This window comes from Pseudomonas marginalis (genome assembly GCF_001645105.1).
GTDB lineage: Bacteria > Pseudomonadota > Gammaproteobacteria > Pseudomonadales > Pseudomonadaceae > Aquipseudomonas > Aquipseudomonas petroselini.
In genome coordinates this window covers 107,034-164,704 of sequence record NZ_LKEG01000022.1, presented here as the reverse complement: position 1 = coordinate 164,704, position 57,671 = coordinate 107,034, and the positions used below count along the sequence as shown (strand labels likewise).

Here is a 57,671-nt window from a genome sequence, read left to right as displayed (position 1 = left end):
GGATGTAGCCGAAGCGGCCGATCAACATGCCCAGGCCCAGCATCAGGTTGTGGAACGGCGTGTTGGCGCTGAACCCGCCGAATGCCGAGCCGTTGTTGGCACTGGCCGAGGTGTAGGCGTAGAGCAACTGACTGAAACCGTGGGGGCCAGGGTTACTGATGGCACCGGCCGGGCCGGGCAGGCTCGCGGCAATGGCGCCGAGCACCAGCACGCCAACCGGCATCACCAAGAGGGTCACGACCAGCAATTGCACTTCCTTGGCCTGTAGCTTTTTGCCCAAGTATTCCGGGGTGCGGCCGATCATCAGGCCGGCGAGGAACACCGCAATCAACACGTTGAGCAACATGCCGTACATGCCGGCGCCGACGCCGCCGAAGATCACTTCGCCGACCATCATGTTGACCAGCGCAACCATGCCGCTGAGGGGGTTGAGGCTGTCCTGCATGCCGTTGACCGAACCGTTGGACGCCGCCGTCGTCGTCACCGACCACAGCACCGTACCGGTGGTGCCGAAGCGGGCTTCCTTGCCTTCCAGCGGCGCGGTTTGCTCCACGGCCGGATTATTCAGGGTCGGATTGGGCTGGTATTCGGCCCACAACGAGGTCGCGCCGCCGATCAGGAACAGCGCCAGCATGCAGCCGAGGATCGCGCGGCTCTGACGCAGGTCTTTGACGTAGTGGCCGAAGGTGAACACCAGCGCCACCGGGATCAGGATGATGGCCGCCAACTCAAACAGGTTGGCCCAGGCCGTCGGGTCTTCAAACGGGTGTGCCGAGTTGACACCGAAGAAGCCGCCGCCGTTGGTGCCCAATTGCTTGATCGCAATCTGGCTCGCCGCCGGGCCCAGGGGAATCACTTGATCCACGCCTTGCATTGTCACGGCGTCAACGTAGTGAGCGAAGGTCTGCGGCACGCCCTGCCACACCAGGAACAACGCCAGCACCAGGCACAACGGCAGCAGGCCGTAGAGCGTGGCGCGGGTCATATCGACCCAGAAGTTGCCCAGCGTCTTGGTGGACTTGCGACCGATCCCACGGCAAAGCGCGACCAAGACCGCCAGACCGGTCGCCGCGCTGACGAAGTTCTGCACCGTCAGGCCGGCCATCTGGCTGAGGTAACTCAAGGATGCCTCACCGCTGTAGGACTGCCAGTTGGTGTTGGTCATGAAACTGACCGCGGTGTTGAAGGCCAGGGTCCACTCCTGCCCCGGCAATTTCTGCGGGTTCAGTGGGAGGTAGTCCTGGAACAACAGGATCGCGAACAACAGCAAAAAGCCCGCGAGGTTGAACGCGAGCAAGGCCAGCATGTATTTCTGCCAGCTTTGTTCCTGCTGCTCGTCCACGCCCGACAGGCGATAACAGGCACGTTCCACCGGGCCCAATACCGGCGTGAGCCAGGTGCGCTGCCCTTCCATCACCTTGTAATAGAACCGCCCCAGGAACGGTGCCGGCACCAGTACCACGGCGAAGAAGGCAATGATCAGCCAATAGTCATAACTGTGCATAGCCCGCTCCTAGTTCCGATCCGCGCGTAACAGCGCAACCAGCAGATAAATGAACAGCGCCACGGCCAATAGCAGTGACACCCCGTCCAGAACGCTCATGGAAGTCTCTCCGTTTAGCGGCGAGTGCCGCGTGTAGGGCAATTGTCGGCAGGAGTGGTGTAAAGGAACGAGAGCGAGGGTGTGGGTGGGGCGTAAAGACGGCGTAAAGAGTGGGTTTATGCGCAGGTTACAGAGGGATTGGTGGTGATTGGGAGGGCCTCATCGGGGGCAAGCCCCCTCCCACATTTTGACCGGTGTACGCAGGCCAAGTGTGGGAGGGGGCTTGCCCCCGATGAGGCCCACACAGCCACCCCCGCACTTATCTGGTGCGATACCGGACATGTTCAAACGCCAAACCATCCCCAGCGCGACAGTTGCGCAGCTTTACGACAATGATTCCCAGCCTGGCATGTCCGCTGCAACACCTTGAATCATTCCAACCGGTTCAGGGAGAGCAACACAATGAACACACAACTCAAACCCACCTTGGGCACCCTGCACTTATGGGGTATTGCGGTCGGGCTGGTGATTTCCGGGGAATATTTCGGCTGGAGCTATGGCTGGGGCGTCGCCGGGACCTTGGGCTTCTTGGTGACCTCATTGATGGTCGCCGCAATGTACACCTGCTTTATCTTCAGCTTCACCGAACTGACCACCGCCATTCCTCACGCAGGCGGACCGTTTGCCTACAGCCGTCGCGCCTTTGGCGAGAAAGGTGGCTTAATCGCCGGGCTCGCGACATTGATCGAATTCGTCTTTGCGCCCCCCGCCATCGCCTTGGCCATCGGTGCCTACCTGAATGTGCAGTTTCCAGCACTGGACCCGAAACACGCCGCCGTCGGCGCCTATATCGTCTTCATGGGCCTCAACATCCTCGGCGTGAAACTGGCCGCCACCTTCGAACTGGTGGTGTGCGTGCTCGCCGTCGCTGAACTGCTGGTGTTTATGGGCGTGGTTGCGCCTGCCTTCAGCTTCAGCAACTTCGCACTGAACGGCTGGGCCGGCTCCGATACCTTCGGCGCCCCGGCGATTGCCGGGATGTTTGCCGCGATTCCTTTCGCCATCTGGTTCTTCCTCGCCATCGAAGGCGCGGCCATGGCGGCCGAAGAAGCGAAAGATCCTAAGCGCACCATTCCAAAAGCCTACATCAGCGGCATCCTGACCCTGGTGATCCTGGCCATGGGCGTGATGTTCTTCGCTGGCGGCGTGGGCGACTGGCGCACCCTGTCGAACATCAACGACCCNCCCTCCAAAAAGCCATGAAAACCGTGGTCGGCGACAGCTCCGGCTGGTTGCACATGCTGGTGTGGATCGGCTTGTTTGGCCTGGTAGCGAGCTTCCACGGCATCATCCTGGGTTACTCGCGCCAGTTCTTCGCCCTGGCACGCGCCGGGTACCTGCCGTCTTTCCTGGCCAAACTGTCGCGTTTTCAGACACCGCACCGCGCAATCATCGCCGGTGGCGTGGTCGGCATCGCAGCGATCTACAGCGACGGCCTGATCAACCTGGGCGGCATGACGTTGACCGCCGCGATGATCACCATGGCGGTATTCGGCGCGATCGTGATGTACATCATGAGCATGCTCAGCCTGTTCAAATTGCGTAAGACCGAACCGCTGCTGGAACGCACCTTCCGCGCACCGGGTTACCCAATCGTGCCGGGCATCGCGCTGGTGCTGGCGGTGGTGTGCCTGGTGGCCATGGCCTGGTTCAATGCACTGATCGGACTGATCTTCCTGGGCTTTATGGTCGTGGGGTTCGCCTACTTCCAGATGACCGCGCAAGACCGCGCCGATGCACCGGCGGATGCGATGTTGACCGGGCTCTGATCTACTAAGAGGCAGAACGGGCCTACACTGAACTAGTAAGAAAGCCCGTCACTCAAAGCAGTTATTCCCGTGGGAAAACTCTCCCACGGCAATCTGCCTCAAGGAGAGCCTTATGCCGTGGTATGCATGGTTGATATTAGTGGTCGCCATCGGGTCGATCGTCGGTGGACTGATGATGCTGCGTGACAGCGCCAACAAAGTGGAACTCACCGACGAACAACGCAAGCGCGTGGCCGAGCGAAACGCCCAGGCGGACGCCAAGGATGCGCAGGATCGCTAACATAGCCGCCCTGACACACAACCTGTGGCGAGGGAGCTTGCTCCCGCTGGCTGCGAAGCAGCCCCTCTAAAGCGTTACTCCCAATCCGCCTTGGCAATATGCAACCCGTGCTGCCCCTTGTAGGCAGCACGCTCAGGCTGGCTCCAGCCACTCAGCAACGCTTCCTCCAATTTATAAATCTCAACCCCCAATGGACGGCACACCGTCAACGGGTCCTGCGCCTCCGGCCCCCACATCGGCAGCGACAAATCCCCACCGGGGCATGTCGACAACGCACACAACAAATCAATCTCGGCAAAGAACTCCAGGTAATCACCCTTCTGCGCCGGGCACGCCTTCATGAAATACATGTCGTCATGATTCAGGCCCGTGCACTGGAAAATATTCAGCACATCATGCACGTCGAATTCCGTCAGACCATGGGGTAAAACCGCGCGGGTCAGGTTCGAGTGGCAATGATGATGGAAGTCCTCACCGGTGAGCATCCGGTTCACGTAGGGATCACAACGCGTGCCGAGCAGATCATGCAGGCGCCCGCCATGCTCATCGATGCCGTAGCTCGCCAAGCTGTCATCGGTGATGGTCACCAGGGGGCGCAGAAACGGCAGGTTCGACCACAAGCGGTCATGGGTGCTGACATGGGCACCCTGCAACTGCCGCGTGCGTGCCGCCCAGAGCCGTTCGCGCGGGTCATGGGCGTTCCACACATTAAAGTCACCCACCTGCGGCCCCACCGGCGTGGTCACACGAAACACATGCCCGGCCGGCACCTTCCACGCCCTGCCCGTGCGGATCGGCACTTCGAATTGCTCGATCAACGTGCGTTGCTGTTTTTGGTCGCGGATGCGCTCGTAAAACGCCGTGTCGACCTGCAACGCCGAACCTTTGCTGACCTGATAAGCGGCCGGGTAGTCTTTGTACATAATGCAGATCCTCGATCAGGGGTGATTAAACAAAGCCAACGACAGGCGTTCCGAATCAGCCAGGTACAGGCTCATCGCCTGCCCTGCCGCCGGTTTTTCCTGCTGGACCAACAAGGTGTAAATCTCACGATCACGCTCCAACCAAGGCGACTGGAAGCGCTGCTCATCGGGCGCAGCGCAAAACACCAGGCGCAATTGGGCGATCACTTGGGCAAAAAACTCATCGAACAAGGGGCTGCGCATCAACCCGACGATTTGCTGGTGAAACACCAGGCTATGAGTGGCGACTGCACGCCAGTCTTCGCGCTCACGGGCCAGGGTGGTGGCGTCGATGGCGTTTTGCATACGCTCGGATTGATCCTCTGTCAAAGGGCCACTCTGGGCGATGGCCTGCAACTCCAGGGTGCGACGGACTACAAATAAGTCACGCACTTCCTCTCGCGCCAAGCGACGGACCATTACGCCCTTATTGCGCACATACCGCGTCAGCCCTTCCTGACCCAGACGGTGCAGCGCTTCGCGGATGGTATTGCGCGAGGCGTTATAGGCGGTCACCAGTTCGGCCTCAACCAACGGCATTCCCGGCAACAGCCGCCCGCCGATGATGTCGGCACGCAACTCCAGGGCGATCTGATCGGCCAAGGACAAACTGAGTGTCATGGTTACCTCACGATTGTTGAACAATCTTGTGCGTAGAGGTAGTCACTTTTCGTGCCAACGGCCAAGGCTCAGGAGAGACGTGTAAATGGAGTCAAGTTGGTTAAAATGCCAGCCTGTCACCGAGGCCGCCCTATGCGTTATTCGTCCAACCACAAAGCCCAGACCCACCAACGCATCATCAAGGAAGCCTCCGTACGCTTTCGCCGCGACGGCATCGGCGCCACCGGCTGGCAGCCGTTGATGAAAGCGCTGGACCTGACGCATGGTGGGTTTTACGCGCACTTCAGATCCAAGGGTGAACTGGTGGAAAAAGCCCTGCAGGCCGCTGCAGCAGAGCTGGATGCCCATTGCGAAACGCTGTTCAGCCAGGAACGGCCGCTGGAAGCGTTTATTGATAGTTACTTATCGGAGTGGCACCTCAACTCGCCGGCTGAAGGCTGCCCATTGCCGACCATGTCTTCGGAGCTAGGGCTGAGAGGCCAGCACAGCCCGACGACGGATGCGGTGCTCGACGCGCGGCTCAAGCAGATCGAAACGGCCTTGGGGGAAGGACAGAGTGATGCACAAAGCTTGGTGACGATGTCGACACTGGTCGGGGCCCTGGTGCTTGCCAGGAGTGTTGAAGACAAGGCACTCGCCATGCGAATCATCGAGGTGGTGCGAGACAGTTTGAAAACCCAGGTTTCAGAAGATCAAAAAGCCGGTCAGTGACCGGCCTCCCCTTGTATTGGCTTAGTTGATCACAAGCCTCTCGCGGTTTTTCTCCAGCAGAGCCTTGCCGATCCCCTTCACTTCCAACAACTCATCCACCGCCGTGAACGGGCCATTGCTTTCGCGGTAGGCCACAATTGCCTTGGCTTTGGAGGCGCCAATACCGAACAGGTCACGGCGCAGGGTTTCGGCGTCGGCAGCGTTGAGGTTGACCTTGGCGGGTTGTTCGGACTTGGACATTTGGGCGGTGATGGGGGTTGGGGCTTCGGGTTTGATGGAAGGGGCTGCGGTGGTGGTGACGGAGAGAGTGGTGAGGAAGGCGAAGATTAGGGAGGTGAGGTAGGTGTTTTGCATTTTGACGCTCCATGACATTGGTGAGGGAAAAGCAGCTTTTCCGAAGCTGCTTTTCTAACTTAGGTCATGCTGGAAGGGTGTCAAAAACGGTTGGGTTACAGAGTGTGACTTCTTCGGTAAAGACGTACTGACGGGGGCCAACAGCACCATCCATCCCTGATTTCCAGTTAAGGTTCCAAACGGGTAGAATTGCTGCCAATTATTAGACAGGCAGGCATCAACCCGCACCGTAAACGGTGAAGAGCGAGGGTTGTAAAGCTTGGCATGCGCAAAATAGTGGCGCAGGACTGTAGATCGATCGCGACACAGGGGAAGGGATACGGTGTTCCCAGGTCGCCCTCTTAGCCTTTTTGTCAGTGGAGCAAACGTAAGCGGAGGCGAAATATGCTGCTGTACAACGCTGCAGCAGTCTCAAGTTGTCAGAATTTTATTGGCTTGGCTCTCAGGTTCATCACTTTATGGCTACCTGAAATCATTAAATAAATACCTGCCGTAAGGCATGTAGTCTGCGCACTGGATGCCGAGCGATGCTCCAGCGGCAGACGAGAGGAGATGTAAACGTACATGGGAATCAAAAATTCGGATCAGGTGTGTACAACACCTTACATTCTGGCGGATGAATTCAATCACTGTGCTACCAATGCCAAGGTTGGTGCCTGACCCGTGCCTACTATTATGTTGTCCAACCATAAAACTTTCGATGCCGAAAGCGGCAAGAGCCTGCTTGATTGTGCAAAATCGCAGGCAACGGTGCTTGAGTACAGCTGCCGCACGGGGCGATGCGGTGTTTGCAAGGCGAACGTTCTCAGTGGTGAGACTGAAGTGGTTCAACCGGAGCTTGCCCTAACGGAAGAAGAGCGTGCGTCGGGTACCATTCTTACTTGTTGCCGCGCGGCGCTCAGTGATGTCGAGTTGGATATAGAGGATCTAGGCTTACTGGCCGATATCCAGATCAAAACCATGCCTTGCCGCATCGACTCCATCGAGCGTTTGGCTGACGACGTGGTGCGAGTCGTATTCCGAACACCGCCTAAAAGTGCACTTGTTTACCTCGCTGGACAGTACATTGACGTCATAGGCAAGGATGGTGTCCGTCGCAGCTATTCCGTTGCTAATGCACAACGCGAGGATGCCAAGCTGGAGCTGCATATCCGTAAGGTACCTAACGGTGTCATGAGCCAGTATTGGTTCGGTGAAGCTCAGGCCAACGACCTCCTCAGGCTGGAGGGACCACTCGGTACCTTCTGTCTACGCAGCGCGAATACTCAGAATCTTGTGTTCTTGGCTACCGGCACAGGTATCGCGCCAGTAAAGGCCATGCTGGAAGCCCTAACGGCCGAACCTGGATCCTTCGACAACAGGCATATATACGTCTATTGGGGCGGGCGTAAGGAACCGGACCTATACTGGCGCCCTGACTTCCCTGCACTCCGCGTAAATTATCGACCGGTACTGTCTCGCGCAGGCGAGCAATGGTCAGGCGCCACAGGTTACGTCCAAGACGCAGTGCTAGCAGAAAATCTCGACTTGGCGGACACCTCAGTCTATGCCTGTGGCTCTGAAGCCATGATTCGAACAGCACGCGAGGCGCTTATTCAGGCCGGCCTGCCCCCCAATTTTTTTCATTCCGATGCCTTTGTAAGCTCGAATTGACCCGGAGACAGCATGAAAGCAGTTATTTTGGCCGGTGGCCTGGGAACGCGCCTAAGTGAAGAAACCAGCCTACGCCCAAAACCCATGGTCGAGATCGGGGGCAAGCCTATCCTCTGGCACATCCTCAAAATGTACTCGGCTCATGGCATCAATGATTTCATTATTTGCTGTGGTTATAAGGGTTATGTCATTAAGGAGTACTTTGCCAACTACTTCCTGCACATGTCCGATGTCACGTTCAACATGCGCGATAACACCATGAAAGTTCATGACAGACGCGCTGAGGCTTGGAATATCACTCTGGTTGATACGGGTGATGATTCCATGACTGGCGGCCGCCTGCGTCGTGTTGCGGAGTATGTCAAAGATGACGAGGCGTTCTGCTTCACCTACGGTGATGGCGTCAGCGATCTCGACATCAGCGCCACACTGGCTTTTCACAAGCAGCACGGCAAGGCCGCAACGCTCACTGCCACCTTCCCCCCTGGGCGTTTCGGCGCACTGGATATCCAGAAGGGCCATGTCTTGAATTTCAAAGAAAAGCCAAAGGGCGACGGCGCCTTGATAAATGGCGGCTTCTTCGTACTCAGCCCCAAGGTATTGGCTTACCTGAAGGATGACAGCACGACTTGGGAACAGGAACCGCTGATGAAACTTGCGGCTGAGGGCGAATTGATGGCCTTTGAACACCCTGGATTCTGGCAACCCATGGACACCCTACGTGACAAGCACTATCTGGAAGAGCTTTGGCATTCTGGCAAAGCCCCTTGGAAGTCTTGGGACTGAATATGAAGTCGACGGTTTCCCCCGCCTTTTGGCAAGGCAAAAAAGTGTTCCTGACGGGTCATACCGGCTTCAAGGGTAGCTGGCTATCTCTTTGGCTGACCAGCATGGGCGCGCAGGTCAAGGGCTTTGCATTGGCACCTCCGACACACCCTGCCCTTTTCGTCGAGGCAAGGGTCGCGGATGGCATGGAGTCTGAACAAGGTGACATCCGCGACTTGGCAGCCATAACCCTAAGCATGACCAGCTTCAATCCAGATGTGCTGATCCACATGGCGGCTCAACCGCTGGTTCGCCTGTCCTACCGCCAACCGGTGGAAACCTATTCAACGAACGTGATGGGGACCCTGCATGTTCTGGAGGCCGCACGTCAGTGCCCCAACCTGCGTGCAATCGTCAACGTCACCACTGACAAGTGCTACGAAAACCGTGAATGGGAATGGGGCTATCGTGAAGACGAGCCCATGGGCGGACATGACCCGTACAGCAACAGCAAAGGTTGTGTTGAACTGATCACCAGTGCGTATCGCAAATCGTTCTTCAGCGATCCTCAAGGTGCGGCATTGGCCTCGGGCCGTGCCGGCAACGTAATTGGCGGCGGAGATTGGGCTGAAGATCGGCTTATCCCTGATATCCTTAGTGCCTTCGAACAGGGTAAAGCCGTCACAATACGCAACCCTAGGGCTACGCGCCCATGGCAGCACGTGCTGGAGCCGCTGAGCGGCTATCTGGTGTTGGCCGAGCATCTCTGGACCCACGGGCATCGCTTTGCCGAGGGCTGGAATTTCGGCCCAAGGGACAAAGATGCGCGACCTGTTGACTGGATTCTCGACCACATGGTTCGGACCTGGGGCGCAGGCGCCCGCTGGCAACTGGATGAAGATCCACAGCCACATGAGGCAAACTACCTCAAGTTGGATATTTCAAAGGCTCGTGCCCGTTTACAGTGGTCGCCGAGTTGGAGCCTGGAAACCACTCTCGCCCGGATTGTCACATGGCACCGCGCATGGTTGAGCGGCGACGATATCCAGGCCCACTGCCTGGAAGAAATAAGCGCTTACGTTCTCGCCATGCACACCAGCAGCAACTAACTTTATTTTTTAGCAGGAACCTTCATGACACCCGATATGCTCCGCCAGGAAATCAGCAAGCTCGTCGAGCAATACGCAAACGTCGCATTGGCGAGCAAGCCGTTCGTGGCCGGCGAAACCGTAATCCCACCATCAGGTAAGGTAATCGGGGCCCGTGAGCTGCAACTGATGGTCGAGGCCTCCCTGGATGGCTGGCTGACCACCGGCCGCTTCAATGCCGAGTTCGAGAAAAAACTCGCTGAGTTCCTCGGTGTGAAATTTCTGCTGTCGGTCAACTCGGGATCTTCTGCAAACCTGGTTGCCTTCAGCGCGCTGACTTCACCCAAGCTGGGTGAACGAGCAATCAAAAAGGGCGACGAAGTCATAGGCGTCGCGGCTGGATTCCCGACAACAGTCAACCCAATCGTCCAGTTTGGTGCTGTCCCGGTTTTCGTCGATGTCGACATGGCAACCCACAACATCAATGCCGACCTGATCGAGGCCGCCATCACGCCTAAAACCAAGGCAATCATGCTGGCTCACACCCTGGGTAACCCGTTCAACCTTAGGAAGGTCAAGGCACTGTGCGAAAAGTACAATCTGTGGCTGGTTGAAGACTGCTGTGATGCCTTGGGTGCGACCTATGATGGCAACCTGGTAGGTACCTTCGGCGATATCGCGACACTCAGTTTCTACCCTGCGCACCACATAACCATGGGCGAAGGCGGCGCGGTATTCACCAACAATCCAATGCTCAAAGTGATTGCAGAGTCTTTCCGCGACTGGGGTCGTGACTGCTACTGCGCTCCTGGTTGCGACAATACCTGCGGCGATCGGTTTGGCCAGCAATACGGTAGCCTGCCTCAAGGTTATGACCATAAGTACGTCTATGCGCACTTGGGTTACAACCTGAAGATTACTGACATGCAGGCTGCCTGTGGCCTTGCCCAACTAGAACGCGCCCAGGATTTCATCGATACGCGCAAACACAACTTCAAACTGCTCAAGGAGCGTCTGTCGACACTATCCGAGTTTCTTGAGATTGCCGAGGCTACTCCCAATAGCGACCCGTCGTGGTTTGGCTTCCCAGTGACATTGAAAGAAAGCAGCGGCGTGAACCGTGTCGACCTCCTCAAGTACCTCGATCAGCACAAAATTGGCACCCGTCTGCTTTTTGCCGGCAACCTGACACGTCAACCTTATTTCCAGAACCTAGAGTATCGAGTGGTTGGCGAACTGACGAACACCGACCGCACCATGAATCAGACTTTCTGGCTTGGCGTCCAGCCATCACTGGGGCAGGAGCATTTTGATTTTGTCGGTGAGAAACTGGAAGAATTTTTCGGGATTGGTTTCTAAACAATGAAAGCGTCTGACGCCGTGGCGCTGGTACTCGCTCAGAACAAGGTTCTGTACGGCTACGAGCTGATCGGGGGGATGATTACGCACCTGGTTGATAGCATCAACCAGCTAGGCGTGACTTCCCTTGTTTCAGTGCATCACGAGCAAGCGGCTGCATTTGCGGCGGCGGCGGTCGCGCGCGCAACACACCACGAATTGCTCGGGGTTGCATTAGGCACCAGCGGACCGGGCGCCACCAACCTGATAACGGGTATTGCCGATTGCTGGCTTGACAGTCATCCATGCATCTTCATTACCGGACAGGTGAATACCTACGAACTCAAAGGCGATCGAAACATTCGCCAGCAAGGTTTTCAGGAACTCGACAGCGTGGCCCTCGTGAGTAGCATCACTAAATATGCTCACCAAGTCACTCATATCGAAGAGCTACTCCCTTGCCTGCAGAAGGCAATCGATATAGCCAAGGAAGGACGTCCCGGCCCTGTGTTACTGGATATCCCTATGGATCTTCAGAAAGTCGAAATTGATGATTCTATAGTAAACGCCATTTTGAACGCGCAAATAAAATCGACCACGCAAACAGTCTGCGTATCCGATTTAGAGGAGATTAAAAGCAAACTAAAGATCGCAAAAAAACCCCTGATTTTGCTTGGCGGAGGTGCCGTCAATTCGCGTAATTTCAAGCAGTGGGAAAATCAGCTTGAGACGTCTGGAATACCTTTCGTCGCAAGCTTGAAAGGCGCAGAAAGGATACACGAAAGTCCGAATTACATGGGCATGTTGGGGGCTTATGGCACCCGAACTGCTAACTATGCCGTACAAAATTGCGATTTTTTACTGGTATTGGGCAGCCGTTTGGATGTGCGACAGACAGGCGCTCAGCCTGATGACTTTGCTCGCAATGCCGAGATTATTCAGATTGATCTGATGGAGGGACAACTGAATAATCGCGTAAAAGCAACGGACTCCGTTCAAATGGAGTTAAGCGCTTTTTTCGCAAACTTCCCTCTTCCGGATTCCCTCAAAAATCTTATGTGTGCGACTTGGGCCACAGAACTGCAAGCCCATTTCAATCAGAATTTTGTAGATGAATACACTGACTGGATATTCAGTCCCTTCAAAATTTTCTCAGCCCTGAATGCGCTAACTGCCACTCATGCGCTCGACTATGTCGCCGACGTGGGCAACAACCAAATGTGGGCCGCGCATACGCTGAGGCTGAGCAAAAATCAATCTATGCACCATTCCGGCGGCTTGGGTGCAATGGGATTTGCAATTCCAACGGCGATTGGGGTGTGTCACTCAGCCAACAAGCCAGTGATCGTCATTACGGGCGATGGCGGCGCCCAGCTCAACATCCAAGAGCTGGATATCATTGCGCGAGACCAATTGCCCGTACTGATAATTGTGCTGAACAATCACTCGTTGGGGATGGTACACGGGTTCCAGGAAATGTATTTCGAGGGCCGAACCTCCTCGACTTACTGGAATGGCTACACGACCCAATTCAAAGCAATAGGCGAAGCTTACGGAATCAACGCCAAAGTCATCAGCGAAGATACTGAGTTTCGGACTTCAATCATGCAATTTCTGCAGGCCCCAGGCCCAATGCTAATCGAAGTCTTGATTCCCGACGCACGAGAGTGTCGTCCACGACTCGAATTCGGGATGCTGATTGACCAGCAAATGCCAAAAAGGGCATAAGAACCTAACCAAGATTTTTCGAACCTCAGCTGCTGGTCATCGATCAGGCTGATGCGTCCATCGATGGAGTTTTCAAATGCAAGCGCAGGAAAAAATAAAAGTAAGTGAACAAATTGCAGAAGCACTGGAGAACCTGGGCATTACTCATGTGTTCGGGATCATTGGTGCAGGTAATGTTCATCTTTTTGAAGCCATAAGCCGCCGCGGTTACACGGAAATCGTATGTGTACACCACGAGCAGGCCGCTTGCATGGCAGTGCAAACCTACTACCGTACGAACGGACGTCTTTCAGCCGCCCTGCTCACCACGGGGGCAGGCTCGACCAACGGCGTCACAGGTGTTGTATCCGCTTGGGCGGATTCCATTCCTTGCATAGTTATCGCTGGCAACGAACATTCCAAGCACTGCTTCCCGGAAAACCCATTGCGTATGTGGGGCGTACAGGGATACGACTCTTGCCAGATGGTAAGCCAGGTCTGCAAATACACTCAACGCGTCACCCAACCGGAGCAGGCAGTCTACGAACTCGAGAAAGCGGCTTATGTCGCATTGGAAGGCCGACCAGGTCCAACCTGGATCGAGATTCCGATGGATATACAATCGAGCCGCATTCAGACAAGTGAAATGGCGCGATTCCATGCACCCGTGGCGGATAGAACACTTAGCAACGAGGTTGCGGCACAAATTGACAGTGTTGTGAATGCTTTGCTCGAAGCCAAGCGCCCTCTCTTATGGTTGGGTAATGGCATTCGCTTGGCCGGCGCCGAGAAACGTATCGCCCCCCTGCTCGAAAAGCTTCGTACGCCGGGTCTCGTTTCATGGGCAGGCATTGACATGATCGACTCCGATCACCCTTTGGTGTTCGGGCGCGCCGGAGTATACGGCCAGCGTGCGGCAAACTTTATCCTGCAAAACAGTGATTACGTACTTGCCATCGGTACACGATTGGCAATACCACAAGTCGGCTACGATTTGACAGAGCTGGCTCGCGAGGCGCGGATTGACGTGGTAGACATCAGCCGTGATGAAGCCTCCAAGAATGCATCACGCACCCAAGAAGTCATCGTCAGTGATGCTGCCGTATTTATGGAAGCACTGAGCGCGCGCCTCGAATCGTTGGAGATCCCTCCCAAGGCGCAGTGGGTTGCGCAGTGTGATGCCTACCAATCACAGTTCCCTTGGGTTGGTGAAGAGCATGCGGACAAAGACGGCTTTATCAACTCCTACCGCTTTATGGAGCGTCTTAACCGCTCGTTCAAACCTAACCAAATTGTCGTAACAGACATGGGCACGGCACTCTTGTGCGGGCATCAGGTGCTGCGCATGAAAGAAGGCCAGCGTCTGATGACCTCTACTGGCCTAGGAGAGATGGGCTACGGCCTCCCTGCCGCGCTGGGAGTGTCTTTCGCCACTGATCGTGGTGAGGTCATGTGCCTCAACTGCGACGGGGGCATGATGATGAATCTTCAAGAACTGCAGACCATCGTGCATCACCAGTTGCCGATCAAATTATTCATCTTCAATAACGACGGCTACTTGATGATCAAACACACGCAAAACTCGCTATTCAAGGGGTCTTACGTAGGCACCGACCGGACCTCAGGTGTTTCCTGCCCGGACTTCTCGAAACTGGCCACCGGCTTTGGCATTCCATCCTGCCAAATTCGCCATTGGGAAGATGTGGACTCCGCGCTGGAAAAAGTACAGGCTGCCACCGGACCCATCATTTGCGAAGTATTTATGCACCCTGAACAACTTTTCTCACCGAAACTCTCGGTGATCGTGAAGGAGGATGGCTCTTTGGTATCCCCACCTTTGGAAGATCTCTCGCCGCTGATCCCGCGCGATCAACTGGAGAGAGCCATGCTTCAGGGGATGCATGAAAAGTCGAAAGCTTTGGGCGCATAACTAAAGCCATGAATGGTATTTTGCGAAATCCTGTAATCACTAGCGATCTATTGACAATTACGACCGAGTACGGGCTTCCATGGCAGCGTCTGAAAGGGCAAAAGGTACTGATTACAGGTGCCTCGGGTTTCCTCGCCGCCTACATGGTAGAAACATTGTTGTTTCTAAACGAAACTCAAGAACTGGGCATCCAAATTTTCGCGCTCGTTCGCAGTCGACGCCGCTTTGAGAGCAGGTTTGCACATGCCTTGGGCAGGCAAGATTTGATATGTATAGAGCAGGATGTGAGCGAAGCCTTAGCATTCAGCACACGTCCAGACTTCATTATTCACGCTGCGAGCCAGGCTAGCCCAAAATACTACTCAACGGACCCAATTGGCACCTTGAGCGCAAACACCCTTGGCACTGCAGCCTTGCTAAAACTCGCCGCTTTGAGCGGATCGAAAGGTTTTCTCTTTTTCAGCAGTGGCGAGGTTTATGGGCAAACAGATTTCGTGCCAACTGCCGAGCAGGATCTAGGTTTTGTTGACCCGACTTCAGTTCGAGCTTGCTACGCTGAAAGCAAACGAATGGGCGAAAACATGTGTGTCAGTTGGCACCACCAAGCAGGTGTACCTACGACTATCGTCAGACCTTTTCATACTTACGGTCCCCATATGCTATTGGATGACGGCAGGGTCTATGCTGATTTTGTAGCCAACATTTTGAATAATCAGCCTATCATAATGAAAAGTGATGGCAAGGCGCGTCGTGCCTTTTGCTACGCAGCAGACGCTGTAGCTGGGTTTTGGACAGTTCTGCTAAATGGGGTCCATGGTCAGGCATATAATGTTGGCAACCCCATGGGAGAGACCAGTATCGGAGAGTTGGCCGAAATATTGGTCGAGCTATACCCTGAAAAAAAACTGAGCGTCGTCTTTGCTGAACGCGAAAACGACGGGGTATATTTAGTAAGCCCTATAGTAAGAAACTGCCCAGATATCAAAAAAGTAGAAAAGCTTGGCTGGCACCCTCGAACGTCTGTCCGTGAGGGCTTTAAAAAAACCATTGAGAGCTATATATGAAACATATAGAAGAGATGCGTCAGTCTTTCGAAAAACATGACTCTAGCAAGCCTGACTATATAGATGGAATGTACAACAACTTCCACAGCAAGCTCTTCTCATATGCTTCATGGTTACCGCAAACGAACATAGCTCGCATAGAAATCTCTGATGGAGAGGTCGTAATGACCTCTCGTGATAATGGTTTAAAAATCATATGCCCCAAATTCGATCAGCGAGTTGCGCCGATTGAAATTCTAAACTTCGGCGATTATGAAGCAACCGACTCAAATATGATCATGAGATTGGTAAAACCAAACTCGTGTATATTAGATATTGGAGCAAATATCGGGTGGTACGCTCTCAATATAGCCAAGCAAAATCCAAACGCTAAAATTTATGCATTTGAACCAATCAAATCTACTTACCTAGCTCTTGAAAAAAACATAAAACTTAACAACCTCACAAATATAAAACCCTTCAACTTTGGCTTCTCATCTGAAGAAAAGACATTAGAATTTTATTTTTACCCTGAGGGCTCAGGAAACGCCTCACTAGCGAACCTAAGCGGCCGGCCTGATATAGAGAAAATAACGTGTGATGTAAAGGTTATCGATAAATTTTCGACCACATTAAATTTGCCTAAAATTGACTTTATCAAATGCGATGTCGAAGGCGCTGAGCTTTTTGTCTTCAAAGGCGCGTTAACGCTTTTAGGCAAGGACAAGCCGGTCGTATTTACGGAAATGCTGCGTAAATGGGCTGCGAAATTCAACTATCACCCCAACGAAATTATCGTGCTATTTCGTGAACTGGGTTATAAATGCTTTACAGCCAATGAAAAAGGTCAGCTACATACATTTAGTCTAATGGACGACCTTACGCTTGAAACGAACTTCTTTTTTTTACACGAAATACAACATGCGCTTGAAATCGAAGAGCTGTCAGTGCAATAACGATTTTCTTTGATTTAGCACATCCTTGGAAGTATGTAATGGTCACTAAAAAAAACCTGAAAGTTGCTATTATCGGCTCAGGCAACATTGGAACAGATTTGCTCGTTAAGATCATGCGCTCTCAGCATCTTGTATGCACGCTTTTTTCCGGGCGTAACTATTCATCAAATGGAATGAAAAGGGCCGCCTCGCTGGGAGTTAAAACATCGGACCAAGGTATTAATGCAATTCTTTTGTCACCCGATATATGCGACTTAGTTTTTGATGCAACTTCTGCCCACGCCCATGTCGAGCACTGGGCTGCATTACGTAAAATTGGAAAAACTGTCATAGATATGACACCCGCAAAACTTGGAAAATTTTGTATTCCCGCAATCAACGCGAGGGACGTTGTAGAAGGAGGCATTCAGAATATCAATATGATTACCTGCGGCGGACAGTCATCTATTCCGATCGCCAGCGCGATTGCCGCCGTCCATCCCAACGTAGAATATATCGAAGTAGTCTCCAGCATCGCATCTCTAAGCGCAGGACCGGCAACACGGGCAAATCTTGATGAGTATATTGAGACTACCGAAGATGCTTTGATGCGCTTTTCAGGAGCGCAACGCACCAAGGCCATTCTCATTTTGAATCCAGCTAACCCTCCAATCGATATGCAGACAACTATCTACGCCAAAATCACCAATCCTGATATCCCTGCTATCCGTGAGTCAGTAGAACAGATGGTCGCAAAACTGAAGGAGTATGTTCCCGGATACGCATTGATCGTTCCTCCGACCGTTGAGGGCGACCGAGTAATAACGACGATAAAAGTCGTAGGCAACGGAGATTACCTTCCACAATATGCAGGCAATTTAGACATCATCAATTGTGCAGCTATTGCAGTTGCGGAAATGATCGCGACATCCGTACAAGTCAAGGAACGCCAACATGCCTAAGCACATTCTCATTACCGACCCGACATTGCGCGATGGTAATCACGCAGTGGGGCATAAATTAGGGCCGGAAGCGTTCATTGCCTACTGCAAAGCAGCCGAGGCCGCCAATGTGCCGATCGTTGAGGTTGGACATGGTAACGGCCTGGGTGGGTCGTCGATGCTCGTGGGAGAAAGCCGCCTGAGCGACCAAGAGATATTCACAATCGCGCGCGAAAACCTAATCAACTCTCGACTGGCTATTCATGTCATTCCCGGTTTCTGCACCATCAGTAAAGACCTCAGCAAAGCATTAGAAATGGGGGTCGACGTCTTCAGAATCGCCGCCCACTGCACTGAGGCAGATGTAACGCAGCGCCACATTGGTTATGTTCGCGACTCTGGCAAAGAAGCCTGGGGCATACTGATGATGACTCATATGGCGAGCCCAGAAGTACTCCTCGAAGAAGCGAGAAAAATGGAGTCTTATGGCGCCCAAGCTATCGTAATCATGGATTCTGCGGGCGCACAGTTGGTTGACGACGTAAAAGTACGCATCAGTACTTTGGTGAATGGCCTTTCCATCCCCGTGGGGTTTCACGGTCACAACAACCTTGGAATGGCTGTGATCAACTCGGTTACAGCGGTAAATGAGGGCGCAACCATCTTGGATGGTACCATCCGTGGTTTCGGTGCCGGTGCAGGTAACACGCAACTTGAAGTATTAGTAGGTGTACTTCATAAATTGGGCTATGACACTGGAATTGATTTACTCAAAATTCTTGACGCAGCTACGATGGCAGAAAAGGAACTAAATTTTATAGCCCCGTCCATCTCCACTATTTCCATCGTGAGCGGACTCGCTGGGGTTTTTTCAGGCTTCGCAAAGCCTGTTGCACGAGCGGCGGCTGAATTTGATGTCGATCCTAGAGATATATTTTTTCGCTTAGGTGAACGAAAGGCTGTAGCGGGACAAGAGAGCCTAATCATTGAAGTGGCCAAAGAGCTGGCTAGAAAAAATTAACGTGATTTGCAGATGCCTCGCGGGGGCTTAAGCATTTACCGAGCAGTAATATCTAGGCTTCGCGCCCAGATATTACCGCTTAAGATTCTTACATCAAAATACAATGTGCCATTTTCGTGATTATAAAACTCACCAAGGCTCTTCAAGATCGAGATCTTCGCCATACTGCCATAAACCAGCTTTGGAGATTACTCTCGGGCCCATTATTATTATTGCTTGTACCTCTATATCTATCTGCTGAAACCCAGGGCTACTGGTATACATTCGTTAGCTTAGCAGCACTAGCAATACTGGCGGACCTAGGATTTTCCTCAATAATTCTTTTATTTTCATCTCACGAATACGCGAATCTAAAATTTGACTCTGAAAAAAAATTAGTAGGCAATCAAGATAATATAATCCGTTTAGCCACACTAGGAAAATTTGCTATAAAGTGGTCTTGTACAATGGCCGCAATAACGTTCCCTATCGTACTAATTATTGGCTATTATTTTCTCAATAGTAAAGATTCTGAGATTTGCTGGCGCACGCCTTGGCTGATCTATGGCATCGCGTCAGCGCTAATGTTCATTAACAGTATGCTTTTATCGTTTATAGAAGGCTGTGACAGTGTCGGAGACATACAAAAAATCCGACTATACATCAGTGTCGCAACAGTAGTGGTTACAGGAATTTTGCTTATTAGTGGCATTGGACTGTACGCCCTCGCCATAGCACTTTTATGTGGATCTCTAACCGGACTAGCCCTGACTAGTTATCGCTATAAAAACATGTTAACTCAGTTAATTTCCATATGCCGAACTAACGATAGAAAATGGGCTTCTGAAATTAATCCATTAATTTGGCGATTTGCAGTAAGCTGGATAAGTGGCTATTTTTCTCTTTCAATTTTTACTCCCGCAGCATTCCATTTTTATGGTGCAGTAGAGGCAGGTCAAGTAGGCTTATCAATAGCGATCTGCATGGCAATTTTTAGCATTTCAAACATATGGATAACTATTGTTACGCCAAAGATCAACATTTTTGCGGCTCAAAACAAAAAGTTACTTCTCAACAAGACGTATAACACCGCCATTCTGCTTTCAATTACAACATATATCATTGGGGTTTTCGTATTATTCTCTTTTGTCTCGTTAGTAGAGGGCAAAGGTTTAATAGATAATAGGCTACTACCCTCTACATCACTATTGGTTCTTAGTGTAGGTTGGCTTATGCAACTGCTGGTCAACTCAATGGCAGTTTATATGAGAGCCCATAAAAAAGAAAAATTGATTTATGTCTCGATAGCAAACGGACTCTACGTTGCCACTTCAACCTTTTTAATATCAAAATTTTTGCCTTTCGACTATTTTTTTGTTGGATTCACCAGCGCCTACATTATAGTACTCCCATGGGTATATTATATATTTCAGAATTTCAAAAAGAACCGGACATAATTATGACGCCCAACCCTACATTATCTATCGCGATCCCCACTTATAATCGAGCCGATTTTCTGGAACGATCTTTAGCTATACACGTTCCGATTATGAAGAAATATAAAATTCAGATGTTTGTTTCAGACAACGCGTCAGACGATAACACGTTAGAAATCTTAAAAAAATGGAACAAAGAATACCCTCTTTTGAATTACTCTATCAGTGAAAAAAACCTTGGACCTGATAAAAACTTTCAAATTGCATTAGAACAATCAGATAGCGAGTACACTTGGCTGCTAGGTGATACGTCGGAAATCAAGCTAACTGAGCTTGAAAAAGTACTGAAGGTACTGACCGGCAATACAAGCTACGACTTAGTAGTTACAAATCTCATGAATACGATGGAACACCCTAGCTCAACATACGAGGACAAAAATGAATTACTACAAAATTTAAGCGGCATAATGAGCTGCATGAGTTGTCTGATTTATAAAAAAACAACTATTTCCAATTCTAATTTTTCTAGATATGTAGGCTCTTTTTATATTCAGACAGGAATTATATTGGAACAATTGTCTGACATTAACTTTAAAGTCCATTGGATGCAAGATGTGTCCGTTGGAACACTGGCAGATTACAATCTCAAAAAAAGTGGTTGGGCTCATACAAATCAAATATTTGATATTGGTTTGACCGCTTGGGCAAACTTTATTTTTTCATTACCAATTTCGTATTCTTTGGATAGCAAATTTAAAGCTTGCAAAAACTTTGGCATCTCATCCGGCGCTTTTACAATCAAAGGCATGATACTTTTACGGCAAAAAAAATTACTAGATTACAAAATATACAAAAAATATAAAAACACATTGAAAATATCTATAACATATCCAACCTGGATTGTATTAATTATATCCATCACCCCCACAAACTTAATCAATAAATTGTTAAGAATATACAAAGCGACTCAAAGAAACAGCGAGCCCAAACAGTAGATTTAGTTTAGACCTAAAAATATAGGACGCCAGAGCTTTAAGTTAGAACAACTTGCATTAAGCTGATTCTCAGCAACACATATATCCAAGCCTCAACAATCTCTGTATTGATAACTTAATAGAAATCAACACTGTTAACCCAAAGCCATTTAAAACACCAAACCTAAAAAATGCCTAATTTTCCGCAATAAATAAATGCAAAAAAACTAGGCATACATGCTACTAAAAACAATTATTTGAACGGAATAAACTCCCTAACCTGATAGTTCGCACCTAATTATTTTTGTTACGTTTCCCATGAAACCAGTCTACAATTTCAGCATCTGGGGTATAGCCACTCACAGTATCACGTAATATCTGGCGAACTCGAACATAATCATCATGTTCTACCGCAGCGGCCAACTCGGTTAACTTTGACTTTAATTCACTCCAGCTTATGGAATCTTCAGTCGCACTCATTATCATTGGGTGCTGAGTGAGACTTACATTGTCACCAATCAACAATTCCTCATAAAGCTTCTCACCTGGACGAAGCCCTGTGAACTCGATCGAAATATCCCCATGAGGTTTTTTTTCAGATCGAACGCTTAAGCCAGAAAGGTGAATCATCTTCTCAGCCAATTCAACAATTTTCACAGGCTCGCCCATATCTAGGACAAATACGTCACCGCCCTGCCCCATTGAGCCAGCCTGAATAACCAGCTGTGCCGCCTCTGGAATAGTCATAAAGTATCGAGTTATCTTCGGATGAGTGACCGTCAGAGGACCGCCAGACTTTATCTGCGAATGGAATAAAGGAATTACCGAACCAGATGAACCAAGAACATTACCAAAGCGAACCATTGTAAACCTTGTATCATTTGATACTGGCAAACTGGATTGTTCAGAAAACAACGTGAAAGATGATTCTTGACTCAAAGCTTGGAGAATTAATTCGGCTAAGCGTTTAGTGCTTCCCATAATATTGGTCGGACGAACTGCTTTATCAGTGGAAATCAAAACAAAATTTTCGACGCCTGACAGAACAGCAGCTTGAGCAGCATTCAAAGTCCCAAAAACATTATTAAGTATGCCTTCGGCAATATTATGTTCGACTATGGGAACATGCTTGTAAGCAGCGGCGTGATATACGGTATTAATACGCCACTTGGTCATTACGGCTGATAATTTTGACTGGTTTCTCACAGAACCTAAAATTGGAAAAATCTTAACAACTAATGACTCACGCTCAATTCGACTCTGAAGTTCCGATAAGACGCTATAGAGGTTGAATTCACTGTGCTCAAAGAGAATCAATACCTTCGGGTGAAGTGAAATGATTTGTCGGCATAGCTCAGAACCTATAGAGCCTCCAGCACCGGTAACTAAAACATTATGCCCAGTGATACATTGCTCCAGTAAGCCTTCTTGAACAGGAACCGTATCCCGACCTAACAAGTCTGCTATGTCTACCTCTTGAATATCATCAACTTTTACACGACCGCTTGCCAAATCCATAAAACCAGGAACACTTCGAACATGCAACGGAAACTCCTCTAAAAATCCCAGTATCTCCCGCCGCCTAGATCTATTTGATGATGGAATGGCCAATAAAATTTCTTGAGCACCTGTAGCATCAATCATTTTTTTAATATCATTGGGCTTATAGACTTGTAGCCCAGAAATAACACGATCAGAAATGCTCAAATCGTCATCAATGAAAGCTACCGGGCGCATAACTCGGCCCACTCTAAGAGCTGCCACAAGCTGATTACCCGCTGCACCGGCACCATAAATAGCTACAGAAGGTAGGCTATTTTCACGGTTAGTGAATGGCATTTGTTGACCTGCTGTAAACCAATCCCCCAAAAAGAACTGCCTCATGGACAATCGCAGCCCTCCAATGAGAACCAAACTTACCCACCAATAATTAAAAATAATTGATCGAGGTACTACATTTTGGTGGTTACTGTACAGATACACTATCACCCCGAGCACCAGCGCTGATAAGCTGACAGCCTTTATGATTGCAATAAGGGCGTCATTTCCGAAATAACGCATCACTGCACGGTATAAACCAAACTCGTTAAACAATGGAATTGCTACGATTGGAGCTGTCATAAATAACCAAAAATGTTGCTCAATCGGGCTGGCCATTTCATCGATGCCTAAGCGTACAATAAAAGCGGCCCAGAGCGCGCACCATGTGAGCATAATATCGGTACCCACCTGGACCAATCTCTTATGTCGTCGCGGTAACCCTAGAAGAAAAGCTCGAACTCTATTCATGTCTCCCTCAAACAAATCAACATTCCAAGACCTTAATATTACACTTCAATTTTGAGTAATTGGAGAAATTTCATATGAAATCTAACTCAGTAACGACTCATTCCTCATTTCCAGCCCCCAAGTAGAAAGCTAAGAGAACAAGCGGCGCATATGCACTCAAGATACCTATTACACCACTGACCCATGATAAAGCGACAAGTATTGAGATTGGAAACAACCAGAGTACATTGATAGTTATTGCAATTAGGGTCACTGGCAAATGCTTACCTAAACGACGGGAAGCAATTTGATAAGAATGGCTACGATGCGCCTCATAGACCTTTTTGCCACGTACAAACCGTCGTGTAAGAGTAAACGTAGCATCAACGATAAATACACCCAACAAGATCAGCCAACACCATAAAAACTCTGAATAAGTCCATGCAGCTTGAAGCGACAATATCCCAAGAAGAATACCTAAAAATCCACTACCTGCATCTCCCATAAATATTTTAGCTATCGGGAAATTCCAACATAAAAATCCTAGGACTGACATGGACAATATTAATGGCAGAGCCGCTAAATGTTCGTAACCCATAACGATATAGATAATACTCATACCAAGGCAAACAGATATGGCTTCAAGACTGGCCAAACCATCAATCCCGTCCATAAAGTTGTAAAGGTTTAGCATCCATACTAAATAAAATAGGAAAATAACGTATCCAAACCAGCCTAAATCTAACTGAAGCCCAAATATTAATATTCGTGGAACTCCTCCAATGGAAACCAATGCAAGCACAGCAGCTAAGAAATGCCCGATCAGTCTCCATCGCGCTGGAAGACTACTTTTATCATCCAAAAAACCAACGCTGGCTACAATTGTGCCTGCTAGAAATAAACTCAAAAAATTTGTTATCTCTAATTCACTTAAAAAGAACAAGAACAACAGCGATAGAAGTAATGAGATCACAATCGCAACACCGCCACCTCGTGGAGTTGGAGTATCATGCGAACTGCGACAGTTAGGAATATCTAAAATATTCCGATAGATCGCATATCTCCTAAAAAAATAAGTTAAGGAAAACGAAAATATAAATACAATAAAAAAAAATAGAAAAATCATATTTTTTTGTTTTCCGAATAATATTTAGCAGCGCCCATCAAGCCTTGCTCTACGCTCTGAGGTGGCACCCAGTGCAATAGATCTTTGTTTTTCCTTATGTCAACTTGCAAATTCCCACATAATCGTTGTAACTGAGCGCCAAATCCCAACGGGCTTAAGATTAGTACTAATAATTTCGTCGGCACTCGAAATAATTTAGCTTTTCGATCTAACGCATCTCCCATTTTATTCAGCAATTCTGTAGTAGATAAATCTTCTCCATCACTTACTAAAAACTTTTGATTAGCTGCGGCTGGATGTGTAAGACATACGCATATAAAATCACAAAGGTTAACAACCGATACAAAACTTCTTTTGTTATGAATTGCACCAAGAGGTAAAAATACACCTCTGTCCAACCAACGCATCATGCTTAAGAAGTTTGCTTTGACACCTGAGCCATATACAAGAACAGGTCGAATTATCACAACTTCCATCCCGGTCTCTGCTGCAATACTCAATAAGCCGTCTTCGGCCTCTCGTTTCGAAATGCCATAGAAATCAATTGGTGCAGGGACGTCATCTGCATGAAATGGTCGACCAAGGAACGTAGATTCCCCATTAACTTTTATTGAACTAATAAATATGAATCGCTTTACGCCCATTTCGGCACATTGACGAGCAAGATTTAACGTAGCATCGACATTCGTATGTCTGAACTCACTCAATGGATCTAAAGCAGCGTCGTCCATGACGTGTACACGTGCCGCACAGTGGACGAGCATATGAACGTTGTGCAGCACAGATCTAAAGTCCGTATCAGGCCCCATATCACCGCACTTGTAGGAAGTGTATTCAGATGAAAGAACTTCACTGCTAGATCTTAGAATACAAACCGGTGAGAATCCTCGATTAAAAAGTTGCCGCGTCACTGCATTACCTACAAAACCAGTAGCACCAGTTACAGCCACTCTCATTTTTTCTGGATGTCTATCGGAGTTCACTTTATAAATCGCTCATATTCGTCTACTAGAAGCTTTGAAACTTTAACTGAATCAAAGTCAGAAACCGCTCGAGCAGCGGCTCTATACCCCATAATTTTCAGTGCCGGTAAATCATTCAATAACGACTCAAGTGCCTCGCTGAGAGCTATCACATCCCTCGGCGGAACCAACACACCAGTCACCCCATCAATTATTGCATCGGAAAGACCATAAATGTGGGTGCCTACAGTTGGTACACCCATTGCTGCGGCTTCAATCACAACCGTTCCAAACCCTTCGCGATAGCTAGGTAGGCAAAGCAGATCGGCTATAGCCATATATTTTTCAGGCTCATCACAAAAGCCAATCTGATGTATCCGATCGACAACTGCATTATATTCTACCGAGCTGCCGATTTCACTTCCGTTGTCTTCCAGAGGTCCCACGAGCAAAAGATGAAGGCATTTATTCGAAAGAGCAATATTTTTAAATGCACTCATTAACTCACGAACTCCCTTATCCTGCGTTATTCTACCCACAAACAGAATAATCTTACCTTCCTCAGGAATTTGAAGCTCTTCCCTCAAAGCATTACAACGCTCTTCTGAATATCTATTTTTACTAAATCTCAGCAAATCAACTCCGGCGAGTGAACCACAGCCAAGAACCGAAATTTTGTTCTTTCTTATTACACCATTATCAATCAGAAACTGCCTTTGAGTCTCACTGTCTGCGTAGCATTGCGTATTTAAAATTGAAATAATCTTATCACACTGTTTCAATATAAATGCTTTCGGACCTTTTACAGTGGCCCATGGTTGCCCAGTGAAAGTATGCAACCTAATTTTAATACCCGAAAAAAAAGCCGCTATCGAGCAAAGAAGCCCCGCCTTTGGAGTCGTTGAATGAACAATATCAAAATTTGATGATCTGAATAAAAAAAATAATCGAACCAAACTCACTACATCTTTAAATAAACTTATATCCCTGCAGATGTCGACTCGAATATATTTTGCACTTTGAAGTTGATCCAACTGCCCAGGAAAGTCTTCTTTGCTTGTCACTATGCTAACATCAACTCCATTTGCATCAAGTATGTCAATTTGGGCGCTTAGCTGTGTAATCACAAAAAATGGAACTGTAGAAACTCGTGCCACGCGTAACTTTTTCATAGTCATTTCCTCCACAGACGCGCAAATTAAAACTAATCACGACTCAACTAACTATAAAATAGCATCATCAATCATTTTTAAACAGCTCACCTATATGGTGCTCAACATTTTTTCTTGGTGAAAAATCGAGATAGCTTTCAATTTTACTAGTCGGATAACTCGTTTTTTGCACCAAGGCATCAATGCGCTTTTGCGTCACAGGCAGCTTAGATATTTTATTCACAATTACAACTGCTAGCCTAACCAATGATTCTGGTAACGTGATCCACGGAGGCGAGGTATCTACAGCTACAGCAATGCTGCGAATTAACACTTTCATAGAGCAATCGTTGGAGATATTAAATAACTCATTTTTTGCTCTGACATCTTTTGAGCACAAGTATAGAGCCTCTACCACATCATCGACATGTACATATGTAGCTATGGACGAAGAACTACCCACATAAAAAAACATTTTTCTTTTTATAATACCCCCTAATTGCCTTAAGGAGTTATTCGTCATATTAGGACCATATACGTTTGAAGGTCGTAATATTGAATATGTAAAACTTCTTCCAATATCATTATGTATAATCAAATCGTCAGCCATTGTTTTAGTAGTTTCGTAGGTTCCAACTGGCTGTGCAACCGTTATTTCGGACACAACTCTAATCTTTCCATTTGAACTTCCATATGCGCCAACACTGCTGAGTTGAACCCAGTGCATTGGTTTCCCGGCGGCACACAACTTTGCTGATGTCATTAGTAATTTAGCAGTCGTCTCCACATGTAGTGAATACATTAGTGCTTCATCATTCAACTCACCTACGCAATTTATAATTACTTCACAGCCGTTCAATAAATCAAAAAAACTAAAATCTTTATCAGTTAGGTCACCGACCATCACTTCAACGGATTCAGAAAATAGCTTCATCGTTGACCTAGTGAGAGTGCGCACACTGACACCCTGATCGACCAGAAAACTTATTAATCTAGAGCCTATAAACCCATTGCCGCCTAACACTAACACCTTCATAGATTCACCATTAACCATATTTATCTTGGCCGAAAAACTTTAGTATGAGAAATTGAATTTCCTTTAAGAAAAAACATATGGTAAGAAAGGTGATGGCCCTTGCCCAGCTTCGAGTAAAAAATTTCTATAGGTCATCAATACAGAAAGGATACCAGCTATGAATAAACTGGCTTTTATACACTTTCCAAAGTCTAATTTATTTTTGCTATAGACTAATAAAATACATAGAGGAAATGCAAAAGTCAGTAAATCGAGAAAGCGAAGACCCGCGTATGATATGTTTGAAATAATCCAAAATACTAGAGTGCTAAAAAAACCTATCAATAAAATTTTCGCTTTCTCTGAGGATGGCAAATTTGAAAGTGAAATTCCAACAAGGAGAACCAGCATAACTATAAGTTTCCCTAGTCCTGAATACGCCTCAGGGGAAATCAAACTTTGATACGCGTCCAACTTTGTGAAAAAATATCCACTATTCAAAGCAAGCACACACGAGGTAACTAAAATCAGCACCAAGAATTTCCATAGATTAGAGACTTTGAACCACTGGATCTGACAGGCTAAAATTATAATTATAGAAAAAAGTGATGAATAATGAAACATTAATGCCGTCGCCATTAACAGGAGAGCAATTTTTATTTTCTTAATTCTTAAACTTTGAACGGCCAAAAGCAATAAAATTGAAGCTATACCGACTCTTAGAACGTTCATACTATATGGATATACATACGCGGGCAGGATGTATGCGATCAATATATATTTTTCATTCTTATTCGATTTATAAATATAAACTGACATCCCTAAAAATATAAGAACACTTATTGCACGTACACTTATTGATGATAAACCAGTAATACTTACTAAGATCCAGCTTAGAATAAGAAAACCGGGCTCCATTCCAGTCCAAATCAAACCCCGGCTTATCTCATCGAGAATTATTTCATAGGCCGCAGTATCCGTACCTACAGAACCACGCAAAAAGGCAATCAGAAAAAAACAGATGAGCGATAAATATAAGAATAATGATGACTTATATTTTGACAACGCAGTTAAAAAAAATGACGCAAAAAGAATTGACCAACCCAATATATATATCATAACGGCGACGCGATCAGCATTGTTTTGAATGCCCTACGCATATAACGAGTCATAGACCATAGCTGTAATGAAACGCAATATATGAACCCTATATATCCATTACGATAAAGCCCCGAGTATACATCTAACTCGCCTTTTTCCATGGACCATAAATTACTGCTCAAGCCTGAGAAGCCATATAAAGGCTTGTAAAAAAAAGTTAAAGCACAATTCATATAATAGCATTTGTGCCCTTCAGCCATCAGCGTGCACCATAATTCGTAATCTTCGCAAAACCGTTTATTTTCTGGGAATCTTAAGTCGATATCTTTCCTCAACATAACCGAGGAGGTAGCAAATTTGTTCGACATTAAAAGCGTTCTTTTTTTAATACAATGGAACTCTGCGCCTTCGACATAGATTTTTTTTGATTCAATTTCCGAGATGTTTGATGAAAATGTGCCTGACTGCCCCGTTATAGACGCTTCTAAATTTTCTTCCATCCAACCATATTGAATTTCTATTTTTTGAGGGTGCCAACTATCATCCGAATCCAGGAAAGCAATATATCGCTGCGTTGAAGAGTTCCACCCCTCATTTCTGGCTGTCGCAGGTCCACTATTTCTCGTTAAAGTGATTACTTTTATCCAGCCATTGGGATAACTATCGCGCAAATCCAACAATGTTTTCAAGGTCTCATCACCGCTCGCATCTTCGACTAGAATGACCTCGACTGGACGAGTAGTTTGATTAAATACGGAATCAAGCGCTCGGATTATTGTGTCCTTACATTTATAGCAAGGAATCACGACGCTAACATCGGCAAATTTTATACCGTCAGATACGCCATCTACATTCATCAACCATACTTCCTTATAATTAAATTCAGCCAGCCAACGGACTGATATAAAATATTATGAGAAATACCGAAGACATAGATCACCCAGCCCAAATAAATACATTCTGATAATAAACACCCTTTAAGATCCCCCATAAATAAAATTGGTATTTATGATATCCTCACCGTTTTGATGACCAAGAATCATACATTAAACGCGTAGCATCTTGACAACCAGCTTCTTATCTTTATATATTTTCCAAACTACTTTGTATATATACTAGAGACATTAATAGCGCCTTAATTTCCTCAACATTGAGCAATTCGGTATTGTGAGATGTGTAGTCATCAATGACATTCGCCTCAACATGGCCCTGAATTATAAATTTATCATAATTTAAGTCCCTATTATCTGCAGGTATACGATAATAACGCCCCATATCCTTCGCCTTGGCCATCTCCTCACGAGAGACGAGCGATTCATAAAGCTTTTCACCGTGCCTTGTACCAATAATATTTACTGCGAGGTTACTAGCAAATAGCTCCTGTAAGGCAATGGTCAGATCACCAATAGTACTCGCGGGGGCTTTTTGTACAAAGATATCTCCTTGTTGACCATGTTCAAATGCATGGAGAACAAGATCAACAGAGTCTTCCAAGCTCATCAAAAAACGTGTCATTTTAGGATCAGTTACAGTGAGTGGAACTCCCGATTTTATCTTATCTACAAATAACGGGATCACAGAGCCTCTGGACGCCATCACATTACCGTAACGAGTTGCACAAAATACTGGACCGTCTTCTTGAACCGACCTGGATTTGGCAATCAATATCTTTTCACCCAGTGCTTTTGAAATCCCCATTGCATTGATTGGATAAACTGCTTTATCTGTGCTAAGCAGCACGACCCTTTTTACATTTTTATCAATAGCAGCATTGAGAACGTTTTCAGTCCCCAGCACATTAGTCTTGACAGCCTCCATCGGAAAAAACTCACAGGACGGAACCTGCTTAAGAGCTGCAGCGTGAAACACATAATCTACTCCCACCATAGCTTGCGCCAGACTTGAGTAGTCACGAACATCTCCCAGGTAAAATTTTACCTTGTCGTTGGCTAGCGCTATGCGCATATCCTCTTGTTTTTTTTCATCACGACTAAAAACTCGTATTTCTTTTACATTCGTATCTAAAAACCTTTTAAGTACTGTATTACCAAATGATCCAGTACCGCCTGTGATCATCAGAACTTTATTATCAAACATTATGGATACTCATCATAAAATTGCTCATATTCCTGCCTTCATCTTTGCAACCAATGCGCTCCAAGATGAAGGTTTATAACCCGTCACTGACTGAAACCTAGTGGAGTCTAATGACCGATCAATAACCAGTATGTCATCGCGGATAAGCGAGACTTCCTTCTCATATTCTTTGGCTATCAACGATAATAATGAATACTTATCAATCGGAGCGGCGGAAACATGATAAAGGCCCCATACATCCTTTCGAGGAAGAACATAATTCCGTATCACTTCGGCAAGTTCAACTGTCGGCAGCCCTGAAAATATAGCATTTGTATAGCCCTTTACTGTACCTCGCTGAGAAAGAAACCAGTCCACGAGCGAATTACTGGAGCCTAACTCATGACCAATAATAGAGGTACGTAAAGTAATTGTATTGACAGAGTCTACAACCTCACCAATATATTTCGATTTCCCATAAAGGTCTTCCGCGTCAGAAATATCTGACTCCACATAGCCACCTTTACGTCCTGAAAAAACGCAATCCGTACTTATATGCACCAAACGAGTGCCAGCTAACTCACATAATTTTTGCAAACGATGAGGAAGCAAAGAGTTGAGCGGGAGCGTGGCTAGTGGATCCTTTGATGCTGAAAACTGCTTAATAACCCCTATGCAGTTGATCACTACGTCTGGACGAACACGCAACAGCACATTGGTAAGACTCTCAGCGCATAATACGTCTAAATCTGTGATGATATTTTCTTGTAATGTTTCACCAAAATATTTTAATCCTCCAGACCCTCTAAGCGTCCCATTAGTAATATATCGTTCATCACGACTCAAAACGTTAAATACAGCACTACCCAACATTCCAGTAATACCCAGCACTAAGACCTTCATAGGACAACCTCATAGAAAGCTATAGAAAAGAGTTTGAACCTATCTAACCCAACTCACCAACATCTACCACAAGAGTGCATCATGCAGGATCGAAATCATATAAAAAGTAGTTTCATTAGTAGTCACACTTTCAAACCTTGCAACCAGTCAGACACAGAGCGACTATTAAGCTTCAAAGTTAAAAACTCATCTAATTTTTTACGAGCCAATGAAACATCATTCACAACTCCGACAACCGTCGATCCGTTACTTGGGCCCGGATTCCGCAACCTTATAATCCTAGCCTTCAGATAATCCTTTGCAACCAAAAAAAACTCACTGATCAAGGATACAAAACTCACATTGCCCAATTCGTTCGCCTTACGGAAGGCCCTAACTGTTTGTTTGAAATAGTCGGAGTGGTTAAACAAGCATAAAGCGTAAAGCCTTGAGAGGTTGAACCGCTTATACCGATCAACTTCAGGGAGTGTCTCCCATGCAGCGTGTGCCCACACCGTTTCAACACTAAAAAACGATGGAATAATTTCAGGCCACGTTAAATTTTTGAAAGGTGTAAGGTGGGGATCGTTTTTTAACTCACCCTTATGTTTGCCTACTGCACTACGACCACTATTGCTATTACCTCCCCCACCCGGCATGGTAAAAGGGAAGTCTAGCAAATGATAAGTCCCCCCCAATAGACACAGACCAACTGATGCAGACATGTCTGGACTAGTTCCGTGAAAAATTATCCCGTTTTGTTTTTTAATGTTTATCAATAAATGCCGCGAGACTAAACCGTGATAAAGTTTTGGCATACCATCCGTGCCTTGACAAGCAGATCTCGTTGCTGATTTTAAGCACCCAGACACATCGTGACAGGAAATTTTGAAGTCATAAGGATGTACATATATTTTGCCAGCGTGCGCAGAGCCATAGTTTTTCGTTCTGAAATCCGGCCAGTAGTAAGTAGCCTTTACCTTTGGCGTCAACATGTTGATATTGTTATATTTCGCAAACTTCGCCACATCAACAATATAACTTGAAACGGTATCATCATCACCGATAAGGCATACATAATGTCCTTGGGCGAGCGCAATTGCTCTTTCATGGTTTTCAGTCATGGACAAGCGCTCTTGCCAATGAACATACACTAATCTAGGGTTTTTATTACTTTCAACCCAACGGGCTAATGCACACTCGTCATTACTAGTGTCATGCACTACCACCTGGATATGTTCGGAGTGAATCTCCAACAAACTTGAAATACAAGAAATCGCATAAGCAGAGCGATTATGGGTAGCAATCACTATAGAAACCAAATACTTATCGCTATCCATTTAACACCCAAATTAAAATAAAAACTTCTTAAAGATAAAATTAAAACTAAAATTATAATGCTTTTCAAGCATTTAACTGAGGTTTACAGCTCTTCCAATTACTTTCCAGCCCTAGGCATTCGCTTTAGAGCCGGAGAGCCTCCAACCACCGTTCAACGGTCGACGCCCCATAGCCTTCAACGCCTAATAAAGGCTGCAATAGAATCCGGAGATACGAGCAGACCATCCTTCATGCGTCGGCGCATCGAGAGATAGATATTATCTCAAGACGCTTGCTTTGTTCAATGAACTAGAGATATTAGGAAGAGAACGCAGGTTGTTTCAGCCATGCATTTCACGGAGAGTAATCAAAAAGCTAGATTGGATGTTCTTGCCTGAATTCAGATGCGTCCAAAATTAGTAGCACGCTAACAAATATCGGCATGTCTAGAAGACAGGAAAAACACAACCTCATCGTACCTCTCGGGCCAGAACGAGAGGAAAATGAAGGGGTTGAAATTGATCACTATTTTAAGCCCTGCACCCTCAAAGTCAAAAGCGATCACGCATGCGCGATTTTCAGCCGCCTTCCACATGGCGACTGATATCTGAATCTCACAGGCAAGACAGGAGAGAGCCGCCAGCTCTTGGCAACTGCTAGTTCTTCAAACCCGAACGTTTACGACCGAGTAGCAGGCTCAACACAGGTCCGACAGCCAATCCAATGATTAGACCCAGTGTCACGAAAACTGAAACTGGAAGCTCAGCCGTGGTCCAGCCAAGAAAAGATAATGACGCGGCTTGTTGGTTCTCCAGTACAAAGGCCAATACAACCAGAGCCAATAATAGGACGAACGCTGCCAGTAAAGCGCGCTTGAATCTAAGCATGATCTTCTCCGAGGCAAAATCGAATCAAACCCCCTCTTCCTCATCCTCATTCACCCGATCCCGCAACTCCTTCCCCGGCTTGAAATGAGGCACAAACTTCCCATCCAGACTCACCGACTGCCCAGTCTTGGGATTCCGCCCTACCCGCGGCGCGCGATAGTGCAGCGAGAAGCTGCCAAACCCACGGATCTCAATCCGATCACCAGTCGCCAGGCACTGGGACATTTGCTCGAGCATGGTCTTGATAGCCAGCTCAACATCCTTGGATGAGAGCAGCCCTTGATGGGTGACAATTCGTTCGATCAACTCCGACTTCGTCATATTTTTCCCTTCTTTTTCAAGCAGCTAGGAAAAGCGCTTCGAAGGTTTTAGCATGACTTGATGAATTTGAACAGCCCACGCATAAACTTATCTGCGGGTTAAATAAACACCTGCGTGAAACACGTAACCGCCTCAATTGCAGATGACGAGCATCTTGCGAGTCACCGCGCCAGCAGGGTTCCAGCCGAACAGGTAGTCGCCCTCTTCGTCCGTGGCGTCACTGGACTTGGTGATGACCTTATAGCCCTGCATCTTGCACTCACGGGCGGCGCGCTTCTCGCACTTGTCCCACTTGTTGCCCAGCCCCGAGCAGTCGATCTCGATGCCGCTGACGCCGCGCTTAGCGTGGGTCTTGGCACTGGTGGTAGAGCAGCCTGCGAGCATGAGCACTGCGAGTATTACAATAAGCCTGTTCATTCAACTCCTTACTGAAGCGACATCACGAGAACCGCTTTTTTCCTAAGACTATAGTCAGTTCTGACACTGATCTACTCACCTTGGTTCTCGACGTTGATTCAACAAATTTCAGGCACAAAAAAGGGCGACCGAAGTCGCCCTTTTTCTATGGTCTGACAGAACTTAGTTCTGTTTTTCCATTTGTGCACGCAACAGGTCGCCCAGAGTGGTAGGACCAGCAGCGATGCTATCCGAAGGCTTGTCTTTCAAGCTTTGGATGGCTTCTTTCTCTTCAGCATCGTCTTTCGACTTGATGGAGAGCTGGATTACACGGCTCTTGCGGTCAACGCTGATGATCTTGGCTTCTACTTCCTGGCCTTCTTTCAGAACGTTACGTGCGTCTTCAACGCGGTCACGGCTGATTTCGGAGGCTTTCAGAGTCGCTTCGATATCGTCGGCCAGAGTGATGATGGCGCCTTTAGCGTCAACTTCTTTCACGATGCCTTTAACGATTGCGCCTTTGTCGTTGTCCTGAACGTATTCAGAGAACGGGTCGCTTTCCAGTTGCTTGATACCCAGGGAGATACGCTCGCGCTCTGGGTCAACCGACAGGATAACGGTGTCCAGCTCGTCGCCCTTCTTGAAACGACGAACAGCTTCTTCGCCCACTTCGTTCCAGGAGATGTCGGACAGGTGAACCAGGCCGTCGATGCCGCCGTCCAGACCAATGAAGATACCGAAATCGGTGATCGACTTGATGGTGCCGGAGATTTTATCGCCCTTGTTGAACTGGCCAGAGAAATCTTCCCATGGGTTAGATTTGCACTGCTTGATGCCGAGGGAGATACGACGACGCTCTTCGTCGATGTCCAGAACCATAACTTCCACTTCGTCGCCGACTTGTACGACTTTCGAAGGGTGGATGTTTTTGTTGGTCCAGTCCATTTCGGAAACGTGTACCAGGCCTTCAACGCCTTCTTCCAGCTCAGCGAAGCAGCCGTAGTCGGTCAGGTTGGTAACACGTGCGGTGACGCGAGTGCTTTCTGGGTAACGGGCTTTGATAGCGACCCATGGATCTTCACCCAGTTGCTTCAGGCCCAGGGAAACACGGTTGCGTTCGCGATCGTATTTCAGAACCTTGACATCGATCTCGTCGCCAACGTTGACGATTTCGGAAGGATGCTTGATGCGCTTCCAAGCCATGTCGGTAATGTGCAGCAGGCCATCCACGCCACCCAGGTCGACGAATGCGCCGTAGTCGGTGAGGTTTTTGACGATACCTTTGACTTGTTGGCCTTCCTGCAGGGATTCCAGCAGAGCTTCACGCTCGGCGGAGTTCTCTGCTTCCAGGACGCTGCGACGGGAAACGACAACGTTGTTGCGTTTCTGATCGAGTTTGATGACCTTGAATTCGAGTTCTTTGCCTTCCAGGTGCGTGGTGTCGCGCACTGGACGAACGTCGACCAAAGAACCTGGCAGGAACGCACGGATGCCGTTAACGTCGACAGTGAAGCCGCCTTTAACCTTACCGTTGATAACGCCCTTGACCACTTCTTCAGCTGCGAAGGCTGCTTCGAGAACAATCCAGCATTCAGCGCGCTTGGCTTTTTCACGGGACAGCTTGGTTTCACCGAAACCGTCTTCAACCGAGTCCAGAGCAACGTGAACTTCGTCACCGACATTGATTGTCAGATCACCAGCATCGTTGTAGAACTGTTCCAGCGGGATCAGAGCTTCAGACTTCAGACCAGCGTGAACGGTTACCCAGCGAGCTTGGTAATCGATATCAACGATAACACCGGTGATGATGGAGCCTGCCTGAAGGTTCAGGGTTTTTAGGCTTTCTTCAAAGAGTTCCGCAAAGCTTTCGCTCATTTTAATTCCTGTTGATAAGGGCGAAGAATACGCCCATCTCCACACCCCAGACGGTGTGGGTCAGTTTCAGTTAAAAGAAGCCACCGCAGGACTATGACTGGTCCCCTGCGGCCTTCTTGGTCACCCGGCGATATCGCGAATGGCGATCTCGCTCATGATGCGTTCCAGCACCTGCTCGATGGACAACTCCGTGGAATCCAGCTGTATGGCATCAGCCGCCGGTTTAAGCGGGGCTACTGCGCGCTGGGTATCACGCTCATCGCGTGCACGGATCTCATCTAGCAGACTCGACAGACTAACACCATCGACTTTGCCCTTCAACTGCAAGTAACGGCGGCGAGCCCGCTCCTCGGCGCTGGCGGTCAGGAAAATCTTCAAGGGCGCCTCGGGAAACACCACGGTTCCCATGTCACGGCCATCAGCCACCAGGCCCGGCGGCTCCTGAAACGCCCGCTGGCGCTGCAGCAGCGCATCACGCACGGCCGGCAGCGCAGCAACCTGGGAAGCCCAGGAGCCGACTTGTTCGTTACGCAGGTCATCCGTCACATCATCCCCTTCGAGGATGATGCGCTGGGGATGACCTTCCGTCGCGCCGACGAACTGCACATCCAGGTGCGCCGCCAGCAGCTTCAGGGATTCTTCGTTGGTCAGGTCGACGCCATGGTTGCGAGCGGCAAATGCCAGCAGGCGGTACAGCGCGCCGGAATCCAGCAGGCACCAGCCCAGGCGCTTGGCCAGGATGCCGGCGATCGTGCCTTTGCCCGAGCCGCTTGGCCCGTCGATGGTAATCACCGGTGCTTTGATATTCACAATTGAGCCTCTTGGGCAACACGGATGCCGACGTGGGCACACAGTGTAAGAAAGTTCGGAAAAGACGTAGCAACATTGGCGCAGTCATGGATACGAATCGGCGCCGCCGCCCGTAGGGAAGCTACGCTGAACGCCATGGCAATCCGGTGATCGCCATGGGCGTGCACGTCGCCACCGCCCATCAGGCCACCGTCAATGATAATCCCATCAGGGGTCGGTTCACACTTCACCCCCAGTGCCAGCAGACCATCGGCCATGACCTGAATACGGTCGGACTCCTTCACGCGCAGCTCTTGCGCCCCACGCAACACGGTCCGCCCTTCGGCGCAGGCCGCCGCGACGAACAGCACCGGGAACTCATCGATGGCCAACGGCACCAGCGCTTCGGGAATCTCGATCCCCTTCAATGACGCCGCACGCACCCGCAAGTCCGCCACAGGCTCGCCGCCGACTTCGCGCTGATTTTCCAGGGTGATATCCGCCCCCATCAGCCGCAGGATCTCGATCACCCCGGTACGCGTCGGATTGACCCCCACGTGCTCCAGCAAAAGCTCGGAACCCTCGGCGATCGACGCCGCCACCAGGAAAAATGCGGAGGAGGAAATATCCCCCGGCACTTCTATATGGGTGGCGATCAAGGCATGACCCGACTCCAGCGAAGCCGTCGCGCCCTCCACCGCCACCGGGTAACCAAAACCGCGCAACATGCGCTCGGTATGGTCACGGGTCGGTGCCGGTTCGGTCACGGCGGTCTTGCCCTCGGCATATAACCCCGCCAGTAACAGGCAGGACTTGACCTGGGCACTGGCCATCGGCATGGCGTACGTCAGGCCTTTCAACGCCTGACCACCCCGAATAGTCAGCGGCGGACGCCCTTCCGGCCCGGTCTCGATCACCGCGCCCATGTCCCGCAGAGGCTTGGCCACGCGATTCATCGGGCGCTTGGACAGGGACGCGTCGCCCGTCAGCACACTGTCGAAGCGCTGCGCGGCCAGCAAACCGGACAGCAGGCGCATCGACGTACCGGAGTTACCCAGGTAGATCGGCCCCGGTGCCGGCTTCAAGCCATGCAACCCCACGCCATGGATGGTCACGCGCCCATGGTGCGGCCCTTCAATCACAACGCCCATGTCACGAAACGCCTGCAACGTCGCCAAGGCGTCCTCGCCTTCGAGGAAACCTTCGACCTCAGTCACACCCTCGGCCAACGAACCCAGCATGATCGACCGATGGGAGATCGACTTGTCACCCGGCACCCGAATGCGTCCGCTCAAGCGGCCGCCCGGGTTGGCGAGGAAGGTCAGGTCATCGGTGTTCACAGCGGTTTCCATGTAGGCCCGGCGCGCCAGGATCTTGCTGAAATGCTCACGCGCCACCCGCGCACGGGTGAACACGCCCAATAATTGGTGGCCATCTCCGGCATCGACCGCGTCGCGCAAGGCGTCGAGGTCACTGCGGAAGGTGTCCAGGGTGCGCAACACCGCTTCGCGATTGGCGAGGAAGATGTCGTGCCACATCACCGGGTCGCTGCCGGCAATCCGCGTGAAATCGCGAAAGCCACCGGCGGCGTAACGGAAAATCTCAAGGTTTTCGTTGCGCTTGGCCAGCGAGTCCACCAGGCCAAAAGCGAGCAAATGCGGCAAATGGCTGGTCGCCGCCAGCACTTCGTCGTGACGCTCGACCTGCATGTGCTCGACATCCGCCCCCAGCTCACGCCACAGACGATCCACCACCGCCAACGCGGCCGGGTCTGTTTGCGCAAGCGGCGTCAGGATGACTTTGTGGCGACGGAACAGCTGCGCATTCGACGCTTCCACCCCGCTCTGCTCGGAACCGGCAATCGGATGGCCCGGCACAAAGCGCGCGGGCATGCCGCCAAACGCCTGTTGCGCCGCACGCACCACATTGCCCTTGGCACTGCCGACATCCGTCAGGATCGCCTGGCCCAGGTCCATGCCCGCCAACACGGCCAGGAGCTTCTCCATGGCCAGGATCGGCACGGCCAGCTGGATCACGTCAGCGCCCTGGCACGCGAGCGCCAGGTCCGCCTCACAACGATCCACCACCCCCAACTCAACCGCCAATGTGCGCGATTGCGGGTCCAGGTCCACACCGACCACTTCGCCGCACAGCCCGCTTTCACGCAGGCCTTTGGCGAAAGAGCCGCCGATCAACCCCAGACCGACCACCACCAGGCGACCGATCATAGGCACAGCAGGTTGCAATGCAGTGACATCAACCACGAGCCAGAACCTTGGCCAACGCCTCCAGGAAGCGGCTGTTTTCAGCCGGCAAACCGATGGTGATACGCAGGTGGTTCGGCATGCCGTAGTTGGCCACCGGACGCACGATCACGCCTTCGCGCAGCAGGCCCTGGAAGACCGGGGCAGCCACTTGGCCGAGGTCGACGCAGATGAAGTTGCCCTTGGACGGAATCCAGCCCAGGCCCAACTCACGGAAGCCTTGCTGCAACTGCAACATGCCGCTTTCGTTGATGCGACGGCCTTCTTCCAGGTACTCGGCATCCTTCACCGCCGCACAGGCCGCCGCCAGGGCGAGGCTGTTGACGTTGAACGGCTGGCGCACGCGGTTCAGCACGTCAGCGACGACCGCGCTGGACAAACCGTAGCCGACCCGCAGCGACGCCAGGCCGTAAGCCTTGGAGAAGGTGCGCGAGACCAGCAGGTTCGGGTAGGCAGCCAGGAAATCCAGGCCGTCCGGCAGGTCGCTGCCTTCGGCGTATTCGATGTACGCCTCGTCCAGCACCACCAGCACGTGCTCAGGCACGTCTTGCAGGAAGTCGTTCAGCGCCTGAGCGTCGAACCAGGTGCCTGTCGGGTTGTTCGGGTTGGCGATAAACACCACGCGGGTCTGTGCGTCGATGGCCGCCAGCATGGCCGGCAGGTCATGGCCCCACTCCTTCGCAGGAATAATGCGCGCGTCAGCGCCGACCGCCTGGGTCACGATCGGATAGACCGCGAACGCATGCTCACTGAACACCGCGTTCAGGCCCGGCGCCAGGTAGGCACGACCGACCAGCTCAAGAATGTCGTTGGAACCGTTACCCAGGGTCACTTGGTTCAGCTCGACCCGGCACTTCTCCGCCAGCAGGGACTTGAGCGCAAAGCCGTTGCCATCGGGATAGCGGGTCAGCTCAGCCAACTCTTCACGGATCGCCGCCAGGACTTTAGGGCTAGGGCCCAGCGGGTTCTCATTACTTGCCAACTTGACGATTTTGGACGGATCCAGGTTCAACTCACGCGCCAGCTCGTCCACAGGCTTGCCCGGAACGTAAGGCGACAGTTGTTGCACGCCCGGCTGAGCCAGGGCGAGGAAGTTGCCACTCATGTTAACGCCTCACAGAACCGCTTTCGGGTAAGAGCCCAGCACCTTGAGTGCAACGGCTTCCTGACTGATTTTCTCGAGCACGCCTTTGACCAGTGGGTCGCGGTGATGGCCGATGAAGTCGATAAAGAACACGTAAGTCCATTTACCGCTGCGCGAAGGACGCGTCTCGATGCGCGTCAGGTCAATCCCGTTGTCGTGGAACGGCACCAGCAGTTCATGCAGCGCGCCGGGCTTGTTGCTCATGGAGACGATGATCGAAGTCTTGTCGTCGCCGGTCGGCGGCACTTCCTGGCTGCCGATCATCAGGAAGCGCGTGGAGTTGTCCGGGCGGTCCTCGATTTTCTCGGCCAGGCGCGTCAGGCCGTACAGGCCCGCCGCCATATCACCGGCGATGGCCGCCGAGTTCCACTCACCCTTGACCCGCTTGGCCGCTTCGGCGTTGCTGGAGACCGCCACGCGCTCGACATTCGGGTAATGCGCATCCAGCCACTTGCGGCACTGGGCCAGGGACTGGGCGTGGGAGTAGATCCGGCTGATGCTGTCGGTCTTGGTGTTCTCGCCCACCAACAGGTGGTGGTGGATACGCAACTCGACTTCGCCGCAGATCACCATGTCGTGCTCGAGGAAGCTGTCCAGCGTGTGGTTGACCGCGCCTTCGGTGGAGTTTTCCACCGGCACCACGCCAAAATTTACCGCGCCGGCTGCCACTTCACGGAACACTTCGTCGATCGCCGCCATGGGCTTGCTGATCACTGCGTGACCGAAGTGCTTCATGGCCGCCGCTTGGGTGAAGGTGCCCTCAGGGCCGAGATAAGCCACTTTCAGTGGCTGCTCCAGCGCCAGGCACGAGGACATGATTTCACGGAACAACCGCGCCATTTCCTCGTTGCCCAACGGGCCCTTGTTGCGTTCCATCACGCGCTTGAGCACCTGGGCTTCACGCTCAGGCCGGTAGAACACCGGCACTTCACCTTCCGCCAGGGACGCCATCTTCACGCGTGCCACTTCTTGGGCGCACCGCGCGCGCTCACTGATCAGTTCCAGGACTTTCTCGTCCAGGCTGTCAATGCGTACGCGCAGGGCCTTGAGTTCTTGCTCAGACATTAGCCGTGTTCCTTTTCGAACTCTGCCATGTAGGCAATCAGCGCCTTGATGGCATTGATGTCGACAGCGTTGTAGATGGAGGCGCGCATGCCACCGACCGAACGGTGGCCCTTGAGGTTCAGCAGGCCGCGTTCGTCGGCACCGGCCAGGAATGGCTTGTCCAGGCGATCGTCAGCCAGGCGGAACGGCACGTTCATCCACGAGCGGTCGGTCAGGTTGATCGGGTTGCTGTACAGGCCGCTGGCGTCGATGAAGTCGTACAGGGTGCGCTTCTTCTCTTCGTTGAGCTTGCCCATGGCGGCGACACCGCCCTGCTCTTTCAGCCACTCGAAGACCAGGCCGGACAGGTACCAGGCGAACGCCGGCGGGGTGTTGTACATCGAGCCATTATCGGCCGCGACCTTGTAGTTGAGCATGGTCGGGCACAGCGAACGGGCACGCCCCAGCAGGTCTTCGCGGATGATGTTGACCAGGATGCCGCTCGGGCCGATGTTCTTCTGCGCACCCGCGTAGATCATGCCGTACTTGGACACATCGATCGGGCGCGAAAGGATGTCAGAAGACATGTCGCACACCAGCGGAACGTCGCCAACTTCCGGTACCCAGTCGAATTCCAGGCCGCCGATGGTTTCGTTCGCTACGTAATGCACGTAGGCGGCGTCCTTCGACAGCTTCCACTCGTTCTGGCCGGGAATGGCAAAGTAATCGTAAGGCTTGGCGGTGCCCGCCACATTGACGTGACCGTAGCGGGAGGCCTCTTCAATGGCTTTCTGACCCCAGATACCGGTGTCGATGTAGTCGGCAGTGCCGTCTTCCGGCAGCAGGTTCAGCGGGATCTGGGCGAACTGCTGGCTCGCGCCGCCCTGCAGGAACAGCACTTTGTAGTGGGAGGGGATGCCCAGCAAGTCGCGCAGATCCTGCTCGGCCTTGGTGGCAATGGACACGAACTCATCGCTGCGATGGCTCATTTCCATCACGGAGAGGCCTTTTCCATGCCAGTCGAGGAGTTCACCCTGCGCACGCTGCAGGACTGCTTCAGGAAGCGCCGCGGGACCGGCACAGAAGTTATAGGCTCTCTTGCTCACATCCAATCTCACTCTGATCTGGTGGGGTGGTGCAATAAACGGGTGTTTCAATACTTTCATAAGGGACAAACAACAAGGGGGCGAATCTTCATCCGCCCCCTGTGTGTCCGCTTATTCCTGCGGTTCTTCTTCGTCTGCGGCAGCATCGAGGGTTGGCTCGTCGACGTTGTCATCGCCTGCTGCGATCACCTCGCCTTCAATTTCCTCGCCCTCCAGCGCTTCGCCTTCGACTTCCGACGGCTCCTGGACACGCTCCAGGCCGACCAGTTTTTCGTCTTTGGCCAGCTTGATCAAGGTCACGCCCTGGGTGTTACGGCCCAGGCTCGACACTTCAGCCACACGGGTACGCACCAGGGTGCCCTGGTCGGAAATCAGCATGATTTCCTCGCCGTCGAGCACCTGGACCGCGCCGACCAGACGGCCGTTGCGGTCGTTGCTGACCATGGCGATCACGCCCTGGCCGCCACGCTTGTACTCCGGGAACTCGCTGATGGCCGTACGCTTGCCATAACCGCGCTCGGAAGCGGTGAGGATCTGGCTGCCTTCTTCCGGGATCAGCATCGAAATCAGCTTCTGCCCTTCCGGCAGGCGCATGCCGCGCACACCGCGGGCGGTACGGCCCATGGCACGAACGTCGGATTCCTTGAAGCGCGTCACCTTGCCACCGTCGGAGAACAGCATGACTTCACGCTCGCCATCGGTGATGGCGGCGGAGATCAGTACGTCGCCTTCGTCCAGCTCCAGGGCGATCAGGCCCACGCTGCGTTGACGGCTGAAGGATTCCAGCGGGGTCTTCTTCACGGTGCCTTTGGCGGTCGCCATGAAGATGAAGTGACCTTCGGTGTATTCCTCGACCGGCAGCATGGTGGTGATGTATTCATCACTGTCCAGCGGCAGCAGGTTGACCAGCGGACGACCACGGGCGGCACGCGACGCTTCCGGGATTTCGTAGGTTTTCAGCCAGTACACCTTGCCCTTGCTGGAGAACAGCAGCAGCGTGGTGTGACTGTTGGCGACCAGCAGGTGAGCGATGTAGTCCTCATCCTTGACGCCGGTAGCCGATTTACCTTTACCGCCACGGCGCTGGGCCTGGTACGCCGCCAACGGCTGGGTCTTGGCATAGCCACCGTGGGAAATGGTCACCACACGCTCTTCTTCCGGGATCATGTCACCCAGGGTCAGGTCGAGGCGCGCGTCGAGGATCTCGGTGCGGCGCACGTCGCCGTATTCGGCGCGGATCACTTCCAGTTCTTCGCGGATCACTTCCATCAGGCGCACGGCGCTGCTGAGGATGCGGATCAACTCGCCGATCTGGTTGAGGATCTCCTGGTACTCGGCCAGCAGCTTCTCGTGCTCCAGGCCGGTCAGGCGGTGCAGGCGCAGTTCCAGGATGGCCTGGGCCTGTTCCGGCGACAGGAAGTACTTGCCGTCACGCAGGCCGTATTGCGGGTCCAGGGTCTCCGGACGGCACGAGTCGGCGCCGGCACGTTCAACCATCGCCACGACAGCGCTGGACTCCCACGGCATCTTGATCAGGGCTTCTTTAGCTTCCGACGGGGTCGGCGAAGCCTTGATCAGGGCGATCACCGGGTCGATGTTCGACAGCGCAACCGCCTGGCCTTCCAGGATGTGGCCGCGCTCGCGGGCCTTGCGCAGTTCGAACACGGTACGGCGGGTAACGACTTCGCGACGGTGACGGACGAAGGCTTCCAGCAGATCCTTGAGGTTCAGGATGCGTGGGCGGCCATCGATCAGTGCAACCACGTTGATACCAAACACGCTTTGCAGCTGGGTCTGGGCATAGAGGTTGTTGAGGATCACCTCAGGCACTTCGCCACGGCGCAGCTCGATCACAACACGCATACCGTCTTTGTCGGACTCGTCGCGCAGCTCGGTGATGCCTTCCAGCTTCTTCTCTTTAACCAGCTCGGCGATCTTCTCGATCAGACGCGCCTTGTTCAGCTGGTAAGGGAGCTCGGTGATGACGATCTGCTGGCGGCCACCGACCTTGTCGATGTCTTCGATCATCGAGCGGGCGCGCATGTAAATGCGGCCGCGACCGGTGCGGTAGGCTTCGATGATGCCGGCGCGACCGTTGATGATCGCGGCGGTCGGGAAGTCCGGACCGGGGATGTATTGCATCAGCTCATCGACGGTCAGCTCGGGGTTGTCGATGAGGGCCAGGCAACCGTCGATGACTTCACCGAGGTTGTGCGGCGGGATGTTGGTGGCCATGCCCACGGCGATACCGCTGGAACCGTTGACCAGCAGGTTGGGGATCTTGGTTGGCATGACGGCCGGGATCATTTCGGTGCCGTCGTAGTTCGGCACCCAGTCCACGGTTTCTTTATGCAGGTCGGCCAGCAGCTCGTGCGCCAGCTTGGTCATGCGCACTTCGGTGTATCGCATGGCTGCGGCATTGTCGCCGTCGACCGAACCGAAGTTGCCCTGGCCGTCTACCAGCAGGTAGCGCAGGGAAAACGGCTGGGCCATCCGAACGATGGTGTCGTACACCGCAGTGTCGCCGTGAGGGTGATACTTACCGATCACGTCACCGACAACACGGGCAGATTTCTTGTACGGCTTGTTCCAGTCGTTACCCAGCTCGCTCATCGCGAACAGCACACGCCGGTGCACGGGCTTCAAGCCATCGCGCGCATCAGGCAGTGCCCGACCGACAATTACGCTCATCGCGTAGTCGAGGTAGGACTGTTTCAGCTCGTCTTCGATATTGACCGGGAGGATTTCTTTGGCCAGTTCGCCCATGAGAAGCCTGATTCCTTTTTCGGGTGAAACCTCGTCACATCCATTTGGGACGAACGAAGCTCGCCGCTGCCGGCAGAGTGCCTGACAACGACTTACGACAAATCAACGAGTTATGACACGGATCTGCACGTTATAGGCCACCCCTCGGGGTGGCCCTGGAAACCGCCGGATGTTATCACAATCGCCGCCACGCACCTATCCCCCTGATGCGCATGGAGCATAGTAAGTTGACGGATGACAGGCTTGAGGGCGACGAGAGGGGCTCAGAGGTGGGTTGGTGCTTTTTTCTGAGGCCAGATCCGAGGGTTTTGTTGACTTATAAAGCCAATCGGGGGCAAGCCCCCGCCCACATTTTGAATGCGTTCGCCGTTCACGTGTGGGAGGGGGCTTGCCCCCGAAGGCCATTTCACAAACACCGCACCCCTCAATGCAACCGCTTACGGCACATCAACTTGGCCAACTTGGCCGTATCCGGCCGCTCGACCACACCTTTCTCGGTCACGATCACGTCGATCAGGTCGGCCGGCGTCACGTCAAACACCGGGTTGTAGGCATTCACATCCGCCGCAAAGCGCTGGCCGGCCACTTCCAGCAACTCACCAATATCGCGCTCTTCCAGGGCAACGTCATCGCCAGTGGCCATCATCATGTCCAGGGTGGAACTCGGCGCCACCACCATGAAACGCACGCCATGGTGCATCGCGCACACCGCCAGCTGGTAGGTGCCGATCTTGCTGATCACATCACCATTGGCGGCAATGCAATCGGCGCCGACGATCACCCACGTCACGCCTTTGGTCTTGAGGATATGCGCCCCCGCCGAATCGGCATTCACCGTTACCGGAATGCCCTCGCCCGCCAGTTCCCAGGCGGTCAGCCGCGAACCTTGCAGCCAGGGGCGCGTTTCGTTGGCATAGACCTGCTCGACCATGCCCTCCAGGTAGGCTGCGCGAATCACTCCGAGCGCCGTTCCCACGCCGCCGGTCGCCAGGGCGCCTGCGTTGCCGTGGGTGAGGATGGCCTGGGCATTGCCCTGGTGCTTGCGGATCAGTTCGACGCCCAGTTGGGCCATGGTCAGGTTGGCTTCGCGATCACTTTCATGGATCGCAATGGCTTCGGCTTCCAGCACCGCCAGCGGATCGGCGTGCTTCTTGACGCGATCCAGACGGTCGCGCATGCGCTTCAACGCCCAGAACAGGTTCGATGCGGTGGGACGGGCATCGGCTAACAGTGCGTAGTCTTCTTCCCAGGCAGCCTGCCAGTCACCGCCCTCGGCGATGCGCACACGGGCCGCCAACACCAGGCCATACGCAGCACTGATGCCAATGGCCGGCGCACCGCGCACCACCATCGTACGGATGGCTGCCGCCACGTCTTCGACCGTCACGCAGGCCACCCAGCTTTCCCGGGATGGCAAGGCGCGCTGATCGAGCAGGTACAGCGCGCCATCACGCCAATCGATGGCCTTCACCTTCTCCGCTGCCAACAGTCGATCGCGCATCCCTTACTCCGCACTCAAGAACAAAGCCGCCGATTATAGCGATCCGCCAGCCAGGACGCTCGGGTATACTTCGCCCTTCTTTTATAGCTGCCTGGGAAGAAGCCCGCGATGACCGCCACTGCCGCCCCGCTCGACGTGTTGCTGCTGCCAACCTGGCTGGTGCCTGTCGAACCCGCTGGCGTGGTGCTCAAGGAGCATGGCCTGGGCATCCGCGATGGGCGCATTGCCTTTATCGGGCCACGGGCAGCGGCCTTGAAGCTGGCAACCCACGAGGTGCGCGAGCTGCCGGGCATGCTGCTCAGCCCCGGCCTGATCAACGCCCACGGGCATGCGGCGATGAGCCTGTTTCGCGGCCTGGCCGACGACCTGCCGCTGATGACCTGGCTGGAAAAACACATCTGGCCCGCCGAGGCCAAGTGGGTTGATGAAGCGTTCGTACGCGACGGCACCGACCTGGCCATCGCCGAGCAGCTCAAGGGTGGCATCACCTGCTTCTCCGACATGTACTTTTACCCCAAGGTCGCCAGCGACTGCGTGCATAACAGCGGCATGCGCGCACAGATCGCGATTCCGATCCTCGACTTCCCGATTCCCGGCGCCAGCACGGCCGATGAGGCGATTCGCCAGGGCATCGAACTGTTCGGCGACCTCAAGCACCACCCGCGCATCAAGATCACCTTCGGCCCCCACGCGCCTTACACCGTGTGCGATGACAACCTGGAAAAAATCCGCGTAATCGCCGAAGAGCTGGACGCCACGATCCATATGCATGTTCACGAAACCGCCTTTGAAGTGCAGCAAGCCGTCGAGCAGACCGGCGAACGCCCACTGGCGCGCCTGGGTCGCCTCGGGCTGTTGGGGCCGCGCTTCCAGGCCGTTCATATGACCCAAATCAGCGAGGATGACCTGGCTTTGCTGGTAGAAAGCAACACCAGCGTCATCCATTGCCCGGAATCCAACCTGAAACTGGCCAGCGGCTTTTGCCCGGTGGAGCGTCTGTGGCAGGCTGGCGTGAATGTGGCCATCGGCACCGATGGCGCCGCCAGCAACAATGACCTCGACCTGCTGGGCGAAACCCGCACCGCGGCGATGCTGGCGAAGGCCGTCGCCGGTTCGGCCACGGCGCTGGATGCCCACCGGGCCCTGCGCATGGCGACGCTCAATGGCGCGCGGGCCATGGGCCTGGAAAGCGAGATTGGCTCGCTGGAGGTCGGCAAGGCGGCGGATATCGTTGCCTTCGATCTGTCAGGGCTGGCGCAACAACCGATCTACGATCCGGTCTCACAGCTTATATATGCCACCGGACGCGATTGCGTGAAACACCTTTGGGTCGCCGGCAAGCAATTGCTCGACGACCGGCAGTTGACCCGCATGGATGAACACCAGTTGACCGCCACGGCCATCGCCTGGGGTCAACGTATCAGCGGGCACCGCGAATAACGCCGGTCTTGAACCGTATCGTTCAGGACTGACAAACCGATTTATCAGATTTAGAGGATTCACCATGAGCAACGTCGACCACGCCGAAATCGCCAAATTCGAAGCCCTGGCTCACCGCTGGTGGGACCGCGAAAGCGAGTTCAAACCCCTGCACGACATCAACCCGCTGCGGGTCAACTGGATTGACGAACGCGTCAACCTGGCCGGCAAGAAGGTGCTGGACGTGGGCTGCGGCGGCGGCATCCTCAGCGAAGCCATGGCCCAGCGCGGCGCGACCGTGATGGGCATCGACATGGGTGAAGCGCCCTTGGCGGTGGCCCAGCTGCACCAGCTGGAATCCGGCGTGAGCGTGGAGTATCGCCAGATCACCGCCGAAGCCCTGGCTGAAGAGATGCCCGAGCAGTTCGACGTGGTCACCTGCCTGGAAATGCTCGAGCACGTGCCGGACCCGTCCTCGGTGATCCGTGCGTGCTTCCGTATGGTCAAGCCGGGCGGCCAGGTGTTCTTCTCCACCATCAACCGCAACCCCAAGGCCTACCTGTTCGCGATCATCGGCGCCGAATACATCATGAAGCTGCTGCCGCGCGGCACCCATGACTTCAAGAAATTCATCCGCCCTTCCGAGCTGGGCGCCTGGAGCCGCCAGGCCGGGCTGACCGTCAAGGACATCATCGGCCTGACCTACAACCCGCTGACCAAACACTACAAGCTGGCCAGCGATGTTGACGTCAACTACATGATCCAGACCCTGCGCGAGGAGTGAGCCTGTGAAGTTGCGAGCGGTTCTCTTCGATATGGACGGTACCCTGCTGGACACCGCGCCGGACTTTATCGCCATCTGCCAGGCCATGCGCGCCGACCGCGGCCTGGCGCCGATCAATCCCCAGCACATCCGCGATGAAATCTCCGGCGGTGCGCGGGCGATGGTCGCCGTGACCTTCTCGATGGACCCGGAATCCCCAGGTTTTGAAGCGCTGCGCCAGGAGTTCCTCGAACGCTACCTCAAGGGCTGCGCGGTCCACAGCAAATTGTTCGACGGCATGGCCGAGCTGCTGGAAGACATCGAAAAAGCCAAGCTGATCTGGGGCGTGGTCACCAATAAGCCACTGCGCTTTGCCGAACCGATCATGCAGCAGCTGGGCCTGGCCGAGCGCTCGGCGCTGCTGATCTGCCCCGACCATGTGAAAAACAGCAAGCCGGACCCGGAGCCGATGATCCTGGCGTGCAAGATGCTCGACCTGGACCCGGCCAGCGTGCTGTTCGTGGGCGATGACCTGCGCGATATCGAGTCCGGCCGCGACGCCGGCACCCGTACCGCGGCGGTGACCTACGGCTATATCCACCCGGACGACAACCCGCGCCATTGGGGTGCGGATGTGGTGGTGGATCACCCGCTGGAGCTGCGTAAAGTGCTGGATAACGCACTGTGCAGTTGCTGATTGGGAATGCTTGCGGCTGATGTGCCTTTGTGGCGAGGGAGCTTGCTCCCGCTGGGGCGCGAAGCGGCCCCAAAAGATGGGCCTGCTACGCAGGCCAGCGGGAGCAAGCTCCCTCGCCACAAAAGCAGAGGCTGCGATCAAGCACATGGATTTTCTGTGAATTCTGTCGAGGTTGTTTATGTTTGATTACTCCGCACGTCCAGAACTGCTCAAAGGCCGAATCATCCTGGTGACCGGCGCCGGTCGCGGGATTGGCGCGGCAGCGGCGAAAACCTACGCCGCCCATGGCGCTACCGTGCTGTTGCTGGGTAAGACCGAAGCCAACCTGGCCCAGGTCTATGACGAAATCGAAGCGGCGGGCCAGCCTCAACCGGTGGTGATCCCATTCAACCTGGAGACCGCCCTGCCCCATCAGTACGATGAGCTGGCCGCGATGATCGAAAAAGAATTCGGCCACCTCGACGGCCTGCTGCACAACGCCTCGATCATCGGCCCACGCACGCCGATCGAGCAGTTGTCCGGTGAGAATTTCATGCGGGTCATGCACGTGAACGTCAACGCGATGTTCATGCTGACCAGCACCCTGCTGCCGCTGCTCAAACTGTCCCAGGATGCGTCGGTGGTGTTCACCTCCAGCAGCGTCGGGCGTAAAGGCCGGGCGTATTGGGGGGCTTATGGGGTGTCGAAGTTTGCGACCGAGGGGCTGATGCAAACCCTGGCCGATGAGCTGGAGGATGTGGCGGCGGTACGCGCCAACAGCATCAACCCCGGTGGCACGCGCACCAGCATGCGCGCCCAGGCGTACCCAGGGGAGAACCCGATGGAAAGGCCAGCGCCGGAAGAGATCATGCCGGTGTACCTGTACCTGATGGGGCCGGACAGTGCCGGCATCAACGGGCAGGCGTTCGACGCGCAATAACAGGCACACTATAAAACCAAATGTGGGAGGGGGCTTGCCCCCGATAGCAGGTGATCAGTCACAACCTCTTTGACTGATGCACCGCTATCGGGAGCAAGCCCCCTCCCACATTTTTTTATTGCCGTGTTCTTTAGTTTTTCACCACTTCCTCAAGGGTGAAGCGACCCAGCGGGTTTTGCAGGAAGTTGCTCACATTCTTGCGTGAGATGTTGATGTACGGGCTGTAGTACAAGTCGATCCAGTTCACGTCCTGTTTCGCCAGTTTCTGCAATTCCACATACATCTGCTCACGCTTGGCCGGGTCGGCCTCGATGCGTGCGGCGGCTACCAGGTCCTTGACCTTGTCGTTCTTGTAGCGGGTCATGTAGTTCTGGTTGGTGTCGTGGCCCAGCACGAAGGTGGTCTTCTGGTCCGGGTCGAGGATGTCGTTGGTCCAGTACATCACCGAAATATCGTACTCACCGTCCACCAGCATCTGCCAGCTTTGGGTCGGGTCGACCTTTTGCAGGTTGGCGGTCACGCCGACCTTGGCCAGTTGGTCCTTGATGATCACCGCAATCTGCTCGTCGGCTTCGTTGCCGGCGTTGACCACGTAGTTGAGCTTCAAGTCCTTGGCGCCAGCCTGCTCCAGCAGCTTCTTGGCGGCGGTCGGATCGTACGGGCGCTGCAGGTTGTTGGCGTAGTGGTACAGCGAGCCCTTTGGAATGTAGGAATAGGCCACGGTGCCCTGACCGTAGGTGGCGGTCTTGACCAGCGATTGTTTGTCGATAGCCATGTCCAGCGCTTCACGCACTTCCTGCTTGGCCAGCAGGCCATGGGCGTGGTTGATCAGCAGGTGATCTTCACGGGTCGACGGGTCGGCGTGGATCACCACGTTCTTGTCTTTCTTCAGCTCTTCAACCCGTGAGAACGGTACGAAGATCGCCGTGTCCAGCTCGTTGTTCTGCACCATGCGCATGCGGGTGTTGTCGTCGGTGACGGACACCCACTCCACGCCATCCAGGCTCACGTTCTTGGCCTGCCAGAAGTTCGGGTTCTTCTTGAGGATCACCCGATCGCCCTTGCGCCACTCGTCTACGGTAAACGCACCGGAGGTCACCGGGTTTTCCGAGTAGGCGTCTTCGCCCATCTTGGTCATGGCTTTTTCCGACAGGATCGACACCGTCGGCGACGCCAGTTGCGAGAGGAAGGCTACGGCGGGAGTCTTGAGGGTGACCACCAGGGTTTTCGGGTCCGACGCCTTGGCAGTGTTGATCAGGTTGAACGGATCGGCCCACAGCGAGGCTTTGTTGTCGCGAATACGCAACAGGCTGAACGCCGCATCTTCGGCGGTAATCGGCGAGCCATCCGAGAACTTCGCATCACGCAGCTTGAAGGTGTAGGTCAGGCCGTCCTTGGAGATGTCCCAGCTTTCGGCCAGGCCCGGCTCCATCTTGGTGCCCAGGTTGTCGACGCGCACCAGGGTGTCGTAGACGTTGGCGAAGACCCAGGTGTCGCGGTTCTGAGCACTTTTGATCGGGTCGAACGTGGTGCTGTCTTCACGGCAGCCGATGGTCAATACACCCGCCGCCTGGGCGAAACCAGCGGTCAGCGACCAGGCGGTCAATGTGGCGGCGGCGAGCAACTTCAAGTGGCGCGATTGCATATCACAACTCCTTGTTAATGAATGGCAGAGGGTTAAAGCAAAGGTTCTTCAAGCACGCAACTGTACCGATGCTCGTGCAGGAAATGCGTCGGCGGCAACACCACGGAACACATGGAGCGGGCATGCCGGCAACGCGGGTGAAAGGCACAGCCCGTAGGCAAATTCAGTGGGCTCGGGGGTTCACCCGGTAAGGGCTCCGTAGGTAACGGCCGATGCGGGTCAATCTCGGGAATCGCCTGGATCAGCGCCGCCGTGTACGGATGGCGTGGCGTCGTAAAGACCGCCTCCACCGGGCCTTCCTCGACAATCTTGCCCAAATACATCACCGCCACGCGGTCGCACAGGCGGCGCACGATGGCGAGGTCATGGGCGATGAACAGGATCGCCAGGTTCATGCGCTGTTGCAGTTCCAGCAGCAGGTTGATGATCTGGCCCTGAATCGACACGTCCAGCGCCGCCACGCACTCATCGGCGATGATCAGTCGTGGCTCCACTGCCAGCGCCCGGGCAATGCCGACGCGCTGGCATTGCCCGCCGCTGAGGGAGCCGGGTTTGCGGTCGGCGAGTTCGGGGCGCAGGCCGACCAGGTCGAGCAGCTCATTCACGCGCGCGGGAATCTGCTGCGGCGCCACCTTGCGCTGCACCCGCAGCACTTCAGCGATGGTTTCGCCGATGGTGTGGCGCGGGTTCAGCGCGGCGTACGGGTCCTGGAAGATCATCGCGGTTTCATGTCGCAGGCGGGTGATGTCGATGGCGCTGCCGTGGGCCATGTCGACGCCATCAAACAACACCTGCCCGGCGCTGATCGGGTTGAGGTGCAGAATGGCGCGGCCCAGGGTGCTTTTGCCGCTGCCGGACTCGCCGACCAGCCCCAGGGTTTCGCCCGCCGCCAGGTTCAGCGACACACCGTTCACCGCCCTCACCCACTGCTTGTTCAAACCGAACAGGCCGGTGCCCGACGCGGCAAACTTCACCTCGAGGTCCTTGATCTGCAACAGGCTCATGGCTGCGCTCCCAACGGGTAATGACAGGCGACGCGCGCGCCTTCCGGCAGCACCTCGGTACACAAGGCGCCGACCTGCGGGCAACGCGGGTTGAACCGGCAGCCGGCGGGCAATGCATCCAGTAACGGCGGCTGCCCGGGGATGGTGCGCAGCAAGGCGTGGCCACTGCTGTGGGCAGGCTGACAGTCGATCAAACCGGCGGTGTACGGGTGCTGTGGCCGGGCCAGCAGGTCGTATTTGCTGCCGTGCTCGCAGAGGCGCCCGGCATACATCACGGCAATGGCGTCGCAGGTTTGCGCGACCACGCCGAGGTCGTGGGTGATCATGATGATCGACAGCCCGCGTTGATCGCGCAGGTCCAGCAACAGCCGCAGGATTTGCGCCTGCACCGTCACATCCAGGGCGGTGGTCGGCTCGTCGGCGATCAGCACTTTCGGGTTGCAGCCCAGCGCCACGGCGATCATTGCGCGCTGGCGCATGCCGCCGGAAAACTCGTGGGGGTAGTTGTCGATGCGCGCCTGGGGATCGGGAATGCCCACCTGGCGCAACACGTCGATGGCCTGCAGCCGGGCGTCTTTCTTCGATGCACCTTGGTGCAGGCGAATGCCTTCGGCAATCTGTTCGCCGATGCGCATCAGCGGATCAAGGTGGCTGCTGGGGTTCTGGAAAATCATGCCCAGTTGCCCGCCGCGTATCGCGCGCATCCCCGCATCATCCAGCTGCAACAGGTCCTGCCCGGCCAGCCTTACAGCACCGCCCTGCACCCGCAGGTTGGGCGATGGCAGCAAGCGCATAAGACCGCGACAGGCCATGGTCTTGCCCGAGCCGCTCTCACCCACCAAGCCAAGGATTTCGCCCTCGGCCAGATCGAAAGACACGCGGTCGACCAAGGTCACCTCGCGCCCGGCATTGTTGGCGATCACGCTGAGATCGCGCACCTGCAGCACGCTCATGAGCGATCCCCCAGCACTTGCGCCACGCCATCCGCCAGCAAGCTGAAGCCCATGGCCAAGGTCACGATGGCCAGCCCTGGGAAGGTGCAGATCCACCACGCGGTGGTGATAAAGGCTTGCCCCTCGGCCACCATCGTCCCCCACTCGGCGGTCGGCGGTTGCACGCCCAGGCCCAGGTAACTCACGGCGGCGCCATTGAGCAGCACCAATACGGCGTCAGACATGGAAAACACGATCGAGCCGAACATGGCGTTAGGCAATAAATGCCGGAACAGAATGCGCCCATGGCCAAAGCCCAGGCTCTTGGCGGCCAGGGCAAAGTCGCTTTCCTTGAGCACCAGGATTTGCGAGCGGATCAGCCGTGCATACGACACCCAGCCCACCAACGCCATGGCGATATAGAAACTCTTCAGGCCTGGACCGAGGATGGCCATGATCGCCAGCATCAACACCAGGAACGGGAATGCCAGGATCACGTCGATCAGGCGCATGCAGAAACTGTCGAAACGCCCGCCGATATAGCCCGACACCGCGCCGACAAAGGTGCCGATCATGAACGGGAAAATCACCCCGACGATGGCCAACTGCAGGTCAATGCGCGCGCCCCAGATGACCCGCGACAGGATGTCCCTACCGTAGTTATCCGTGCCAAAGGGATGAGCAAGGCTCGGGCCGAGCAAACTGATATCGGTGTTTTGCGCAATCGGGTCATAAGGTGCAATCCACGGCGCACACAGCGCCAGCGCCAGCCACACCAGCAAAATCAACAGGCCCCACGCAGCCGTCAGGCGGCCATTGCGAAAACCAAAACGCAGGCGCAAACGCCATGGGGCAATCAACGGGCGGCTGCTCATTGCATCTTCACCCGTGGGTCGAGGGCCACGGTCACCACGTCGGCGATGAAGTTGACCACCACTGTCGCGCAGGCGAGCACCATGGCGACGCCCTGCACCACCATGTAGTCGCGGGTGAAAATGCCGCGCACCAGCAACTGGCCGATGCCGGGAATGGCAAACAGGCTTTCGATCACCACCGTGCCGCTGATCAGCCAGCCGATATTCACCGCCAGCAGGTTGACCGCCGGCACCAGGGAATTGGGCAGCACATGGCGGCGAAACACGGCGGCTTCCGACAGCCCACGAGCCCGGGCGGCGGTGACATGGTCAGCCTGCAACTCCATCAGCATGCTCGCCCGCAGGTTGCGCACCAGCACCGCCGACAGCGCCAGGGCGATGGTCAGGCACGGCAGCACCATGTGATGCGCCTTGTCCAGCCAGGTACGACCGTAACCGGACACGGGAAACAAGCCCCACTGCACGCTCAGCAACAGGATCAGCATCAAGCCCAGCCAGAACGCCGGCATGCCCAGGCCGACCGTGGTGAACACGCGGATCAGGTTATCCGCCCAGCCGCCCTTGTTACGCGCGGCCAACGTCGCCAGCGGCACCGCGATCAGCAGCGCCAGCACCACGCTGCCGAGCACCAATACCAGCGTGGGTTCGATGCGGGTGACGATCAGCTTGAGCGCGTCGACCTTGTACAGCAGCGATTGGCCGAGGTCGCCCTTGAGCAGATTTTTCAGGAAGTAGAAATATTGCAGCCACAACGGCTGGTCGAGGCCGTACTGGGCGCGGATTTTCAGCAAGGCGTCGGGCGTGCTGCGCGAACCCAGCAGGGCACGGGCCGGGTCGCCGGGAATCGAGCGCACCAGCACAAAGGTAATCAGGCTGATGCCAAACAGCACCGGCAGCAACTGCAGCGGCCGGGACAGGACAAAACGGTAGCGCGCCAGGTTCATCCGTCAGCCTCGATGACGCGCAAGGAAGTCCAACAGCACCGGGAAGTACGCCTGGGGTTCCTCATAAAAGGGCATATGGCTGCTGTTGGGGAAAACGTGCAATTGGGCGTGTTTAGCCGCCATTTTCATGCGCAGGGCACAGGCCGGGGTGAGTTCGTCGTGCTGGCCGGTAGTGATCAGGATCGGCATCGTGAACGCGGCCATCTCAGGGATGCGGTTCCAGTCTTTGAGGTTACCGATGTAGAGGAACTCGTTGGGGCCTTGCATGGTTTCGTAAGGGCCCATGTTCCAGTCGCCGAGGGAACGTTTGACCGGCTCGGGCCATTCGTCGAGACGGCACACGTGGCGGTAGTTGAGCAACGTGATCGCTGCCTGGTACTGCGGGTGGTCCAGGGTGCCCATGGCTTCGTGGCGCTGCATCATCGCCACGGTTTCGCTGCCGAGGGCGCCACGCAGGCGTTCGAGCTCCTGGGACAGGTGCGGAATGTCACCGACGGTGTTTTCGAGGATCAGGCTTTTCAGCGCGTCGGGGTAACGGATGGCGTATTCGATGCCCAGCCAGCCGCCCCAGGAATGCCCGAGCAGATGCACGCGGCCCAGGCCCAGGGCTTGGCGCACGGTTTCGACTTCTTCGACATATCGGCCGATTTCCCACAGCGAAACGTCGGTGGGTCTGGCTGATGCGCCCGTGCCAAGCTGGTCGAATGCAACCACTCGCAGGTTGTGTTCCTTGAGCCAGCCATGGGCGTCGCGCAGGTAGTCACACGGCAGGCCCGGCCCGCCGTTGAGGCACAGCAGCACCTCATCGCCTTCGCCAAAGCTGTAGACCACGAGGTTATGGCCGTCGACTTGCACGTCGTACTGCTGGTCGGGGGCAATTTCACGCCACATGCATACATTCCTTGTGTTGTGTCGGCCTGGCAGGTAGCGGCCGTTTATCGACCAACACTACCGAGGATGCCGCGCGTCCATAACCTAGCATTTCTTATAGGTTTGGCCTGGCAGTCCTTCGCCGGGGCGTGGCATTCTACTTGCAGCAAGTCGAGATTCAAATGAATTCGGGAGCAGAACGGATGCTGGCCAAGCTTACTGCCTTAAATCACCGTCTGATGCCGGGCAGGAGCCTGGACGAGCAGATGGACAACACGTTTATCCTCGCCCAGCAGTTGGGTTTCGATGCACTGGTGTATGACTACACCCCGGTGCCGATCGACCAGGATGGCGCCTTGATCACCCCTTCGGTGCTGGAACTGCGCAATACCCCGCCCGACTGGCACGCATTATGGTGCAGCAAGGGCTTCTACCAGATCGATCCGGTGCAACATCTGGCCCTGAGTACGGTGTCGCCCTTCGTGTGGTCCTACGATGT

General features: G+C 53.1%; 51 protein-coding genes and 1 pseudogene (2 of these 52 cut by a window edge). 20 read left to right on the top strand and 32 right to left on the bottom strand.

Features of this window, described 5'->3' with window-relative positions:
- Together kdpA and kdpF are read right to left on the bottom strand one after the other, a co-directional pair.
- Positions 1-1,504, bottom strand: partial view of a potassium-transporting ATPase subunit KdpA gene (gene kdpA, locus AO064_RS03190; protein ID WP_046035051.1) — the 5' portion only. It extends 191 nt beyond the left edge of the window; only the first 1,504 of its 1,695 coding nucleotides appear in the window; the start codon lies at positions 1,502-1,504; its stop codon lies beyond the left edge, outside the window.
- Positions 1,505-1,513: 9 nt separating this feature from the next.
- On the bottom strand, positions 1,514-1,603 hold the full coding sequence (gene kdpF / locus AO064_RS03185; protein WP_003218754.1) for a K(+)-transporting ATPase subunit F: 90 nt from the start codon (positions 1,601-1,603) through the stop codon (positions 1,514-1,516).
- Positions 1,604-2,005: 402 nt separating this feature from the next.
- Here kdpF and eat point away from each other — a divergent pair.
- Positions 2,006-3,372: pseudogene (eat, locus tag AO064_RS03180) on the top strand (ethanolamine permease).
- Positions 3,373-3,484: 112 nt separating this feature from the next.
- Positions 3,485-3,652, top strand: coding sequence for a DUF2897 family protein (locus tag AO064_RS29865; protein ID WP_012722955.1), 168 nt, complete (start codon positions 3,485-3,487; stop codon positions 3,650-3,652).
- A gap of 74 nt (positions 3,653-3,726) precedes the next feature.
- Here the strand turns inward: AO064_RS29865 and AO064_RS03175 are convergent, their stop codons facing one another.
- Both AO064_RS03175 and AO064_RS03170 read right to left on the bottom strand, forming a co-directional pair.
- Positions 3,727-4,575 (bottom strand): urea carboxylase-associated family protein, encoded by an 849-nt coding sequence (locus AO064_RS03175; protein ID WP_064052351.1) that lies wholly within the window; start codon positions 4,573-4,575, stop codon positions 3,727-3,729.
- A 15-nt stretch (positions 4,576-4,590) separates the two neighbouring features.
- The gene (locus tag AO064_RS03170) at positions 4,591-5,235 is read right to left on the bottom strand and encodes a GntR family transcriptional regulator (protein ID WP_064052350.1); all 645 of its coding nucleotides are present in this window, start codon (positions 5,233-5,235) and stop codon (positions 4,591-4,593) included.
- A 132-nt stretch (positions 5,236-5,367) separates the two neighbouring features.
- On the opposite strand from AO064_RS03170, the gene AO064_RS03165 reads away from it, so the two are divergent.
- Positions 5,368-5,946 (top strand): TetR/AcrR family transcriptional regulator, encoded by a 579-nt coding sequence (locus AO064_RS03165; protein WP_064052349.1) that lies wholly within the window; start codon positions 5,368-5,370, stop codon positions 5,944-5,946.
- Positions 5,947-5,967: 21 nt separating this feature from the next.
- Here AO064_RS03165 and AO064_RS03160 read toward each other — a convergent pair whose 3' ends face one another.
- The gene (locus AO064_RS03160) at positions 5,968-6,300 is read right to left on the bottom strand and encodes a ComEA family DNA-binding protein (RefSeq protein WP_064052348.1); all 333 of its coding nucleotides are present in this window, start codon (positions 6,298-6,300) and stop codon (positions 5,968-5,970) included.
- Positions 6,301-6,963: 663 nt separating this feature from the next.
- On the opposite strand from AO064_RS03160, the gene AO064_RS03155 reads away from it, so the two are divergent.
- The 12 genes from AO064_RS03155 to AO064_RS03100 all read left to right on the top strand — a co-directional run bounded on the left by AO064_RS03155 (position 6,964) and on the right by AO064_RS03100 (position 21,131).
- Positions 6,964-7,953: an FAD-binding oxidoreductase gene (locus AO064_RS03155; RefSeq protein ID WP_064052347.1), complete on the top strand. Its 990-nt coding sequence runs from the start codon at positions 6,964-6,966 to the stop codon at positions 7,951-7,953.
- Between the two features lie 12 nt (positions 7,954-7,965).
- The gene (gene rfbF, locus AO064_RS03150; RefSeq protein ID WP_064052346.1) at positions 7,966-8,739 is read left to right on the top strand and encodes a glucose-1-phosphate cytidylyltransferase; all 774 of its coding nucleotides are present in this window, start codon (positions 7,966-7,968) and stop codon (positions 8,737-8,739) included.
- 2 nt (positions 8,740-8,741) lie between these two features.
- On the top strand, positions 8,742-9,827 hold the full coding sequence (gene rfbG, locus AO064_RS03145) for a CDP-glucose 4,6-dehydratase (RefSeq protein ID WP_064052345.1): 1,086 nt from the start codon (positions 8,742-8,744) through the stop codon (positions 9,825-9,827).
- Positions 9,828-9,851: 24 nt separating this feature from the next.
- Positions 9,852-11,165, top strand: a complete 1,314-nt coding sequence (gene rfbH / locus AO064_RS03140; protein ID WP_064052344.1) for a lipopolysaccharide biosynthesis protein RfbH — start codon at positions 9,852-9,854, stop codon at positions 11,163-11,165.
- A gap of 3 nt (positions 11,166-11,168) precedes the next feature.
- Positions 11,169-12,872 carry a thiamine pyrophosphate-binding protein gene (locus AO064_RS03135; RefSeq protein WP_064052343.1) on the top strand — a complete coding sequence of 568 codons (1,704 nt, stop codon included), beginning with the start codon at positions 11,169-11,171 and terminating at the stop codon, positions 12,870-12,872.
- Positions 12,873-12,948: 76 nt separating this feature from the next.
- A complete protein-coding gene (locus AO064_RS03130; protein WP_064052342.1) occupies positions 12,949-14,781 on the top strand; it encodes a thiamine pyrophosphate-binding protein in 1,833 nt (610 codons plus the stop codon).
- A gap of 8 nt (positions 14,782-14,789) precedes the next feature.
- Complete coding sequence (locus AO064_RS03125) at positions 14,790-15,845, top strand: NAD-dependent epimerase/dehydratase family protein (protein ID WP_064052341.1); 1,056 nt, start codon at positions 14,790-14,792, stop codon at positions 15,843-15,845.
- Positions 15,842-16,780 carry an FkbM family methyltransferase gene (locus AO064_RS03120; protein ID WP_064052340.1) on the top strand — a complete coding sequence of 313 codons (939 nt, stop codon included), beginning with the start codon at positions 15,842-15,844 and terminating at the stop codon, positions 16,778-16,780. Before AO064_RS03125 ends, AO064_RS03120 begins: the two co-directional genes overlap by 4 nt.
- A 38-nt stretch (positions 16,781-16,818) precedes the next feature.
- Entirely contained in the window at positions 16,819-17,721 is a 903-nt protein-coding gene (locus AO064_RS03115) for an acetaldehyde dehydrogenase (acetylating) (RefSeq protein WP_064052339.1), read from the top strand.
- Positions 17,714-18,721: a 4-hydroxy-2-oxovalerate aldolase gene (dmpG, locus tag AO064_RS03110; protein WP_064052338.1), complete on the top strand. Its 1,008-nt coding sequence runs from the start codon at positions 17,714-17,716 to the stop codon at positions 18,719-18,721. Before AO064_RS03115 ends, dmpG begins: the two co-directional genes overlap by 8 nt.
- A gap of 116 nt (positions 18,722-18,837) precedes the next feature.
- Positions 18,838-20,157, top strand: a complete 1,320-nt coding sequence (locus tag AO064_RS03105; RefSeq protein ID WP_244159468.1) for a hypothetical protein — start codon at positions 18,838-18,840, stop codon at positions 20,155-20,157.
- 2 nt (positions 20,158-20,159) lie between these two features.
- Entirely contained in the window at positions 20,160-21,131 is a 972-nt protein-coding gene (locus tag AO064_RS03100; RefSeq protein ID WP_244159467.1) for a glycosyltransferase family 2 protein, read from the top strand.
- Between the two features lie 273 nt (positions 21,132-21,404).
- On the opposite strand, the gene AO064_RS03095 is transcribed toward AO064_RS03100, so the two are convergent.
- The 21 genes from AO064_RS03095 to mtnA all read right to left on the bottom strand — a co-directional run bounded on the left by AO064_RS03095 (position 21,405) and on the right by mtnA (position 47,104).
- Positions 21,405-23,399, bottom strand: a complete 1,995-nt coding sequence (locus AO064_RS03095) for a polysaccharide biosynthesis protein (protein WP_064052337.1) — start codon at positions 23,397-23,399, stop codon at positions 21,405-21,407.
- A gap of 97 nt (positions 23,400-23,496) precedes the next feature.
- Positions 23,497-24,504, bottom strand: a complete 1,008-nt coding sequence (locus AO064_RS29995) for an MraY family glycosyltransferase (protein WP_082893864.1) — start codon at positions 24,502-24,504, stop codon at positions 23,497-23,499.
- On the bottom strand, positions 24,501-25,460 hold the full coding sequence (locus AO064_RS29990; protein ID WP_082893863.1) for a UDP-glucose 4-epimerase family protein: 960 nt from the start codon (positions 25,458-25,460) through the stop codon (positions 24,501-24,503). Before AO064_RS29990 ends, AO064_RS29995 begins: the two co-directional genes overlap by 4 nt.
- A 23-nt stretch (positions 25,461-25,483) precedes the next feature.
- Positions 25,484-26,638, bottom strand: coding sequence for a glycosyltransferase family 4 protein (locus AO064_RS03090; protein WP_244159465.1), 1,155 nt, complete (start codon positions 26,636-26,638; stop codon positions 25,484-25,486).
- A 67-nt stretch (positions 26,639-26,705) separates the two neighbouring features.
- Positions 26,706-27,653 (bottom strand): NAD-dependent epimerase/dehydratase family protein, encoded by a 948-nt coding sequence (locus tag AO064_RS29985; RefSeq protein ID WP_167355307.1) that lies wholly within the window; start codon positions 27,651-27,653, stop codon positions 26,706-26,708.
- A gap of 63 nt (positions 27,654-27,716) precedes the next feature.
- On the bottom strand, positions 27,717-28,751 hold the full coding sequence (locus AO064_RS29980; RefSeq protein ID WP_082893861.1) for an EpsG family protein: 1,035 nt from the start codon (positions 28,749-28,751) through the stop codon (positions 27,717-27,719).
- On the bottom strand, positions 28,748-29,590 hold the full coding sequence (locus AO064_RS29975) for a glycosyltransferase family 2 protein (protein WP_082893860.1): 843 nt from the start codon (positions 29,588-29,590) through the stop codon (positions 28,748-28,750). The genes AO064_RS29980 and AO064_RS29975 overlap by 4 nt, the downstream gene beginning before the upstream one ends.
- Before the next feature lie 226 nt (positions 29,591-29,816).
- Positions 29,817-30,830, bottom strand: a complete 1,014-nt coding sequence (locus AO064_RS03085) for a polysaccharide biosynthesis protein (RefSeq protein ID WP_064052335.1) — start codon at positions 30,828-30,830, stop codon at positions 29,817-29,819.
- Between the two features lie 24 nt (positions 30,831-30,854).
- Entirely contained in the window at positions 30,855-31,712 is an 858-nt protein-coding gene (locus AO064_RS29970) for a dTDP-4-dehydrorhamnose reductase family protein (protein ID WP_082893859.1), read from the bottom strand.
- Between the two features lie 122 nt (positions 31,713-31,834).
- Positions 31,835-33,031, bottom strand: a complete 1,197-nt coding sequence (locus AO064_RS29965) for a glycosyltransferase family 2 protein (protein ID WP_082893858.1) — start codon at positions 33,029-33,031, stop codon at positions 31,835-31,837.
- A gap of 636 nt (positions 33,032-33,667) precedes the next feature.
- A complete protein-coding gene (locus AO064_RS03080) occupies positions 33,668-33,898 on the bottom strand; it encodes a lipopolysaccharide assembly protein LapA domain-containing protein (RefSeq protein WP_064052334.1) in 231 nt (76 codons plus the stop codon).
- 24 nt (positions 33,899-33,922) lie between these two features.
- The gene (gene ihfB, locus AO064_RS03075; RefSeq protein WP_003218804.1) at positions 33,923-34,219 is read right to left on the bottom strand and encodes an integration host factor subunit beta; all 297 of its coding nucleotides are present in this window, start codon (positions 34,217-34,219) and stop codon (positions 33,923-33,925) included.
- Positions 34,220-34,351: 132 nt separating this feature from the next.
- Positions 34,352-34,636, bottom strand: coding sequence for a hypothetical protein (locus tag AO064_RS03070; RefSeq protein ID WP_012722934.1), 285 nt, complete (start codon positions 34,634-34,636; stop codon positions 34,352-34,354).
- A 162-nt stretch (positions 34,637-34,798) separates the two neighbouring features.
- Positions 34,799-36,490, bottom strand: coding sequence for a 30S ribosomal protein S1 (gene rpsA / locus AO064_RS03065; RefSeq protein ID WP_012722933.1), 1,692 nt, complete (start codon positions 36,488-36,490; stop codon positions 34,799-34,801).
- A gap of 120 nt (positions 36,491-36,610) precedes the next feature.
- Positions 36,611-37,300, bottom strand: coding sequence for a (d)CMP kinase (cmk, locus tag AO064_RS03060; protein WP_012722932.1), 690 nt, complete (start codon positions 37,298-37,300; stop codon positions 36,611-36,613).
- Complete coding sequence (locus tag AO064_RS03055; protein WP_064052333.1) at positions 37,297-39,507, bottom strand: bifunctional prephenate dehydrogenase/3-phosphoshikimate 1-carboxyvinyltransferase; 2,211 nt, start codon at positions 39,505-39,507, stop codon at positions 37,297-37,299. Before AO064_RS03055 ends, cmk begins: the two co-directional genes overlap by 4 nt.
- A gap of 28 nt (positions 39,508-39,535) precedes the next feature.
- A complete protein-coding gene (gene hisC / locus AO064_RS03050; RefSeq protein WP_012722930.1) occupies positions 39,536-40,648 on the bottom strand; it encodes a histidinol-phosphate transaminase in 1,113 nt (370 codons plus the stop codon).
- A 9-nt stretch (positions 40,649-40,657) separates the two neighbouring features.
- Positions 40,658-41,752, bottom strand: a complete 1,095-nt coding sequence (pheA, locus tag AO064_RS03045) for a prephenate dehydratase (protein ID WP_003172650.1) — start codon at positions 41,750-41,752, stop codon at positions 40,658-40,660.
- Positions 41,752-42,837, bottom strand: a complete 1,086-nt coding sequence (gene serC / locus AO064_RS03040) for a 3-phosphoserine/phosphohydroxythreonine transaminase (RefSeq protein ID WP_012722929.1) — start codon at positions 42,835-42,837, stop codon at positions 41,752-41,754. The genes pheA and serC overlap by 1 nt, the downstream gene beginning before the upstream one ends.
- Positions 42,838-42,948: 111 nt before the next feature.
- The gene (gene gyrA, locus AO064_RS03035; protein WP_064052332.1) at positions 42,949-45,603 is read right to left on the bottom strand and encodes a DNA gyrase subunit A; all 2,655 of its coding nucleotides are present in this window, start codon (positions 45,601-45,603) and stop codon (positions 42,949-42,951) included.
- A gap of 424 nt (positions 45,604-46,027) precedes the next feature.
- Positions 46,028-47,104, bottom strand: coding sequence for an S-methyl-5-thioribose-1-phosphate isomerase (gene mtnA, locus AO064_RS03030; RefSeq protein ID WP_064052331.1), 1,077 nt, complete (start codon positions 47,102-47,104; stop codon positions 46,028-46,030).
- A 108-nt stretch (positions 47,105-47,212) separates the two neighbouring features.
- Between mtnA and AO064_RS03025 the strand changes: the two genes are divergently transcribed.
- The 4 genes from AO064_RS03025 to AO064_RS03010 all read left to right on the top strand — a co-directional run bounded on the left by AO064_RS03025 (position 47,213) and on the right by AO064_RS03010 (position 50,902).
- Positions 47,213-48,544, top strand: coding sequence for a TRZ/ATZ family hydrolase (locus AO064_RS03025; protein ID WP_064052330.1), 1,332 nt, complete (start codon positions 47,213-47,215; stop codon positions 48,542-48,544).
- A 64-nt stretch (positions 48,545-48,608) separates the two neighbouring features.
- Complete coding sequence (gene ubiG / locus AO064_RS03020; RefSeq protein WP_003172645.1) at positions 48,609-49,307, top strand: bifunctional 2-polyprenyl-6-hydroxyphenol methylase/3-demethylubiquinol 3-O-methyltransferase UbiG; 699 nt, start codon at positions 48,609-48,611, stop codon at positions 49,305-49,307.
- A 4-nt stretch (positions 49,308-49,311) separates the two neighbouring features.
- A complete protein-coding gene (gene mupP, locus AO064_RS03015) occupies positions 49,312-49,983 on the top strand; it encodes an N-acetylmuramic acid 6-phosphate phosphatase MupP (protein WP_064052329.1) in 672 nt (223 codons plus the stop codon).
- Positions 49,984-50,161: 178 nt separating this feature from the next.
- Positions 50,162-50,902, top strand: coding sequence for a YciK family oxidoreductase (locus tag AO064_RS03010; protein WP_012722924.1), 741 nt, complete (start codon positions 50,162-50,164; stop codon positions 50,900-50,902).
- Between the two features lie 130 nt (positions 50,903-51,032).
- Here AO064_RS03010 and AO064_RS03005 read toward each other — a convergent pair whose 3' ends face one another.
- Genes AO064_RS03005 through AO064_RS02980 form a run of 6 tightly spaced genes read right to left on the bottom strand, consistent with a single transcriptional unit; the run spans position 51,033 to position 57,193 of the window.
- Positions 51,033-52,547 (bottom strand): ABC transporter substrate-binding protein, encoded by a 1,515-nt coding sequence (locus AO064_RS03005; RefSeq protein ID WP_012722923.1) that lies wholly within the window; start codon positions 52,545-52,547, stop codon positions 51,033-51,035.
- A gap of 32 nt (positions 52,548-52,579) precedes the next feature.
- Positions 52,580-53,551, bottom strand: coding sequence for an ABC transporter ATP-binding protein (locus tag AO064_RS03000; RefSeq protein WP_012722922.1), 972 nt, complete (start codon positions 53,549-53,551; stop codon positions 52,580-52,582).
- Entirely contained in the window at positions 53,548-54,504 is a 957-nt protein-coding gene (locus tag AO064_RS02995; protein ID WP_046035078.1) for an ABC transporter ATP-binding protein, read from the bottom strand. Before AO064_RS02995 ends, AO064_RS03000 begins: the two co-directional genes overlap by 4 nt.
- A complete protein-coding gene (locus tag AO064_RS02990; protein ID WP_012722920.1) occupies positions 54,501-55,358 on the bottom strand; it encodes an ABC transporter permease in 858 nt (285 codons plus the stop codon). Before AO064_RS02990 ends, AO064_RS02995 begins: the two co-directional genes overlap by 4 nt.
- A complete protein-coding gene (locus AO064_RS02985) occupies positions 55,355-56,302 on the bottom strand; it encodes an ABC transporter permease (RefSeq protein ID WP_012722919.1) in 948 nt (315 codons plus the stop codon). Before AO064_RS02985 ends, AO064_RS02990 begins: the two co-directional genes overlap by 4 nt.
- Positions 56,303-56,305: 3 nt before the next feature.
- Positions 56,306-57,193: a proline iminopeptidase-family hydrolase gene (locus tag AO064_RS02980; protein WP_064052328.1), complete on the bottom strand. Its 888-nt coding sequence runs from the start codon at positions 57,191-57,193 to the stop codon at positions 56,306-56,308.
- 182 nt (positions 57,194-57,375) lie between these two features.
- On the opposite strand from AO064_RS02980, the gene AO064_RS02975 reads away from it, so the two are divergent.
- A protein-coding gene (locus tag AO064_RS02975) for a LuxR family transcriptional regulator (protein WP_012722917.1) crosses the window boundary here: on the top strand, positions 57,376-57,671 show its beginning. The gene runs 469 nt beyond the window's last position; only the first 296 of its 765 coding nucleotides appear in the window; its start codon is at positions 57,376-57,378; its stop codon lies off the right edge, out of view.

Coding starts and splice junctions, on each gene's coding strand:
- AO064_RS03100 (WP_244159467.1), top strand. CDS start 20,160: ATGACGCCCAACCCTACATTATCTATCGCGATCCCCACTTATAATCGA.
- AO064_RS03025 (WP_064052330.1), top strand. CDS start 47,213: ATGACCGCCACTGCCGCCCCGCTCGACGTGTTGCTGCTGCCAACCTGG.
- rfbF (WP_064052346.1), top strand. CDS start 7,966: ATGAAAGCAGTTATTTTGGCCGGTGGCCTGGGAACGCGCCTAAGTGAA.
- AO064_RS29965 (WP_082893858.1), bottom strand. CDS start 33,031: ATGGATAGCGATAAGTATTTGGTTTCTATAGTGATTGCTACCCATAAT.
- AO064_RS03090 (WP_244159465.1), bottom strand. CDS start 26,638: ATGAAAAAGTTACGCGTGGCACGAGTTTCTACAGTTCCATTTTTTGTG.
- pheA (WP_003172650.1), bottom strand. CDS start 41,752: ATGTCTGAGCAAGAACTCAAGGCCCTGCGCGTACGCATTGACAGCCTG.
- AO064_RS03120 (WP_064052340.1), top strand. CDS start 15,842: ATGAAACATATAGAAGAGATGCGTCAGTCTTTCGAAAAACATGACTCT.
- AO064_RS03080 (WP_064052334.1), bottom strand. CDS start 33,898: ATGCTTAGATTCAAGCGCGCTTTACTGGCAGCGTTCGTCCTATTATTG.
- AO064_RS03170 (WP_064052350.1), bottom strand. CDS start 5,235: ATGACACTCAGTTTGTCCTTGGCCGATCAGATCGCCCTGGAGTTGCGT.
- kdpF (WP_003218754.1), bottom strand. CDS start 1,603: ATGAGCGTTCTGGACGGGGTGTCACTGCTATTGGCCGTGGCGCTGTTC.
- rpsA (WP_012722933.1), bottom strand. CDS start 36,490: ATGAGCGAAAGCTTTGCGGAACTCTTTGAAGAAAGCCTAAAAACCCTG.
- AO064_RS02980 (WP_064052328.1), bottom strand. CDS start 57,193: ATGTGGCGTGAAATTGCCCCCGACCAGCAGTACGACGTGCAAGTCGAC.
- AO064_RS02990 (WP_012722920.1), bottom strand. CDS start 55,358: ATGAGCAGCCGCCCGTTGATTGCCCCATGGCGTTTGCGCCTGCGTTTT.
- AO064_RS03125 (WP_064052341.1), top strand. CDS start 14,790: ATGAATGGTATTTTGCGAAATCCTGTAATCACTAGCGATCTATTGACA.
- AO064_RS03135 (WP_064052343.1), top strand. CDS start 11,169: ATGAAAGCGTCTGACGCCGTGGCGCTGGTACTCGCTCAGAACAAGGTT.
- AO064_RS02985 (WP_012722919.1), bottom strand. CDS start 56,302: ATGAACCTGGCGCGCTACCGTTTTGTCCTGTCCCGGCCGCTGCAGTTG.
- AO064_RS29865 (WP_012722955.1), top strand. CDS start 3,485: ATGCCGTGGTATGCATGGTTGATATTAGTGGTCGCCATCGGGTCGATC.
- ihfB (WP_003218804.1), bottom strand. CDS start 34,219: ATGACGAAGTCGGAGTTGATCGAACGAATTGTCACCCATCAAGGGCTG.
- mtnA (WP_064052331.1), bottom strand. CDS start 47,104: ATGCGCGATCGACTGTTGGCAGCGGAGAAGGTGAAGGCCATCGATTGG.
- gyrA (WP_064052332.1), bottom strand. CDS start 45,603: ATGGGCGAACTGGCCAAAGAAATCCTCCCGGTCAATATCGAAGACGAG.
- AO064_RS29985 (WP_167355307.1), bottom strand. CDS start 27,653: ATGAAGGTGTTAGTGTTAGGCGGCAATGGGTTTATAGGCTCTAGATTA.
- AO064_RS29970 (WP_082893859.1), bottom strand. CDS start 31,712: ATGAAGGTCTTAGTGCTGGGTATTACTGGAATGTTGGGTAGTGCTGTA.
- AO064_RS03160 (WP_064052348.1), bottom strand. CDS start 6,300: ATGCAAAACACCTACCTCACCTCCCTAATCTTCGCCTTCCTCACCACT.
- rfbG (WP_064052345.1), top strand. CDS start 8,742: ATGAAGTCGACGGTTTCCCCCGCCTTTTGGCAAGGCAAAAAAGTGTTC.
- AO064_RS03095 (WP_064052337.1), bottom strand. CDS start 23,399: ATGAATAGAGTTCGAGCTTTTCTTCTAGGGTTACCGCGACGACATAAG.
- AO064_RS03115 (WP_064052339.1), top strand. CDS start 16,819: ATGGTCACTAAAAAAAACCTGAAAGTTGCTATTATCGGCTCAGGCAAC.
- AO064_RS02995 (WP_046035078.1), bottom strand. CDS start 54,504: ATGAGCGTGCTGCAGGTGCGCGATCTCAGCGTGATCGCCAACAATGCC.
- ubiG (WP_003172645.1), top strand. CDS start 48,609: ATGAGCAACGTCGACCACGCCGAAATCGCCAAATTCGAAGCCCTGGCT.
- AO064_RS03055 (WP_064052333.1), bottom strand. CDS start 39,507: ATGATCGGTCGCCTGGTGGTGGTCGGTCTGGGGTTGATCGGCGGCTCT.
- AO064_RS03175 (WP_064052351.1), bottom strand. CDS start 4,575: ATGTACAAAGACTACCCGGCCGCTTATCAGGTCAGCAAAGGTTCGGCG.
- hisC (WP_012722930.1), bottom strand. CDS start 40,648: ATGAGTGGCAACTTCCTCGCCCTGGCTCAGCCGGGCGTGCAACAACTG.
- AO064_RS03000 (WP_012722922.1), bottom strand. CDS start 53,551: ATGAGCCTGTTGCAGATCAAGGACCTCGAGGTGAAGTTTGCCGCGTCG.
- AO064_RS03085 (WP_064052335.1), bottom strand. CDS start 30,830: ATGTTTGATAATAAAGTTCTGATGATCACAGGCGGTACTGGATCATTT.
- AO064_RS03165 (WP_064052349.1), top strand. CDS start 5,368: ATGCGTTATTCGTCCAACCACAAAGCCCAGACCCACCAACGCATCATC.
- AO064_RS03130 (WP_064052342.1), top strand. CDS start 12,949: ATGCAAGCGCAGGAAAAAATAAAAGTAAGTGAACAAATTGCAGAAGCA.
- AO064_RS29975 (WP_082893860.1), bottom strand. CDS start 29,590: ATGAATGTAGATGGCGTATCTGACGGTATAAAATTTGCCGATGTTAGC.
- dmpG (WP_064052338.1), top strand. CDS start 17,714: ATGCCTAAGCACATTCTCATTACCGACCCGACATTGCGCGATGGTAAT.
- AO064_RS29980 (WP_082893861.1), bottom strand. CDS start 28,751: ATGATATATATATTGGGTTGGTCAATTCTTTTTGCGTCATTTTTTTTA.
- AO064_RS29990 (WP_082893863.1), bottom strand. CDS start 25,460: ATGAGAGTGGCTGTAACTGGTGCTACTGGTTTTGTAGGTAATGCAGTG.
- AO064_RS03010 (WP_012722924.1), top strand. CDS start 50,162: ATGTTTGATTACTCCGCACGTCCAGAACTGCTCAAAGGCCGAATCATC.
- rfbH (WP_064052344.1), top strand. CDS start 9,852: ATGACACCCGATATGCTCCGCCAGGAAATCAGCAAGCTCGTCGAGCAA.
- AO064_RS03070 (WP_012722934.1), bottom strand. CDS start 34,636: ATGAACAGGCTTATTGTAATACTCGCAGTGCTCATGCTCGCAGGCTGC.
- AO064_RS03005 (WP_012722923.1), bottom strand. CDS start 52,547: ATGCAATCGCGCCACTTGAAGTTGCTCGCCGCCGCCACATTGACCGCC.
- AO064_RS29995 (WP_082893864.1), bottom strand. CDS start 24,504: ATGATTTTTCTATTTTTTTTTATTGTATTTATATTTTCGTTTTCCTTA.